This window comes from Vibrio ulleungensis (assembly GCF_016900875.1).
Classification (GTDB): Bacteria; Pseudomonadota; Gammaproteobacteria; order Enterobacterales; family Vibrionaceae; genus Vibrio; species Vibrio ulleungensis.
On record NZ_JAFEUM010000005.1, the window covers coordinates 1 to 53,906 of the forward strand.

Below are 53,906 nucleotides of genomic sequence, written 5' to 3' on the forward strand. Positions count from 1 at the left end.
ACATCGAGTACTACAACACAAAACGCATCAAGGTGAAACTAAAAGGCCTGACTCCGATGGAATATCGAAATCAGGCCTTACAAGCCGCTTAACAGAAATGTCCAACTTTAAGGGGTCACTTCAAATGGGTGGTTTTTTTAGATTTATTGCTGTGGATTAACGAGTGCCGTAAACCACAATTGTTTTACCGTGCGCAGAAATTAGGTTTTGTTCCTCAAGCATCTTAAGGATACGACCTACAGTTTCACGCGAACAGCCAACAATCTGACCAATCTCTTGACGAGTGATCTTAATTTGCATGCCGTCTGGGTGAGTCATTGCATCAGGTTGTTTCGCTAGGTTAAGTAGCGTTTGAGCAATTCGGCCTGTTACGTCTAGGAAAGCAAGGTCGCCCACTTTTTGGCTAGTTACTTGCAGACGTTTCGCCATTTGAGACGAAAGACGCATTAGAATGTCAGGGTTTACCTGGATGAGCTGACGGAACTTCTTGAAAGAAATTTCAGCGACTTCACAAGGTGATTTCGCACGAACCCAAGCAGTACGCTCTTGTTCTTCGTCAAACAAACCTAGTTCGCCAATGAAGTCACCTTGGTTAAGGTAAGACAAGATCATCTCTTTGCCTTCTTCATCTTTGATTAGTACGGCTACTGAACCTTTTACGATGTAGTAAAGGGTTTCTGCTTTTTCACCAGCGTGGATCAAAGTGCTCTTTGATGGGTACTTGTGAATGTGGCAGTGTGACAAAAACCATTCTAGTGTAGGGTCTGTTTGAGGTTTACCTAAAACCATATTCTTATCTTCCTCTGCAGAGTTCGCTTAGCAGCAATTCCATTTTCAGTCGTGAGACCGGCTCGATTGCATAGGCAACCGGGGAACTAGCATAAAGTGCAACTGTGCTTGCTGCAACTCGTCTTATCATTAGGCTAAAAATACTACCGTGTTTTGCATGGGAAATCTTGATTTTGATCGAGCCAAAGCCCTAAATCTCATACATAAAGTGTGACTACTCACACGCTTTTAAACTTTTGTATCAGATGTATCAGGATTACCCTATTTTTCCGGTTTCGATTAGTTGTTGCAAGATGGGTCTAACAATCAATTCCATCGCAAAGCTCATCTTACCACCGGGTACCACAATTGTGTTGTGCCTGGACATAAAAGAGCCATCTATCATAGAGAGTAAGTAAGGATAATCCACATTTTTTATCCCTCTCAAACGAATAACCACGAAGCTTTCATCGAGGCTAGGGATCCCTTTTGCATTCAGTGGATTGGATGTATCGACCGTTGGGACACGTTGAAAGTTTATGTGTGTACGAGAAAACTGCGGTGTAATGTAATTTAGATAGTCATCCATAGAGCGAACGATAGAATCCATTACCGCTTCTCTTGAGTGGCCTCTATCACGAGTATCTCGAACAAATTTTTGAATCCATTCCAAGTTTACAATCGGCACCATGCCTATTAGGAAGTCGACGTGCTTTGCGACATCCACGTCACCATCTTTAACCCCACCGTGCAGACCTTCGTAAAAAAGTACATCACTGTCGCTTGGCAATTCTTGCCATGGGGTAAAGGTGCCAGGCATTTGGTTAAAGGGGACGGCTTCATCAAAGGTGTGAAGATATTGGCGGATTTTCCCGCTGCCATCTTGGCCGTATTGGTCGAAAAAATTAGCCAGAGCGCCAAAGTCGTTGGCTTCTGGACCAAAGTAGCTAATGTGTTTGCCTTGCTCTTTTGCTTTGCGAATTGCGACATCCATTTCTGGGCGCGTGTAACGATGGAAGCAATCCCCTTCGACCCAGGCTGCTTTCACCTTCATCATGTTAAACATCTTTCTAAAGGCTTCTGAGGTGGTAGTAGTCCCTGCTCCAGAAGAACCCGTTACTGCAATAATTGGGTGTTTTGCTGACATAACATTCCTTGTTTATACACTTGTCGTTACGGTAGTCGACGGGCAATTACTCGTGGCCATCATGCGGCCCGTCATACTCGTTTTGGGTGTCGCTGCGTAACGACTGGCTCGTTTTGATATCGATACTTTCATGAAGCTCCGAATAGACAATATGCGCTTCACCACGGATCAGTTGTTGTTTAACTTGATCGATTTTGTCATCAAGCGTGCACTCGGCATCACCGTAATCGGTCCCTTCTCGCAGCACGAACTCAGAAAGTAAGTTTTGCAGGGTGTCGCTGGCGATCTCTTGCCAGGGAATAATCATAGTCGTGACCTAAGGTTTCCAATTAAGGGAGAAAAATCATAGACAGTCATAGCGCTGATAGCAAACCTATCTGATCAAATTGTTGAAGTGGGTAGGGAGAGCCTCTTCAAGCCAAAGCCTGGGAGAGAATGCTTCACCACCCACAAAGCCAACGTGCCCACCATGTTCATACAAGCGATAGTCTACCGCATTGGGCAGGCGGAAACTTGGGATCACGGCATCGGTCATAAAAGGATCATCTTTAGCGTGAATAACAAGTAAAGGAGTATCCACCTGGGCAAGCTTTGGCAATCCACTACAGGCCTCATAGTAATGGGCTGCATCTTTAAACCCGTGCAGCGGTGCAGTGATCTGCTCATCAAACTCATAGAGACGCTTCATAGAATGTATATCGTCTGCGGTAATGGGTAAGGCTTGTTCGAGTAGGTGCAATTTTTTGAGCGCGTTTTGCTTTAGCGAACCCAGTAAATGGTTTCTGTACAGCCTTGAAAAACCTTGCTCAATTCGAGCTGAGCAGCACGCTAAATCGAGCGGAGCCGAGATAACCGCGCAGGATGAAGTTATGGGATCGTCCGAGTATTTGGCCAAATAATTGACCATCATATTGCCGCCTAACGACACACCGACAACGGCGATGGGGTTATGCGGATAGCGCTGTCTTATTTGTTCAAGGAGCAACCGAGCATCGTCAGTTTCGCCAGAGTGATAGGCACGTGCGAGTCGGTTTATTTCACCACTGCAGCCTCTAAAATGCATCATCACAGATAACCAGCCTTGGCGGGCAAAAGCCTCCATCAATCCATTGGCGTACGGGCTTTCAAATGAGCCTTCAAGACCATGAAAAAGCACAAATATGGGTTTGTTGGAGTGCTGTCGTTGTGCGTCGCTTTCGCTCCATACGAGATCCAAAAAGTCATGATCAGGAGTCTCTAATCTCTCAGGGTAGCCAGTGAGTACGGCATTTTTGCGAATCAATCTCGGAGCCAAGGTTTGAATGTGTGGGTTGGATAATCCACGGGCTGGAATAAAGGGATTCATAGTACAAAGCTCTGGTCGGGTTGAGAGTCCAATAATGCCACAAGGGCTTTTAAGCCTTGCTCCAGTTCATTCTTGTCGGCAGGGGCACTCACGGATAGCCGCACCGCTGGCTCAATGGCCGTCGCCGGAGGCGCAAAAAGCTCGGCTGATTTAACGGTTAGCCCTTGCAGCTCCGCTTGCTGCACAAATTCAGACAGCTTCCAGTGTTCAGGCAGTGGCAACCAGGCGTGAAACCCCACGCCTCGACCAACAATGTGATATTTAGAAAGATATTGAGTCACTAGCTGGTATCGCTGTAGCATCTCTTGGCGAACTAAATCCAATACTTTGTCGGCGTTACCACTTTCAATCAGCTGGCAGCATAACGCTATTAATAACGGACTGACCATCCAGCTATGGTTTTGTAGCGTTTGGGCTAACGTAGAGTAGAGGGGAGTGGGAGCGTGCAAAAAGCCCACTCTCAAGCCTGGTGCTAGGGTTTTAGAAAAAGCATTCACATAGATAACCTGCTCAGGCGCGAGGTTAACCATAGCGGTAGGTGCATTTGGTTCGAGCAAGCCATTGATATCGTCTTCAATGATAATCACATCAAAGCGTTTACAAATATCGATGATGGCGTGCCTTCGTTCCAGTGGCATCGTTGCGGTAGTGGGGTTTTGCAGCGTTGGCGTCAAATACACAAAGCGAGGGCGAAAACGCTGGCAAGCGGTCTCCAAGCTTTGCGGCGTGATCCCTTGCTCGTCCATAACCACGGACTTTAAGCTGAGTTGTTTCTGTTTTGCAGCATTGAGTAACCCTGGGTAGGTTTTCTCCTCAACCAGCAATGTATCTCCGGCAGAGCAAAACCCGTCCATCACAAGCTGTAGTGCGTGTTGCGCACCGTGACAAAATAGCAGTTGCCTAGCCGAGAGGTGAATGTTGTGTGTGGCTAACCAATCACATACGACCGATTTATGACCCTCGTTACCTACTGCGCTTTGATAAAGCATCAATTGATTGAGCAGCTGTGGTGACTGGCTAAGCTGAGACATGGCTTGGCTCATCATCTGGTCACGCTCGATAAACGGAGGAATGTTATATCCAAGATGACATTTCACATGCTCTTGCTGCTCCTCAAATACCCATCCACCTTGGTTGGGGTTTCGGACATACGTACCGGCACCAACGCGCGCTTCAACCAACCCTTGTCGTTCTGCCTCAGCATACGCACGTGTCACTGTGCCAATGGTGACACCCAGTTGGTCAGCAAGAGCGCGGTGTGTGGGCAGTTTCTGGTGGTATTGAAGTTCTCCCGATTGAATCTGAGTGCCGATCCATTGGGCAATTTGTTTGTACATTGGGATCTTGGATTGTACGTCCATTGTCGGGATTGTCATGGTGACAATAAATCCTTTGCGTTCAATTTTGGCCAGTGTTAGGGTGATTTTGCCGCAATAATGCGTATAAATCAAACTCGGATTCAGATTGTACCGATACAATTAAAGGGGAGTAAGTCATGGATTGGGGTTATTTTGTGTCTATCGCCGTGTTTGCCTTAGTAATGACCGGGACACCCGGACCTAACAACGTCATGTTGACCGCATCGGGGGCCAATTTTGGGTATCGTCGTTCGATTCCGCATTTCTTAGGTATTGCTTTGGGGTTGAATACCTTGATTGTATTGTCTGCTGCAGGACTGGATGTGTTGTTTCGATTGTACCCCGCCGCTCATACGGGGTTGAAAGTGGCTGGGTGCAGCTATCTGCTGTACTTGAGCTGGAAAATTGCCACTACCAAGAATACCAATAACGCGTCTGTGGCCAACAATGAAGAAAGCGCGCCAATGACGTTGTTGCAAGCCGCTCTGTTCCAGTTTTTAAACCCTAAAGCTTGGATGATGTCGGTGGCCGCAGTGGGGACGTTCACCCTTTCAGGGGCCTATTATTGGTTGTCGATTTTGTCCATTTGTTGTGTGTTTGTGGTGGTGCAAGTACAGACGTCGTCGGTATGGATTGGCTTTGGGGCATTGATTCGACGTTGGCTTTCGACACCTAGAGCACAAAGCCAGTTCAATTATGTGATGGCGGCGCTTACTGCATCGTGCGTGGTGTTTATTTGGTAGCCATTTATTTAATTTAGTCGCTATATATTTAGTAGTTGGGCATTGCGATGGCATTATGCACTTGGATTGAAAATAGCGACTAAAGAGTCAGCGCTAAGTTGCTCGCAATAAATTTGCGTCAGTTTAGCGCTGCTGGTTTTACTAAGATTGAGCTGATTGATGCAGTCTACTAGGTCAGATTGCTGCTGCTTTTCTAACAAAAGCTCGAACTGCAGAGATTCTCGGTAAAGTGAGTCGGGCACTTCTTTTTTTAACTGGCGACGTAACTCTCGATATTGAATCAGCAGCGTCTCTGAACGTTGCAAAGCACGATTGAGCGCTACCAAGTCTTGTTGGTTAAGTGCCAGTTTCTGTTCGTCTAACCATTTGAGCAGCAACAGTAAGTTTACGTTTCCACCGTAAACGTTTTGCAGCTTCAAGCACGCATCTTTAATGCGTCGGTCGCCATAGTACTGCAGGCTAAATTGCCAAAGGCGCTCCAATGTTAATCGAGGAAGTGCGCTGTGAGTCATTCTCGTTCCTTGTGAATATCACCACTAGAATATCCCGTATAGGCTCTTGTGCGGTGTGCTGCGTTATTCTTGCATAGCTTCAAGTTGCTCTTGTGCGTCCATCCATTCCATTTCGACTTCTTCTAACTCCGCTTTTGCCGATGCTTGTTGATCAAGTACCTGAGTGAGAATGGCTTTATTGTCTTCTTCGTAAATAGAATTGTCTGCGAGCTTCAGTTCATTTTGCGCTAAAAGTTCGGAGAGCGAGTCCATTTTTGACTCACACTTCTCAATTCTCTTACGTAGTGGTGCACTGAGTTTTCGCAATTCGGCTTGTTTGCGCTTTTGTTCTTTACGAGCCGCCGCACTGTTGTCGGACGATTTTGGTTTGTCGACTTTAAGCTCTTGTCTTTCTACTTTTTGTTGTTCGGTCAGCCATTTATAGTAATCGTTAAGATCGCCGTTAAACGGCTCTACCTGCTTGTCATGCACCAAGTACAAGTCGTCACTGGTGGCACGAAGTAAGTAGCGATCGTGACTTACGATAACCATAGCCCCCTCAAAGGTTTGCAATGCTAAGGTCAACGCTTGGCGCATATCTAAGTCTAGGTGGTTAGTCGGTTCATCGAGCAGCAATAAGTTCGGCTTTTGCCATACCACTAGGGCGAGCACGAGGCGGGCTTTTTCTCCACCAGAAAACGGAGCAACGGCGTCTAGCGCCTTATCGCCTAAAAAGCCAAAGCTGCCTAAGTAATCTCTAAGCTGTTGTTCAGTATGATTGGGAGCAATTTGCATCATGTGTTGCAGAGGCGATTCTTCTGGGTGAAGGGTCTCTAATTGATGCTGCGCAAAATACCCAATTTTGACACCTTGAGAGTAGCTAAGTAGGCCTTGCTGTGCATTGAGCTCTTTGGCCAATAACTTTATGAGCGTCGACTTACCTGCTCCATTTCGTCCCAGCAGGCCAATACGGCTGCCAGGGACTAAGTTGAGTTTGATCTTATCTAAAATGATGGTGTCGTCGTAGCCAGCGACGACGTCTTCCATCATCAGAATCGGATTGGGTAGAGCCTCGGGCTCGCGAAATTCGAAACTGAATGGGTTATCAAATTGCGCAGGTAATACCTTTTCCATTTTTTCTAGCGCTTTAATCCGGCTTTGTGCCTGACGTGCTTTTGATGCCTTATAACGGAAGCGGTCAATATAGCTCTGCATATGCGCCATTTGCTTCTGCTGCTTTTGAAACTGTGCTTGTTGCAGCAGTAGTTTCTGAGCGCGTTGAGTTTCAAATGACGAATAGTTACCGGTGTACTCATTTAAGGTCTGGTTTTCGACGTGGATAATGCGTTTTACGATGGGATCGAGAAAATCTCTATCGTGTGAGATCAGCACGAGCGTTCCAGGGTAATTTTGTAGCCACTTTTCTAGCCACATCACTGCGTCCAAGTCCAAGTGGTTAGTCGGCTCATCGAGCAGCAACAGGTCCGAGCGACAAAGCAGGGCTTGTGCTAGGTTGAGTCTCATTCGCCACCCACCTGAAAACTGGGTAAGGTTCCAACTCATTTGTGCTTGAGAAAATCCTAAACCATTGAGCAGCTCTGCGGCGCGCGATCGAATGGTGTAGCCACCAATAGTGTCAATTTTTCCATGCAATTCAGCGGCGAGCGTGCCGTTATCTTGTTCTTCGGCGTGCTTAAGATCGGCTTCGAGTCGGCGAAACTCGCGATCGCCATCAATCACGTATTCTATTGCTTCTCGCTCTAGTGCTGGGGTTTCTTGCGCAACCCACGCTAACTCCCAATGTTTCGGGAGACTAAAGTCACCCCCATCAATCGTGAGCTCATCTTTCATTAAGCTAAACAGCGTTGACTTTCCGCATCCATTCTTGCCCACAAGGCCGACTTTGTCACCGGGATGGATAGTGGCTGTAGCGTTGTCTAGAAGGACTTTGCCGCCACGCAGCAGTTGAATATTGGAGAAAGTGATCATGTGAGCCGTTGTACAAAAAAATTGATTGGCGCCGAGTATACCAAGTATCGAGCGAAATAGGATATGATGCGAAGGCTATACTTTAGAATATCGTGCGTTATACAGGAAAAGCCATTGCAAGGATCGCAAAAAAGCTCGCAACTCAATTCGAAGCCCAAAGTACTATTGGTGGTCGCTCACCCAGACTTAGAACATTCGATTGTCAATCACCTGATGCTCAAAAAGGTTCAGGATCTTTCGCATGTCACCGTCCACGACTTGTACGCCCATTACCCCGATTTTTTTATTGATGTTGATGCTGAGCATCAGCTACTCATGAAGCACGACATTGTCGTGTTTCAATTTCCAATGTTTCTCTATTCTTGTCCTTCGCTACTTAAAGAGTGGATGGATCGGGTACTTGAAAAAGGCTTCGCTTATGGTGAAGGGGCACAGTTGAAAGGGAAAACGTGGAAAACAGTGATCTCTACAGGTGGCAATGACGATGCGTTTTCCAGCAATGGTTACAATCAGTACACCTTAAATGACTTTCTACGCCCATTTGAAATGACCGCCGCGTTGTGTCAAATGCACTGGCTTGAGCCGATGGTTTTGTATTGGTCGCATAATGTTAGTGATGCCGAGCGATATGCTCACGCTGAAGAATTTAGACTGTGGTTACAACACCCTCTGGGCAGTAAGGAGAGTGGCTAATGGCATTGGGCAACGAATTCTTGCAAAACAGCGTGACTTTTTTGGTCGCAGCAGTGGCTGCAGTGCCACTGGCTCAACGTTTGGGTCTTGGCTCTGTACTCGGCTATTTGCTCGCAGGAGTCGCCATTGGTCCGTGGGGACTAGGGCTCATAAAAGATGTCGAATCAATTCTACACTTTTCAGAGTTTGGCGTGGTACTGCTGCTCTTTCTGATTGGTTTAGAACTTAACCCTAAAAAACTGTGGCAAATGCGCCGTCCCATTATTGGGCTAGGTGGGGCTCAAGTACTTGTAACCAGCGCGCTTCTTACTGGGGCTGTATCGCTGCTCGGGTTTAGCTGGAACGTGAGTGTGGCCATTGCTATGGGGCTGGCCTTGTCGTCAACAGCGATAGCTCTGCGTGTCATTGAAGAACAAGGTTTGGCAGGAAGTGAAACCGGTCAGTCGGGTTTCGCGGTGTTGCTGTTTCAAGATATTGCGGTGATCCCGATGCTAGCTCTGTTGCCTGTGTTGGCCGGCAATGTTGCTGGTGATTGGTTGTCGGCGTTGTCCACTATCGCAGGTGTGTTGGCACTGCTTGTGGCAGGTCACTTCTTGCTACGTCCGCTTTTTCGATATGCGATTTCAACAGGCACAAGAGAGATGTTTACTGTCACGGCGCTGCTCGTGGTGGTTGGCATAGCCTACGTCATGAATTACATGGGATTGTCGATGGCACTTGGCACCTTTTTAGCGGGGGTGCTGTTAGCCGAAAGTGAATTTAGGCACGAGTTAGAAATCACCATAGAGCCGTTTAAAGGGCTATTGCTTGGGCTCTTTTTTATGTCCGTTGGCATGGCGGTGAATTTAGGGCTTTTAGCGCTGTACCCTCTGGAAATATTTACCGCTGTGATTGCATTGGTAGTCACTAAAGGGCTGGTGCTCTATGTGCTTGCAAGATTATTTGGTACTCGTGCAAAAGCGCGCTCAAAAATGGCAGCGATACTCAGCCAAGGTGGAGAGTTTGCCTTTGTGTTGTATACCGCCGCACAGTCTCAGGGGTTGTTAGACGCTGAGACCGTGAGTTTCTTACTGGTGATTGTCAGTCTCTCTATGGTGACAACGCCGCTGCTGTTGATTGCTCAAGATCGCTGGTTTGCTCGTACCATTAATGAACCCGAATTTAATGAGCCGCAAACGGTAATAGATAAAAAGCCCCGTGTGATCGTGGCAGGCTTTGGACGTTTCGGTCAAATTGTTGGCCGATTGATGTACGCCAATAAAGTTAAAATTACTATTTTGGAAAGTGACGCAAGTCAGATCCAGCTGCTTCGTAAGTACGGCTACAAAGTCTATTACGGGGATGCGACCAACTTGGAGCTTCTACGCAGTGCCGGCGTAGAAACGGCAGAAGCAATATTACTGTGTACAGACTCTCCCGACGAAATCTTAGCCATCGTTGAACTGTGTAAGCAGCATTTCCCCCACCTTAAGGTGATGGCTCGTGCGCGCAGTCGTGTAGAAGCGTACCAACTGATTAATCATGGGGTCGATAACTTTTCTCGAGAGACCTTTTTGGGTGCCTTAGACCTAGGAAGACAAGCGCTTATAGAGTTGGGCATGCACCCATATCAAGCGGCGCGAGCAGAGGCGCATTTTAAAAAGCTCGACAATCGTATGCTGGAAGAACTATTGCCTCAGCATACTGACGATAAAGATTTAGCGCTTCGCGCAAAAGAAGCTCGAAAAGAGCTAGAAGAAATATTTGGCCGCGAGATGGAAAAAGACAAACCACAGGGTCACGACTGGAGTTAGTGGAATGAAGAAGCGATTTATCGCTGGAGCGAAATGCCCAAAATGTTCGAGCGCCGACAGTTTACGTTGGTGGACCGAAAACAATATAGAAATGGTGGAGTGCGTGGACTGTGGGCACATAGATCAACGTAAGCCCAAGTCACTTGAAGAAAGTCCTCAGGCAGAACAAGAAATGATCGGGATATTTAAGCCAGAGTGATGGGTGAGTAGCGGTGCCACTCGCCGATGACGTCGAACTGAACCTAGTACAATTAGGTGTAAAAGTGATGATGTCTCGCCTTTTGTGACAGTTCGATTTCTTAAACAATCGCGCATTGAATTTTCTCTCGGCAATCACCATTAATAAGACAGTGGCAAAAACGTCAGATTTCTGTATTATTGCCGCTCTTTTTTTGAGCAGTGTGTTGTTTCATGCTGTTTTGCTGTAAGCCTTAGTCTTGATGAATCAGGTATATTGAATATGAAAATTGAAAACAATCGCGTTGCAAGTCTCGCCTACCAAGTCAAACTTGAAGATGGTGTTGTCGTTGATCAGTCTAGCGTTGAAGCGCCTTTAGACTACTTGCACGGCCACAATAACCTGATCACTGGCCTTGAGCGTGAGCTAGAAGGTAAGCAAGCAGGCGACAAGTTTAGTGCAACAGTAACAGCCGAAGATGCTTACGGTGAGCACAGCGACGATCTTGTACAACGTGTACCTGCAAACGTATTCCAAGGTGTTGATGAGATTGAAGTGGGTATGCGTTTTCTAGCGGATACTGACCAAGGTCCGATCCCAGTTGAAGTAACTGAAGTGGATGGTGACGAAGTCGTTGTTGATGGTAACCACATGCTGGCTGGTCATACGTTGACTTTTGATGTTGAAGTTGTTGCAGTACGTGAAGCAACTGCAGAAGAAGTTGAGCACGGTCATATCCATAAAGAAGGTGGCTGTGGTCACGACCATGGTGATGACCATGAGTGTTGCGGTGGCGAAGGCGACTGTGGAAAAGGTGAAGAGTGCTGCTCAAATCACTAATCCAATGATTTAGAAAAAGCCTTCCACTCGGAAGGCTTTTTTGTTTGAAGGACGGAATAAAGGAAACGGCATGACCAAACAATCACCTCCAATTGCTATTGCCATTCATGGTGGTGCCGGCACCATTGTGCGTGAGCAGATGTCCCTTGGGTTGCAAAGTGAAATTGAGCAGGCATTGAGCGACGCAGCACAAGCTGGCTATAAAGTTTTAGCCGATGGAGGAGACGCACTGGATGCCACGGTTGAGGCGGTCAAAGTGTTGGAGAATTGCCCTCATTTTAATGCCGGCCATGGTTCAGTACTGACACACGATGAAATGGTTGAGATGGATGCTTCTGTCATGCACGGTCGTAAGCGTGATGCAGGCGCGGTTGCTGGCGTGAAATATGTGGCCAATCCTATTATGTTGGCGAGAGATGTGATGCTTCACAGTCCCCATGTGATGTTACTGGGAGAGGGCGCACAAGCCTTTGCAAAATCCTTAGATTACCAGTTTGTTGAGCAAGACTATTTCTTTACTGAACGTCGCTACGAGCAGTTGCAGTCAATGAAAGAGAAAGGGCTGTTTGCGCTGTCCGAAAGCCGATACCCCGACGATAAGAAGTACGGCACAGTCGGAGCGGTCGCATTAGATATGGACGGGAACTTGGCTGCGGCAACCAGCACTGGAGGGGTCACCAACAAAAAGTTTGGCCGTGTTGGCGATACCGCCATTATTGGTGCAGGGACCTTTGCAGAGAATAGTACTGTGGCCGTTTCAACCACAGGGATGGGCGAGTATTTTATTCGTCAGACCGTCGCATCGGATGTCGCTGCTCGTATGCGTTATCTTGACGAGCCTATGAGTGTATCTTGTGACACCATTATTCATGGTGAATTAAAAGAGATGGGCGGCGAGGGTGGGCTCATCGCTATGGATTCACAGGGGCAACATCACTTTTCAATGAACAGCAGCGGCATGTACCGCGCGGTAATTACTCCGTCGGGCGATCTAGAGGTCAGTATCTACGCAACGTAGAGTGATCAGAATGGGTTGGTATTAGTAGTGAGGTGGCGGAGTTTCTTCTGTTTCATCCGCGAGATTACTTTCACCAAGGTTTTTTACTTTGCCAACTACATACTTCATTTGGGTTTGCATTTTGCTGATCACTAACTGTTGATCGCTGAGCGCTTGGTTGAGTTCATCAATGGTTTGTTCTTGGAACGCCAATTTGACCTCTAGGTCGATAATGGTTTGCTCTAGTTGCTGCAGTTTTGTGTCGTTCGAAGACTGGCTCATGTGTATTTCCAATAGTGCGTGAGTTAAGGCATTTCCCACTCTTGAACAATACCGGCAGATGAGCCTGCGACAATACTGTTATTCGGAGTGAAGGTCGCATCATACACCACCGCGATAGCAGGTCTAGACTCTTTATTGGGCTCGACGCTCCAACCCTGACGTTTTTTCCCACTTGCTACATCCCAAACAGCGACCTTTCCAGCAGGCGTACCTGTTATTAACTGTTGCCCATCATCGGAGAATCGAGCAGTAGAAAACACTTGCTGACGTAAAAATGTGCTTAACGTTGAAACTTTTTCACCGGTTTTGATGTCCCATATAAATGCATCATTGGCGTCAGAGGTAAATGCCCAGCGTCCATCTCGATCCAAGGCCACACGATTAACCCGTGCTTGATGCTCAAATTGAAATAGCGCTTGTCCAGTCTGTGTGTCCCACAGGTAGGCGAAATAGTCATTGCCCCCAGAGAGGGCGTAGCGACCATTGCTCGATAGAGCAACAGTGTTGACTTTTTCTCGGTGAGCTAGAAATTCAAGGCGGCGTCCAGTGGCCACATTGACATAGATAGCCTTACCGTTGGTAAGACCCAGTAAGACATGCTCACCGTTATTGGCGACATCGAGATCTCTAATGGTGCCATCGGAAATGGACCATAAGCCCAGTGACTGACTCCAAGCGAGCTCCCACACGGCGAAATTCATTTGGGTTGCGGTAATCGCATACTGACCGTTGTCTGAGAAGCGAATGCGAGTCACCTCACTAGATGACGGATCTTGAGCGCCTAAATGGGCTAATTGCTTGTTTTGTAAAAGATCCCATAGTATAAGATGATCTTGTTTAGAATAAGCTATGCTAAAACGACCATCGCGAGAAAGTGCTAAGCTAGATGTAGTGTCATCAGCAAGTTGCCATTGGTTAAGTTGCTGAGTTTTAAAAAAACACCCAGCTAACACAAAGATGACACACAACACAGAGGCGACATTTAGTATTGTTTTTTTCAATGCTCTACACCGTTGGTTAGACGCTTCGCTTAAAGAAGCACAATTGATTACAGTTATAGTATCGCGCACAGCCTACTTATTTTGTGCGAGGTGCAAGTTAAATATAATGGCTTGTCCATTTTGGAGATATGAATGAAATCACTATTTAAAGTTTCACTGCTCGCTGCAACTGTAGCATTTGCTGTTGGTTGTCAGAAAGAAGAAGCTTCTCAACCAGAAGTATCGGCTGCGCAGGAAGAAACTCAAGTAGTCGCAATGACTTTTAACACAGAAGATGAAAAAGCGTCATACGCAATCGGTGCTCAATTCGCGACATTCCTAAAGCAATCTATCGACAAGCCTAAAGAGCTAGGCATCAATCTAGATAGCGCATTGGTACTTAAAGGTATCGAAGATGGCTTCGGCGAAGGCGCAGAGCTGTCTGAAGAAGAGATCATGATGGCGCTACAAAGCCTAGACCAACGCGTACAAGAAAAAGCGCAAATGATGGCTGCAGAAGAAGCTGAGAAAGCGATCAAAGTCGGTGAAGATTTCCGCGCAGAGTTTGAAAAAGAAGATGGCGTGATGAAAACAGACTCTGGTCTACTTTACCAAGTGCTTAGCGCTGCAGAAGGTGAATCTCCAGCGGCTACTGATGTTGTAACCGTTCACTACACCGGCACATTGATTGACGGCACTCAGTTTGACAGCTCTGTAGAGCGTGGCGAACCAGCTTCATTCCCATTGGATCGCGTTATCCCTGGTTGGACTGAAGGTGTTCAACTTATGCAAGTTGGCTCTAAGTACAAGTTTGTTATCCCACCAGAGCTTGCTTACGGCGCTCAGGATGTACCAAACATCCCAATGAACTCTACTCTAGTATTTGAAGTTGAATTGCTAGAAATTGTTGAGCAAGCGGAAGAAGCGGCTCAATAAGCGCAAAAAATATTGCGGTAGATCACTATTAAGGCTCGGAATTTCCGAGCCTTTATTTTTTCTTCAAATTTTCTGATAAACTTTCATCTAGAATCATAATTAGTGTCTAGAGGCAAATGTGACTACAGAAACTGTCCATGCAGATGTACTCCTAGAGATGGAGTCTGTTGACGTAAAACCGTTTAGCAAACACGATAAAATCATTTTACGCTCATACGAAGCGGTAGTAGATGGTATCGCAAGTTTGATTGGTCCATTTTGTGAGATCGTTTTGCACTCACTCGAAGACTTGAATACGTCAGCGATAAAAATTGCCAATGGCGAGAATACTGGTAGGCAAGTTGGGTCTCCGATCACCGACTTAGCGCTTAAAATGCTGAAAGACATCGAGAAGTCTGAACGTAACTTCTCCCGCTCCTACTTCACTCGCGCCAAAGGCGGCGTGCTAATGAAGTCGATCACGATTGCCATTCGTAACGACGATAACCGCGTGATTGGATTGCTGTGTATCAACGTCAATTTAGATGCCCCTTTTTCACAAGTACTCCAATCCTTTATGCCTACCGACGAAGCAAATGATGCTGCATCGTCAGTTAACTTTGCCAGTGATGTGGAAGAGTTGGTGGATCAAACGGTTGAACGCACAATTGAAGAGATCAATGCGGACAAATCGGTCTCAAATAACACTAAGAATCGCCAAATCGTGATGGAGCTGTACGACAAAGGCATCTTCGACATCAAAGACGCTATAAACCGTGTCGCAGATCGTTTAAACATTTCTAAGCACACAGTGTATTTGTATATCCGCCAACGTAAGACTGAGGACGAAGAAATTTGAGTCTGAGCTACGCACTTGTTGTCACTGGTGATGTGTATGGCAATCAAGCCACACATATGGCGTTAGAGTTCGCAAAAGCTTTAGCGCAGTCTGAGCACAAGCTTAACAAGGTCTTCTTCTATCAGTCTGGCGTCAGTCAAGCAAGCGAGCTCGTGGTCCCGGCCAATGATGAGTTACATGTTGTGCAAAAGTGGCAAACACTTGCTCAACAGCATCAATTTGCGCTGGAAACCTGCGTTGCAGCGGCGTTAAGACGCGGCGTTGTCAGTGAAGACGAAGCCAAACAACATCAACTTGCTGCGCACAATGTAGCGCATTCTTTTGAGCAGGTTGGACTGGGAAGTCTTGCCGAGGCACTTTTAAGTTATGACAGGGTGGTGCAGTTTTGAGTGCAACTGGCTTTTTGTTTACTCAAGCCCCTCACACTACCGCAAGTGGTCGTGAAGGTTTAGACGCTGTGTTGGCAACCTCAGCCTACAGTGAAGAGTTATGCTGTCTATTTGTTGGTGAGGGCGTATTACAACTGTTATCGGCGCAAGAGCCTGAGGTGTTGAAGTTAAAAGATTATGTAAGCGCCTTTAAATTGCTCGACCTCTACGACATAGAAGAGGTATTTGTCAGTCATTCTGCATTAGGCAGTTATGGGCTGACTGCTGATGATTTGATCATCGACTGCGAGGTGCTAGACGATGGCGCCATGGCAGATACATTGGCAAAATGCGATAAAGTACTGAGGTTTTAAGCCATGTCGACATTACATATCATCAGCTCACTTGAGCAACTCAGTGTCGCATTGCCGTTTATCTCAAACGACGACCATCTTTTACTGATTCAACAGGCAGCGTATTTGGCGCTTGCCGAACATCCTAAGAAATCGTTATTGGAAAAAGTGAATTCGTATTCATTTCTCGACACTGACTTGTTGAGCCGTGGATTGATTCAACGTCATGATTCACAGGCTATTTCTATGGCAGGTTTCGTGGAACTCACTGCTCGCCACAGTAAGTCTATTCATTGGGGTTAAGGTAATCTTGCCTCACTGCCGCTCAAACGGTGTGAACGAAGTGGTTGCCTAGCCGCGTGCGGTTAAAAAAAGATCGTATATTCCTTGACACACCTCTCATCACTGCATAAAATTTCGCGTCCTTTAAAACCCTACTCTAACTAGAGTTTGTGGTGCAAAAGGACTAGATTTTTCACAAAAGCTTACTTTTAAGTAAATTTCAGGAGCTAGTTAATGGCAACTATTAACCAGTTGGTACGCAAGCCTCGTGCAAAGCAAGTTGTTAAAAGCAACGTGCCAGCACTAGAAGCGTGCCCACAAAAACGTGGTGTATGTACTCGTGTATACACTACAACCCCTAAAAAACCTAACTCGGCACTACGTAAAGTATGTCGTGTACGTCTAACTAACGGTTTTGAAGTAACTTCTTACATCGGCGGTGAAGGTCACAACCTTCAAGAGCACAGTGTTGTTCTTATCCGTGGCGGTCGTGTTAAAGACCTTCCTGGTGTACGTTACCACACTGTCCGTGGTGCACTTGACTGTGCAGGCGTTAATGACCGTAAGAAAGGTCGTTCTAAGTACGGTGTGAAGCGTCCTAAGTCTTAATCTCTTTCTGCAAAGAAAGGCGTTAAGTAAGGCCAAACACTTATTTTACATTTTATAGTTTTTATAAAACTGAAAAGTTTTGGAAAAAACCTGAAGAAGACAACGGAGAATTATCCATGCCACGTCGTCGCGTCATTGGTCAGCGTAAGATCCTTCCAGATCCTAAATTCAAATCAGAATTGCTGGCAAAATTCGTTAACATCCTTATGGTTGACGGTAAAAAATCTGTAGCAGAAAAAATTGTTTACACTGCACTAGACACTATGGCTGAGAAATCTGGTAAAGATCACTTAGCTGTATTTGAAGAAGCTCTTGAAAATGTTCGTCCAGCGGTAGAGGTTAAATCTCGCCGTGTGGGTGGTTCAACTTACCAAGTACCTGTAGAAGTTCGTCCGGTTCGCCGTAACGCTCTTGCTATGCGTTGGGTAGTTGAAGCTGCGCGTAAGCGTGGTGAAAAATCTATGGCTCAACGCCTAGCTGCTGAAATGCTAGATGCGTCTGAGAACAAAGGTACTGCGGTTAAGAAACGTGAAGACGTTCACCGCATGGCTGACGCTAACAAAGCGTTTGCTCATTACCGCTGGTAATGCCTTTAAGATGCTGCGGCTTGCCGCAGCATCTTACCTACTTCCCATAGGGCTTATTCATATTTCAAATGCCCCTTTATGCCATCGCTTCTTATAAGCGATAGTTTTGTATTTGAAACATCAATAATTCCTATTCATCGTTCTTAAAACTAAGGATGCAAAGTGGCTCGCAAAACCCCTATCGAGCGTTACCGTAACATCGGTATTGTGGCTCACGTAGATGCTGGTAAAACTACCACCAGTGAGCGAATTCTTTTTTATACTGGTCTTTCTCACAAAATTGGTGAAGTGCACGATGGTGCCGCCACCATGGACTGGATGGAACAAGAACAAGAACGCGGTATTACTATTACTTCCGCTGCGACCACCACTTTCTGGCGCGGTATGGAAGCACAATTCCCAGACCATCGTGTAAACATCATTGATACTCCAGGGCACGTTGACTTCACTATTGAAGTAGAGCGTTCTTTGCGCGTACTTGATGGTGCTGTAGTGGTATTTTGTGGTGCTTCTGGTGTTGAGCCTCAGTCTGAGACTGTTTGGCGTCAGGCCGACAAGTATCAAGTGCCTCGTATGGTTTTCGTCAACAAGATGGACCGTGCTGGTGCAGACTTCCTAGCCGTTGTTCAGCAAATCAAAGACCGTTTGGGTGCAACTCCAGTGCCTATTCAATTAAACATTGGCGCTGAAGAAAACTTCGAAGGTGTGGTTGATCTCATTAAGATGAAAGCCATCAACTGGAATGAAGCCGATCAAGGCATGACATTCAGTTATGAAGAGATCCCAGCCGATATGGTTGAGTTGGCAGAAGAGTACCGCACTGAGATGATCGAAGCGGCCGCTGAAGCCAACGAAGAGTTGATGGATAAGTACCTTGAAGAAGGCGAGTTGAGCGAAGAAGAGATCAAGCTCGGTCTTCGTACCCGTACTTTGAATAACGAAATCGTACTTGCGACTTGTGGCAGTGCCTTCAAAAACAAAGGCGTACAAGCGGTATTGGATGCTGTCATCGAATATCTTCCATCGCCAATCGACGTGCCAGCTATTAAAGGTGAAGATGACGATGAGAATGTCGTTGAGCGTCACGCTGACGACAACGAACCGTTTGCCGCACTTGCCTTTAAAATTGCTACCGACCCATTCGTGGGTACACTGACGTTTATGCGTGTTTACTCTGGAGTGATCAACTCGGGTGATGCGGTTTACAACTCAGTGAAAATGAAAAAAGAACGCCTCGGCCGTATTGTGCAGATGCATTCGAATAAACGCGAAGAGATCAAAGAAGTGCGCGCAGGCGATATCGCCGCTGCCATTGGTCTTAAAGACGTGACTACTGGTGATACTTTATGTAACCAAAATCATAAAGTGATTTTGGAGCGAATGGAGTTTCCTGAGCCTGTGATTCAGATTGCCGTAGAACCACGCTCTCAAGCGGATCAAGACAAAATGGGTATCGCGCTGGGTAAACTGGCTGCAGAAGATCCGTCTTTCCGCGTAGAAACAGACGACGAAACCGGTCAAACCTTGATTTCAGGTATGGGTGAACTACACCTAGATATCATCGTTGATCGAATGAAACGTGAGTTCAGCGTTGATTGTAACGTAGGTAAACCTCAAGTGGCTTACCGCGAAACAATCCGTGGAACAACAGAAATTGAAGGCAAATTTGTACGCCAATCTGGTGGTCGTGGTCAATATGGTCACGTATGGCTTAAGCTAGAACCAGCAGAGCAAGGTGAAGGGTTTGTCTTCGTGGACGAAATCGTGGGTGGTGTGATTCCAAAAGAGTACATCCCATCGGTAGCGAAAGGTATCGAAGAGCAGATGAACAATGGTGTCCTAGCTGGTTATCCAGTGCTGGATGTTAAAGCGACTCTGTTTGATGGCTCATTCCACGATGTCGATTCAAACGAGATGGCGTTTAAGATCGCTGGCTCGATGGCATTTAGAAGCGGTGCGCTTGAAGCGCAACCTGTCCTTCTTGAGCCAATGATGAAGGTTGAAGTAACCACTCCAGAAGATTGGATGGGTGATGTTGTAGGTGACTTAAACCGTCGCCGCGGCATGATCGAAGGTATGGACGAAGGCCACGCTGGTCTTAAAATCGTTCGTGCTCAAGTCCCATTGGCGGAGATGTTCGGTTACGCAACTGACTTACGTTCGGCAACTCAAGGCCGTGCTTCATACTCTATGGAATTCAACGAATACGCTGAAATTCCTAAGAATGTTGCACAAGGCATTATTGCAGAGCGTACTTAAGCAACTCGATAAATCGACATTTGTTGGATTGTTTAATAATGATTCTATTGCGCATTCGTTAGATGGCGCATAAAATAGCAAATTCTGGCGCGCCTTGACCTTGTTGTAGTCTTGGCGAATCAATAACTAGGAAGGAACACAATCGTGTCTAAAGAAAAATTTGAACGTACTAAACCGCACGTTAACGTTGGTACTATCGGCCACGTTGACCACGGTAAAACAACTCTAACTGCTGCTATCTGTACTACTTTGTCAAAAGTATACGGCGGTGAAGCGAAAGACTTCGCATCTATCGATAACGCTCCAGAAGAGCGTGAGCGCGGTATCACAATCGCAACTTCTCACGTAGAGTACGATACTCCATCTCGCCACTACGCACACGTAGACTGCCCAGGACACGCCGATTACGTTAAAAACATGATCACTGGTGCTGCGCAAATGGACGGTGGTATCCTAGTTGTTGCTGCGACTGATGGCCCAATGCCTCAAACTCGTGAGCACATCCTACTAGGCCGTCAGGTTGGTATCCCTTACATCATCGTATTCATGAACAAATGTGACATGGTTGATGATGAAGAGCTTCTTGAGCTAGTAGAAATGGAAGTTCGTGAACTTCTATCTGAATACGACTTCCCAGGCGACGACCTACCTGTAATCCAGGGTTCTGCTCTTGGCGCACTAAACGGCGAGAAAGAGTGGGAAGACAAAATCGTTGAGCTTGCAGAAGCACTAGATTCTTACATCCCAGAGCCAGAGCGTGCTGTTGATTTGCCATTCCTAATGCCAATCGAAGACGTATTCTCTATCCAAGGCCGTGGTACTGTAGTAACTGGTCGTATCGAGCGCGGTATCCTAAACGTAGGTGACGAAGTAGAAATCGTAGGTATTAAAGAAACTACAACTACTACTTGTACTGGTGTTGAAATGTTCCGTAAGCTGCTTGACGAAGGTCGTGCTGGTGAGAACGTTGGTGCACTTCTACGTGGTACTAAGCGTGAAGACGTTGAACGTGGTCAAGTTCTTGCAGCTCCTGGCTCAATCAACCCACACACTAAGTTCGAGTCTGAAGTATACGTACTTTCTAAAGACGAAGGCGGCCGTCATACTCCGTTCTTCAAAGGCTACCGTCCACAGTTCTACTTCCGTACAACTGACGTAACTGGTGATATCTCTCTACCAGAAGGCGTAGAAATGGTAATGCCTGGTGACAACATCCAAATGCAAGTTGAGCTAATCGCTCCAATCGCAATGGACGAAGGTCTACGTTTCGCTATCCGTGAAGGTGGCCGTACTGTAGGTGCTGGTGTTGTTGCTAAGATCTTTGACTAATATTTAGTTAAAATCTGCAAAACATTTTAAGGGAAGCTTCGGCTTCCCTTTTTTTATGTTTGACTACTATTTACGTTCTCTAAAATGGTATTAATGCTGATGTTTTGCCTTGTTCTCTGTGCGAGCATCGACCAATTAAGTCATGTTTTGAAATTAAGACTTTACCGGTATGTCTCAAAAATAACCGGCATCAGTCAGGAGCTGTGCTTAAAATTCTCTACTTCAGGTCACTTTGAAGGCATCGAGTATGGATTTTCGGCAGGATATTAATGGATTGAGAGCATTGGCGGTCGTCATAGTTGTGATATTTCACTTCTTTGGCAGTGCGCTACCTGGCGGATTTGTCGGTGTCGATGTTTTCTTTGTGATCTCCGGCTACTTAATGACAGGCATCATTGTTAGTCGCTTAGAAGAGCAGCGATTTCATTTATTGGGTTTTTATGGCGCCCGCGCAAAGCGAATTATCCCTGCTTTGCTCGCACTTTGCTTAGTGCTTTTTATTTTTGGAAATGCCTTTTTTAATCCACTCGATCTACAAACCCTCAACAAGCACATTTCAAGCAGCCTTCTCTTTTTCTCAAATTTTGTATACCTAACTGAGTCTGGCTACTTTAACGGAGCATCACACAGCAAGTGGTTGCTTCATACTTGGTCCCTGTCAGTAGAATGGCAATTTTACATACTTTATCCAATCGTATTGGCGATTTTGAGTCGCTATGTATCGATTAGAGCCATAAAGTTTATCGTACTTATCTTCACGCCAATCGCGTTCGCTATTAGCATGGCGATCACACATTTTTTACCTCTAGAGTCCTACTTTTTGTTTCCATCGAGAGCTTGGCAAATGATGCTCGGTGGTGTCGCATTTCTATTCCCACTGCCTACTCGCATATCAATGTTTACACGCTCTGTCATGGAAAAAGCCGGTGTGGCCGCAATAGTGTTTGCTTGCTTTATATTGTCGAAGAATGAAATTTGGCCAAACTCATTTGCACTCGTACCCGTCGGTGGTGCTTACTTGGTTATTTTGGCCAATAATTCCCAGAGTTTTGTACTTAATAATAAGGTTTCCCAAGCATTGGGTCTCTGGTCGTATTCCATTTATTTGTGGCATTGGCCGATTGTTGTTTTGGGCTACTTTTTAGAAAGCAAATTACTCGCTTACCTTGGAATACCTTTGTCGCTAGTGCTTGGATTTCTAAGCTACTCCATGATTGAAAAGCGCAACTTTTCAATGGGGACGCTTAAGTACTGGCCGGTTTCAATAGTGTTTTTAGTCGGTGTAAGTAGTAGCAGTGCTCAGTTTTTTTATACGGAAAGAGACATTTACACCAACTACCATAAATACGAGAGCTTATTGCTAGGTCACTATTTTTTGGGGACAGATGGCACGCTTACATATAATCAGAGCTTCGAGAAAAAGGTCATCAATCAAGGAAAGCCCTACCAATTTCTAATGCTTGGAGACAGTAACTCAGCCCACTTTGCTTACGGTATTTCTCTCAGTGAGCAAGTGAGTATTACACATAAATGGATTGGGTCTTGTCCTGGATTCATCGATTTGAACCCTAAGCCTCATTCTGCTTGGATGGATAAACACTGGGTAACAGAATGCAGAGAGTTGCACAAACTTATTCAAACTGAAAAGAATACACCGGTAATCTTGGCCCAATTTTGGGGACGTCGAGATTTTGAATGCGCGCGCAACTGTGAGGGATTCGATAGTCATCAGACGTACTATTCACTTTTGCGACAAGAACTCGGTAAGCTGGTTGAGTATATTGGTGACCGACCAGTGTTCATTGTTGGCCAAGTGCCAGCGCCGAAACGCTCGATGATTAAATGTCTTAAGAAATTAGATACATCGGACTGTGAGCGAAGTACGTCTGACTTTGATGGTGAGCGTATCCGCGACAATACTGTTCTTGAAAAGTTTGCTTCACAACATCTAAATGTCACCTTTATTAACCCATTTTCAGCGGTGTGTGATGCGCTAGGTGAGTGCAAAACTATCATTGAAGACGACAATATGTTCTTTGATGGCGGGCACCTATCCGCCTATGGGAGCCATCATTTTTGGCAATATATTGAGGCAGAAATCTTAACGTCGTTGAGTTCATCAACGGGAGCATTAACTCTGTCTAAAGCGCAACCTTGATATTCTGGGACAGCCGATTAGAAAAAGAACGCTTTTCAAACATAGACCTTAATGTCTCATGTTTGATTATGTCCCAGCAATGCAACGCTATCAAATTGACACTTTTTTGCCGCCATACATATAGTTGTTATCACACGGTTTACTTAGCGTAGATATGAGTAAGCTATTTTGTTCATTAAATTGGAATAAATGATGGCGATTAAGAGGGTAATGACCGTTTTTGGTACACGTCCAGAAGCGATAAAGATGGCACCTCTAGTGCATGCTTTGGCAACGGACGATCGTTTCGAAGTAACAGTTTGCGTGACGGCGCAGCATCGAGAGATGCTTGATCAGGTGCTTGAGTTATTTGAAATTGTACCGGACATTGACCTTAATTTAATGAAGGCCGGTCAAACCTTAAATCAAATCACCGCAAACATTTTACTCGAACTTAAACCCGCACTTCAGGAGATAAAGCCTGATGTCGTTTTGGTCCATGGGGATACGGCTACCACGTTTGCTGCGAGTCTAGCGTCCTACTATGAGCAAATACCCGTTGGCCATGTCGAGGCAGGGCTAAGAACGGGAAATCTATATTCTCCTTGGCCAGAAGAGGCAAACCGCAAACTAACAGGTAGCTTGACTCGCTATCACTTTGCGCCGACAGATACATCGAAAGATAACCTTACGAGAGAAAACTACTCTCCAGAAAACATTAGCGTCACAGGCAATACCGTCATCGACGCATTAATGTTGATCAAAAGTAAGATCGCGCAAGATACCGCGTTAGAAAACGATCTGAAAAGCGCCTTTCCATACTTAGACGAATCGAAAAAACTCATATTAGTCACTGGGCATCGAAGAGAAAACTTTGGTGATGGTTTTGAGCGAATTTGCCGGGCGATTGCGCAGGTTGCAACCTCCCACCCAGATGTTCAGGTTGTCTACCCAGTACACCTCAATCCAAATGTTAGAAAGCCAGTAAGTAGAATCCTAGAAGGCATCGATAATGTCCTCCTTATTGAGCCTCAAGAGTATCTACCTTTTATCTATCTAATGATGCGATCTCACCTAATTTTGACCGACTCTGGTGGTATTCAAGAAGAAGCACCTTCGCTCGGCAAACCAGTATTGGTTATGCGTGACACCACAGAGCGGCCAGAAGCTGTTGAAGCTGGGACCGTTAAACTGGTTGGTACAGAGGAGCATGTCATTGTGCAAAACATCGAAAAGTTACTGACGGATCCAAGTGCGTACGAAGCAATGAGCCGTGCCCATAATCCCTACGGTGACGGCAAAGCGTGTCAACGAATCTTAGAAGTCTTAGCTAAGTAGCGGCGAATGCGCTCTGGCTTAATTCATTTTTACAGGAAGTAGCAGTATGTCTTTTGAAACCATCTCCGTGATTGGATTGGGGTATATAGGTCTGCCAACCGCAGCTATGTTTGCATCTCGCAAGAAACAAGTCATTGGTGTTGACGTTAATCAAGATGCGGTCGATACGATTAACCGTGGTGAAATCCATATCGTCGAACCCGACCTCGATATGTTAGTGAGTGCAACGGTACAAAGAGGGTTTCTCAAAGCCGTAACTACTCCGGAGCCATCCGATGCTTTTTTAATCGCTGTTCCAACACCTTTCAAGCCTATTGATGATGCAAAGATCCCCGAGCCAGATATCAGCTACATCCATAATGCAGTAGAAGCCATTGCTCCAGTACTTAAAAAAGGGGACCTGGTCATTCTAGAGTCAACATCACCGGTAGGGACCACAGAGAAAATTGCTCAATGGTTAGCAAAATATCGTCAAGATCTGACCTTTCCCCAACAGGTCGGTGAAGGAGCAGATATAAATATTGCGCACTGTCCAGAACGTGTACTGCCAGGAAAGGTTGTTACCGAATTAGTGCATAACGACAGAGTTATTGGTGGTATGACACGTCGCTGCTCTGAACGGTCGGTTGAGCTATACAAAACCTTCGTCATGGGGGACTGTGTGATCACTAATGCTCGAACCGCTGAGATGGCCAAACTAACCGAAAACTCTTCGCGAGATGTACAAATTGCCTTTGCCAATGAGCTATCGATGATTTGTGATGAGTTAGACATTGATGTGTGGGAACTCATCTCGCTAGCGAATCGCCACCCAAGGGTCAATATACTGCAACCAGGACCAGGTGTAGGCGGGCATTGCATCGCTGTGGATCCGTGGTTTATCGTATCTAAAACGCCGGACATTGCTAAGATTATCCATACAGCACGAAAAGTGAATGATCATAAGCCTGAGTGGGTTATCGAGAAAGTAAATGCTGCAATCGGCAGTTATTTGCAGAAACATCCAGAAAAAACCGCAGCAGAAGTGACGATTGCTTGTTATGGCTTGACGTTTAAACCCGACATTGATGATCTCCGAGAGAGTCCAGCGCTGGATATTGCCAACACTATTGCCCGTGAGCATTGCGGTGAGGTATTAGCGATAGAGCCCAATATCAAAGTGTTGCCAGATACCACGCTTAGGCTGGTGACGATCGATGAATCACTGTCCAAGACAGACATTCATGTCATGTTAGTTGATCATAGCCAGTTTAAAAAAATAAAGCTCAACGACGAGTTTGTAATAGATACCAAAGGGATCTGGTGATGAGATATCAACCGCGAACCACCCAGGTTACCACTATGTACCATGAGGTCCGATTATGAAGATATTACATATTTTCGACCATACCATTCCACTACAGAGTGGCTATACCTTTCGCAGCTTGTCGATACTCAAGCATCAACGAGACCTTGGTATAGAGACCTGCCATGTGAGCGGCGATAAGCAGGGGGCAACCACTCAATCTAAAGAGCACGTCGACGGATACGATTTTTATCGTACCCCTGTAGGGATGCTTAATAAGATCCCAGTAGTCAATCAATGGCAGACTATCAATAGTTTAGCGAAAAGAATTGTGGAAGTAGCGAAGCTAGAAAAGCCCGATATTCTCCATGCTCACTCCCCAGCGCTAAATGGGCTGGCGGCACTAAAGGCTTCCAAGCAATTGGGTATTCCCGTGGTCTACGAAATACGTGCCTTTTGGGAAGATGCTGCTGTCGATCATGGTACCTGTAAGGAAGGGGATGTTCGCTATAAGATCACTCGTCACCTTGAGAACCGCGTGGTTTCACAAGCCGATGGTGTGACGACAATTTGTGAGGGGCTAAAGAACGATTTGATTTCTCGAGCGCTCACCCCTAATCAACCTATCGTTATTCCAAATGCCGTTAATGCGGAGCGTTTTACCATGGTAGATGGCAGAGACGCAGAGCTTGAGGCCGAACTAAACCTCCAAGGTAAAAAAGTCATTGGCTTCATTGGATCTATGTATGCGTACGAAGGAATAGACACCTTGGTATCAGCATTAAGTGAGCTTGTGAAAAGCATACCTGATGTCCAACTGCTACTGGTGGGTGGAGGACCGCAATATGACAATATAGTGCAGCAGGTGAAAAAGTTGGGTTTGACGAATAATGTGATTTTCACAGGGCGAGTTGCGCATGAGGACGTCAATCGTTACTACAGCTTGTTTGATTTACTCGTATATCCAAGACAGTCGATGCGTTTAACCGATTTAGTGACACCGCTTAAACCGTTGGAAGCGATGGCTCAAGGAGTACCACTATTAGCCTCCGATGTAGGAGGGCATCAAGAGTTGATTGAGGATGGGGTGACCGGCTATTTGTTTGAAGCGGATAACCAAGCCCAATTAGTCAAAAAACTACAATATTTGCTGTCTAAGACGGATCTAGGAGATTCCACTAGAGATAACGGTCGTAACTTTGTCGAGCAAGTACGTAATTGGAAAGTGAGCGTCGGTAATTATCCTCCTTTGTATGAACAGGTTTTAACCAACTCTTAGACACTAGAAAGCAAAATTTGTATCGAGAAAGTAAAAGCGACTTAGCCTAAAAATAGTGCCGTTGGCCTCTTAACTTAAGAGTCCAGCGGCTTTTCAGCATCTACCGCCACAGCAAATTGAATAAAATCTCATCACCTCTTGCATCCCAAATTGTGATCTGTATAATACCGCGCACTGGCCTAGCCAGTTGTGAACCAATGGGCACTGAGGAGCTTGGTTTTCAAAGGGGTTAACCCAACTTGAAAATCTATAGGTAATGTATACTCAGCTTATGTTCGCAGTTAATAAAATTTAGTACTTGTCGGGGACACCGTCGTAAGACAGAGTCAACCAGCAAGCTAGCTAATCACTTTTAGCTGACAAGTCTCCTAATTTTGGAGACAACGGTTTCACATGAATCAATCGCACATTCTCTCGTATTTACGAGTCGGAGTGGCGATATTGTTTGTGTAATTTAATTAATTTGGAGCTCTGTCTCATGCAGAACCAACGTATTCGTATCCGCCTTAAAGCTTTCGATTATAAACTAATCGACGCTTCAACTGCGGAAATCGTTGAAACAGCTAAGCGTACCGGCGCGCAGGTTCGTGGTCCTATTCCACTTCCTACTCGTAAAGAACGTTTCACTGTTCTTATCTCTCCTCACGTAAACAAAGACGCGCGTGACCAGTACGAGATTCGTACTCACAAGCGTTTGATCGACATCGTAGAACCAACTGACAAGACTGTTGATGCTCTTATGCGTCTAGACCTTGCAGCTGGTGTTGATGTTCAAATCAGCCTAGGTTAAGGGAGATTAGAATAATGATTGGTCTAGTCGGACGTAAAGTGGGTATGACCCGCGTATTTACCGAAGAAGGCGTTTCTATCCCAGTAACTGTTGTAGAAGTAGAACAAAACCGTGTTACTCAAGTACGTACACTTGAGCAAGATGGCTACGCTGCAATCCAAGTTACTTCGGGAGCTAAGAAAGCTAGCCGTGTTTCTAAGCCAGAAGCTGGCCACTTTGCGAAAGCAGGTGTTGAAGCAGGTCGCGGTCTTTGGGAATTCCGTTTGGAAAACGGCGAAGAGTTTGAAGTTGGCGCTGAGCTAAACGTAGAACTTTTCAACGAAATTAAAAAAGTAGACGTTACTGGTACATCTAAAGGTAAAGGCTTCCAAGGCGCTGTTAAGCGTTGGAACTTCTCTACTCAAGATATGACTCACGGTAACTCCTTGTCTCACCGTGCACCGGGTTCAATTGGCCAATGTCAAACTCCAGGTCGCGTATTTAAAGGCAAGAAAATGGCTGGTCACATGGGTGCTGAGCGTGTTACGACTCAAAACCTTGAGATCGTACGTGTTGACGCTGAGCGTAATCTGCTTCTTATTAAAGGTGCAGTACCAGGCGCAGTTGGCGGCAACGTAGTTGTTAAACCAGCTGTTAAAGCATAACGTCTAGGAGTAAGTAATGGAACTAATGGTTAAAGGTGCTGATGCACTAACTGTTTCCGAGACTACTTTCGGACGTGAGTTTAACGAATCACTTGTACACCAAGTAGTTGTTGCGTATGCAGCAGGTGCTCGTCAAGGTACTCGTGCTCAAAAAACTCGTTCTGAAGTATCTGGTGGCGGCGCTAAACCTTGGCGTCAAAAAGGCACTGGCCGCGCTCGTGCTGGTACAATCCGTAGCCCTATTTGGCGCTCGGGTGGTGTTACTTTTGCTGCGAAACCTCAAGATCACAGCCAAAAAGTAAACAAAAAAATGTACCGCGGTGCAATGCGCAGCATTCTTTCTGAGCTCGTTCGTCAAGAGCGTCTAGTTGTTGTAGACAACTTCTCAGTTGAAGCGCCGAAAACTAAAGAGCTTGTAGCTAAGCTGAAAGAGCTTGAGCTAACTGATGCTCTTATCGTGACTAGTGAAGTAGATGAGAATCTATTCCTAGCTGCTCGCAACCTATACAAAGTTGACGCACGTGACGTTGCTGGTATTGACCCAGTTTCGCTAATCGCGTTTGACAAAGTAGTAATGACTGCTGATGCAGTTAAGCAAGTTGAGGAGATGCTGGCATGATCACTGAAGAGCGTCTACTAAAAGTACTACGTGCTCCTCTTATCTCTGAAAAAGCAACTATGACTGCTGAGAAAGCGAACACTATCGTTTTCAAAGTAGCTATCGATGCAACTAAGAAAGAGATCAAAGCAGCAGTAGAAAAGCTATTTGAAGTTGAAGTTAAGTCTGTAAATACTCTTATCACTAAGGGTAAGACCAAACGTCAAGGTCTACGCCAAGGTCGCCGCAGCGACGTTAAAAAAGCGTACGTTATCTTGAAAGAAGGTCAAGATCTTGACTTCGTTGGCGGTGCGGAATAACAGGAGTAGTTAAAAAATGGCTATTGTTAAATGTAAGCCGACTTCCCCTGGTCGTCGTCACGTAGTTAAAGTTGTTAACGCTGACCTTCACAAAGGTAAGCCTTACGCTCCACTTCTAGAGAAAAACTCTAAGAACGGTGGTCGTAACAACAACGGTCGTATTACAGTTCGTCACATCGGCGGTGGTCACAAGCACCACTACCGTGTAGTTGACTTTAAACGTAACAAAGACGGTATCCCAGCGAAAGTTGAGCGTCTTGAATACGATCCAAACCGTAGCGCAAACATCGCTCTAGTTCTGTACGCAGACGGCGAGCGTCGCTACATCATCGCACCTAAAGGCATTGCTGCTGGTGACCAAATTCAATCTGGTGTTGATGCACCGATTAAAGCTGGTAACACACTTCCAATGCGTAACATCCCTGTAGGTTCTACAGTTCACTGTGTTGAACTTAAGCCTGGGAAAGGTGCACAAATTGCTCGTTCTGCAGGTGCATACGCACAAATCGTCGCTCGCGACGGTGCATATGTTACTGTACGCCTACGTTCAGGCGAAATGCGCAAAGTACTATCTGAAGGCCGTGCAACAATCGGTGAAGTAGGTAATGCTGAGCACATGCTACGTGAACTAGGTAAAGCTGGTGCTTCACGCTGGCGCGGCGTACGTCCAACCGTACGTGGTGTAGTAATGAACCCAGTTGACCACCCACACGGTGGTGGTGAAGGTCGTACTTCTGGTGGCCGTCACCCAGTATCTCCTTGGGGTCAGCCTACTAAAGGCTTTAAGACTCGTAAGAACAAGCGCACTGACAAGTACATCGTACGTCGTCGTAACAAGTAATCTATAAAGAGGAATCGCCATGCCACGTTCTCTCAAGAAAGGTCCTTTTATTGACCTGCACTTGCTGAAGAAGGTAGAGAAAGCGGTAGAGAACGGTGAGAAAAAACCAATTAAGACTTGGTCTCGTCGTTCAATGATCATCCCAACAATGATTGGTTTGACTATCGCTGTCCATAACGGCCGTCAACACGTTCCAGTATTTGTAACCGAAGAAATGATCGGTCACAAACTGGGCGAATTCGCACCAACTCGTACTTATCGCGGCCATGCTGCAGATAAGAAAGCTAAGAAGAAATAAGGAGTAGATGATGGAAGCTATCGCTAAACATAACTTTGCTCGTATTTCTCCACAGAAAGCTCGCTTAGTTGCAGATCAGATCCGCGGCAAAAACGTAGATCAAGCTCTAGAACTTCTAACTTTCAGCAACAAAAAAGCTGCTGAATTGGTTAAGAAAGTTCTTGAATCAGCAATCGCTAACGCGGAACACAACGAAGGTGCGGATATTGACGACTTAAATGTCGCCAAGATCTTCGTAGATGAGGGCCCTATCATGAAGCGTATTATGCCTCGTGCTAAAGGCCGTGCGGACCGTATCTTGAAGCGTTCTTGCCACATCACTGTTGTTGTTGCAGACCGCTAAAAGACTAGGAGATTAAGCAATGGGTCAGAAAGTACATCCAAATGGCATCCGTCTTGGCATTGTCAAGCCGTGGAATGCTACATGGTTTGCTAATACCAAAGAATTCGCTGACAACCTAGACGGCGACTTCAAGGTACGTCAGTTCCTTACTAAGGAACTAGCTAAAGCCTCTCTTTCACGTATCGTTATCGAGCGTCCTGCTAAGAGCATCCGTGTGACTATTCACACTGCTCGTCCAGGCGTTGTAATCGGTAAGAAAGGCGAAGACGTAGAAAAGCTACGCACAGCTGTAGCAAAAATCGCAGGTGTACCAGCGCAAATTAACATCGCTGAAGTACGTAAGCCTGAGCTGGACGCACAACTTGTGGGTGACAGCATCGCGTCTCAACTAGAGCGTCGCGTTATGTTCCGTCGTGCTATGAAGCGCGCGGTACAGAATGCTATGCGTCTAGGCGCTAAAGGTATCAAAGTGGAAGTAAGCGGTCGTCTAGGCGGCGCTGAAATCGCACGTTCTGAGTGGTACCGTGAAGGCCGTGTGCCTCTACACACTCTACGTGCTGACATTGATTACGCAACTTCTTCGGCTCACACCCAATACGGTGTGATCGGCATTAAGACTTGGATCTTCAAAGGTGAGATTCTTGGCGGTATGCCTGCTGCTAACGCAGTGGAGCCGAAAGGCGATAAGCCTAAGAAGCAGCGTAAAGGCCGTAAGTAAGGAGTCGACAGATGCTACAACCTAAACGCACTAAGTTCCGTAAGGTTCAAACAGGTCGTAACCGTGGTCTTGCTAAAGGTACCGATGTAAGCTTTGGTACTTTCGGTCTGAAAGCAGTCGGCCGTGGCCGAATCACTGCTCGTCAAATCGAAGCAGCACGTCGTGCTATGACGCGTCACGTAAAACGTCAAGGTCAAATCTGGATTCGTATTTTTCCAGACAAACCGATCACTGAAAAACCACTAGAAGTTCGTCAGGGTAAGGGTAAAGGTAACGTTGAGTACTGGGTAGCCCAAATCCAACCTGGAAAGGTTATGTACGAAATGGACGGTGTACCTGAAGAGTTGGCACGTGAAGCGTTCCGCCTAGCGGCGCGTAAACTGCCTATCAAAACAACATTTGTAACGAAGCAGGTGATGTGATGAAAGCACAAGATCTACGTGAAAAAAGCGTTGAAGAGCTAAACAAAGAACTAATTGAATTGCTACGTGAACAGTTTAACTTGCGCATGCAAGCTGCGACTGGTCAACTACAGCAAACTCATACTTTGAAAGCTGTACGTCGTGATATCGCACGTGTTAAAACCGTTTTGACTGAGAAGGCAGGCGCATAATGAGCGACAAAATCCGTACTTCACTTGGTCGTGTTGTTAGTGACAAAGGCGATAAGTCTATTGTTGTTGCTATCGAGCGCATGGTTAAACACCCAATTTACGGCAAGTTCGTAAAGCGCACGACTAAAATACACGCACATGACGAAAACAACGAGTGTGGCCTAGGCGATACTGTTGAGATTCGTGAATGTCGTCCACTGTCTAAGACTAAATCTTGGACTTTGGTTAAAGTTGTAGAAAAAGCGAAAATCTAATTTTCGTTATTTTTTAACAACTTAAAGCGGCCTCTAGAGAAATTTAGGGGCCGTTTATTTTTTGTCTACCCAATCACAAAAAAGGGTGGTACAATTCGCGTCCCTTTTAAAGAGGCAGCCCGACCCGAGAGGGTCTAGTTTTTAATATTTAGCGGAGCACTAACAATGATCCAAATGCAAAGTACACTTGACGCTGCAGATAACTCTGGCGCGCGCAAGGTAATGTGTATTAAGGTTCTGGGTGGCTCACACCGTCGTTATGCACACATCGGTGACATCATCAAAGTTACTGTGAAGGAAGCAATTCCTCGCGGTAAAGTAAAAAAAGGTGATGTTCTGAAGGCGGTTGTAGTTCGCACCCGTAAAGGCGTACGTCGTCCAGACGGTTCTGTCATTCGCTTCGACCGTAATGCTTGTGTATTGTTGAATGACACTACTGAGCAACCAGTCGGCACTCGTATCTTTGGTCCAGTGACTCGTGAACTTCGTAATGCGAAATTCATGAAGATCGTTTCTCTGGCACCAGAAGTACTGTAAGGAGCGAAAAAAATGGCAGCTAAAATCCGTCGTAATGACGAAGTAATCGTTCTTGCTGGGAAAGACAAAGGCAAGAAAGGTAAAGTAACTAAGGTTCTAACTACTGGTAAAGTTATCGTTGAAGGTATCAACCTAGTTAAGAAACACCAGAAACCTGTTCCAGCTCTTAATGTCCAAGGTGGCATTGTTGAGCAAGAAGCAGCGATCGACGTTTCTAACGTGGCAATCTTTAACGCGGCTACTGGTAAAGCAGACCGTATCGGTTTCCGTTTCGAAGATGGCAAGAAAGTTCGTTTCTTCAAGTCTAACAACGAAACCATTTCTAACTAACAATAGAAGTAATTTGGAGTTCAACTATGGCGAAACTGCATGATTACTACAAGTCGTCTGTAGTTGCTGAACTGACCAAAGAGTTCAGCTACTCAAGCGTCATGCAAGTCCCTAGAATCGAAAAGATCACCCTTAACATGGGTGTAGGTGAAGCAATCAACGATAAGAAACTTCTAGAGAACGCAGCGGGTGATATGGCGACCATTTCTGGTCAAAAGCCACTTATCACTAAAGCGCGTAAATCTGTTGCAGGTTTCAAAATCCGCGAAGGCTACCCAATCGGTTGTAAAGTAACCTTGCGTGGCGAACGTATGTGGGATTTTCTAGAGCGTCTTATTAACATCGCTCTTCCACGTGTACGTGATTTCCGTGGTGTTAGCGCTAAGTCTTTTGACGGACGCGGTAACTACAGCATGGGCGTTCGCGAGCAAATCATCTTCCCGGAGATCGACTTTGATAAAGTTGATCGTGTACGCGGTCTTGATATCACTATCACGACATCAGCGAACACCGATGAGGAAGGCCGTGCTCTGCTGGCTGCCTTTAACTTCCCATTCCGCAAGTAAGGTGAAGGGTTACTGTTATGGCTAAACAATCTATGAAGGCACGTGAAGATAAGCGTGCAAAATTAGTAGCTAAGTACGCTGAAAAGCGTCGTGAGCTAAAAAACATCATTAGTGATGTGAACGTATCTGAAGAAGATCGTTGGAATGCAGTTCTTAAACTTCAAGAACTTCCACGTGATTCAAGTGCATCGCGTCAGCGTAACCGCTGCAACCAAACTGGTCGCCCACACGGTTACCTACGTAAGTTCGGCCTAAGTCGTATTAAAGTTCGTGAAGCTTGCATGAAAGGCGAGATTCCTGGACTTCGTAAGGCTAGCTGGTAATTGCCACTTAATCATTTGGAGTAAAGTTTATGAGCATGCAAGATCCGATTTCGGATATGCTGACCCGCATTCGTAACGGTCAGGCAGCAAACAAAGTTGCTGTTAAAATGCCTTCTTCAAAGCTTAAAGTTGCAATCGCTGCTTTGCTGAAAAACGAAGGTTACATCACAGACTTCGCTGTTGCCGGCGAAGCAAAACCAGAGCTAGAAGTTACCCTTAAGTACTTCCAAGCGAAACCAGTAATCGAGCAAATCCAACGTGTTTCACGTCCAGGTCTTCGTGTTTACAAAAACAAAGACCACCTTCCATCAGTGATGGGCGGTTTGGGTATTGCTGTGGTATCTACTTCCAAGGGTCTGATGTCAGACCGTGCAGCGCGTAAAGCGGGCCTTGGCGGTGAAATCATCTGTTACGTAGCTTAATAGGAGTAGACTATGTCTCGTGTTGCTAAAGCACCTGTCGCTATTCCTGCTGGCGTAGAGGTGAAACTAAACGGCCAAGAAATTACAATCAAAGGCGCAAAGGGCGAGCTTACTCGTTCTCTTAACGCTGCTGTTGTAATTGCTCAGGAAGATAACAACCTAACGTTCGGCCCTAAAGAAGGCGCTGATAAAGCATGGGCTCAAGCAGGTACTGCTCGCGCTCTTGTTAACAACATGGTTGTTGGTGTTACTGAAGGCTTCACTAAGAAGCTTGTACTTAAAGGTGTAGGTTACCGTGCTGCCATTAAAGGCAAATCAGTAGCTCTTACTTTGGGTTTCTCTCACCCTGTTGAGCATGAACTACCTGAAGGCATCAAAGCTGAATGTCCTAGCCAAACTGAAATTATTCTAACTGGTTGTGATAAACAACTTGTTGGACAAGTTGCGGCAGATATTCGCTCTTACCGTGAGCCTGAGCCTTACAAAGGTAAAGGTGTTCGTTACGCAGATGAACATGTGCGTACTAAAGAAGCTAAGAAGAAGTAAGGTAACACTATGGATAAGAAAGCATCTCGCATCCGTCGTGCTACGCGTGCACGTCGTAAGATTGCTGAACTTCGCGTTAATCGCTTAGTTATACACCGTACTCCAAGTCACGTGTATGCCCAAGTGATTGCACCAAACGGCTCTGAGGTTATCGCTGCAGCTTCTACTGTAGAAAAAGCGATCCGTGAGCAAGTTAAGAACACTGGTAACATCGACGCAGCTAAAGCGGTAGGTAAAGCTATTGCTGAACGTGCTCTTGAAAAGGGCATCACATCAGTTGCATTTGATCGTTCTGGTTTCCAATACCACGGTCGAGTAGCGGCGCTAGCAGATTCTGCTCGCGAAGCTGGTCTGAAATTCTAAGGTAGGGTTGATCGATGGCTAAAGAACAACAACAAGCTTCAGATTTGCAAGAGAAACTAATCGCAGTTAACCGTGTTGCTAAAACGGTTAAAGGTGGTCGAATCTTTAGCTTTACTGCACTAACAGTAGTTGGTGACGGTAATGGTCGTGTAGGTTTCGGTTACGGCAAAGCCCGTGAAGTACCTGCTGCGATTCAAAAAGCAATGGAAAAAGCACGTCGTAACATGGTTACGATCGCGCTTAACGAAGGCACTCTTCACCACGCGGTGAAAGGTCGTCACACTGGCTCTAAAGTCTACATGCAACCAGCTGCCGAAGGTACTGGTATCATCGCTGGCGGTGCAATGCGTGCAGTACTTGAAGTTGTAGGTGTTCACAACGTATTAGCGAAAGCGTACGGTTCAACGAACCCTATCAACGTAGTTCGTGCGACTATTGATGGTTTGAGCGGTATGAACTCTCCGGAGATGATTGCTGCTAAACGTGGTCTAACTGTTGAATCTATTTCGGAGTAATTGACTATGGCAACTATCAAAGTTACGCAAACTAAAAGCGCAATTGGGCGCCTACCTAAGCACAAATTGTGCTTGAAAGGTCTAGGCCTTCGTAAAATCAACCATACAGTAGAACTTGAAGATACTCCGTCAGTACGCGGAATGATCAACAAGGTTTACTATATGGTAAAAGTTGAGGAGTAATCAGAATGCGTTTGAATACTCTATCACCGGCTGCTGGCTCTAAACCTTCTAAGAAGCGTGTAGGTCGTGGTATCGGTTCTGGCCTAGGTAAAACTGGTGGCCGTGGCCATAAAGGTCAAAAGTCTCGTTCAGGCGGCAGCGTACGTCCTGGTTTTGAAGGCGGTCAAATGCCTTTGAAACAACGTCTACCTAAGTTCGGCTTCACTTCTCGCAAGAGCCTAGTGTCAGCTGAAGTTCGCCTAAGCGAACTAGCTAAGGTAACTGGTGACGTTGTAGATCTAAACAGCCTAAAAGCTGCTAACGTAATCACTAAGAACGTTTTGTTCGCGAAAGTTGTACTTTCTGGTGACATTACTAAAGCAGTGACTGTTAAAGGTCTTCGCGTAACTAAAGGCGCTAAAGCTGCAATCGAAGCCGCAGGCGGCAAAATCGAAGCTTAATCTTCGAAGGAAAGGTACAGATGGCAAAGAAACCAGGAAATGATTTTAATAGTGCAAAGAGCGGCCTAGCCGAGCTCCGCGCGCGTCTCTTCTTCGTATTTGGCGCGTTATTGGTGTTCCGTATGGGTTCGTTTATACCGCTACCTGGTGTTGACGCTAATGTACTTGCCAACTTGTTCGAACAGCAACAAGGCACCATCATTGAGATGTTTAACATGTTCTCTGGTGGTGCACTTGAGCGTGCATCTATATTCGCTTTGGGCATCATGCCGTATATTTCGGCATCGATTGTAGTCCAACTGTTGACTGTTGTTCACCCCGCTCTAGCTGAGCTCAAAAAAGAGGGTGAATCTGGTCGTAAGAAGATCAGTCAGTACACTAGATATGGAACGCTCGTACTTGCAACATTCCAAGCAATAGGTATCGCAACAGGGCTACCAAGCATGGTCGATAATCTGGTTGTTATCAACCAAACCATGTTTACCCTACTTGCTACCGTGAGTTTAGTAACCGGCACCATGTTCTTGATGTGGTTAGGTGAACAAATTACTGAGCGTGGAATTGGTAATGGTATTTCAATCATTATCTTTGCAGGTATTGTTGCTGGTTTGCCTTCGGCAATCGGTCAAACAATTGAGCAAGCGCGTCAAGGCGAACTAAACGCACTTCTTTTAGTGTTGATTGGGGTACTCGCATTTGCGGTTATCTACTTTGTTGTATTCATGGAACGTGGTCAACGTCGTATCGTCGTTAACTACGCCAAGCGTCAACAAGGGCGTAAAGTGTTTGCTGCACAAAGCTCTCACTTACCGCTTAAGATCAACATGGCTGGTGTAATTCCAGCAATCTTTGCATCGAGCATCATACTGTTCCCAGGTACCCTGGCACAGTGGTTTGGTGGCAACGGTGAAGGTACTTTCGGATGGTTAACAGACCTTTCGTTAGCACTGAGCCCGGGCCAACCTCTCTATGTGATGCTATACGCTGCAGCGATTATATTTTTCTGCTTCTTCTACACGGCGTTGGTTTTCAACCCGCGTGAAACAGCAGATAACTTGAAGAAGTCTGGTGCGTTCGTACCCGGTATCCGCCCAGGTGAACAGACAGCAAGATACATTGATAAAGTGATGACACGTTTAACCCTAGCGGGCGCGTTGTATATTACTTTTATCTGTCTGATTCCAGAGTTTATGATGATCGCGTGGAACGTTAGGTTCTACTTCGGTGGTACATCACTGCTTATCGTAGTGGTTGTAATCATGGACTTTATGGCACAGGTACAGACTCATTTGATGTCACAACAGTATGAGTCTGTGTTGAAAAAGGCAAATCTTAAGGGTTACGGCCGTTAATCGGCGGTAGTCTTTGGATTTCAATTACGGAGTTTAGCAATGAAAGTTCGTGCTTCCGTTAAAAAAATCTGCCGTAACTGTAAAATCATTAAGCGCAACGGTGTTGTGCGTGTGATTTGCAGTGAGCCAAAGCATAAGCAACGCCAAGGCTAATTAGCAGAAATTTTTACTTGAAATATAAGGTATGGTCGAGTATATTCCTCGGCCTACCTTTTGCGTGCAAAAGAAGTAGTACGCCGCAACGTATCCTCTACGGGCTTTGTTGCGGTAAATTCTTTTTAGAAAACTAGGAGTGAATAGTGGCCCGTATAGCAGGCATTAACATTCCTGATCATAAGCATGCCGTAATCGCACTAACTGCGATCTTCGGTATCGGTAAAACTCGCTCTCAAGCTATTTTAGCTGAGGTGGGTATTGCTGAAAGCACTAAGATCAGTGAACTCAATGAAGAACAGATCGATCAACTGCGTGATGGTGTAGCTAAATACACTGTGGAAGGTGATCTACGTCGTGAAGTATCAATGAACATCAAGCGTCTTATGGACCTTGGCTGTTACCGTGGTCTTCGTCATCGTCGCAGTCTACCTCTACGTGGACAGCGTACTAAAACCAACGCTCGCACCCGTAAGGGTCCGCGTAAGCCGATCAAGAAATAGTCGGAAGGGTAAAGTACAATGGCAAAACAACCAACACGCGCTCGTAAGCGCGTACGCAAGCAAGTTGCTGATGGCGTAGCGCACATTCATGCATCTTTCAATAACACAATCGTTACCATCACTGACCGTCAAGGCAACGCTTTAGCGTGGGCCACTGCCGGTGGTTCAGGTTTCCGTGGTTCTCGTAAGTCTACTCCGTTCGCAGCACAGGTTGCCGCAGAACGCGCAGGTGAAATGGCTAAAGAATACGGTCTTAAAAACTTGGAAGTTATGGTTAAGGGCCCAGGTCCAGGTCGTGAGTCAACTATCCGTGCACTAAACGCTGCTGGATACCGCATCACTAACATCGTTGATGCAACTCCGATCCCACATAACGGTTGTCGTCCACCTAAGAAACGTCGCGTTTAAGTTTCGTTTCTAGGAATATTGGAGAAAGAACATGGCTAGATATTTGGGTCCTAAGCTGAAGCTTAGCCGTCGCGAAGGTACTGACTTATTCCTTAAGTCTGGTGTCCGCGCGATCGATACCAAGTGTAAAATTGATAATGCCCCAGGTGTACACGGCGCTCGTCGCGGTCGTCTATCTGAATACGGCATTCAGCTTCGTGAGAAGCAAAAAGTTCGTCGTACTTACGGCGTACTAGAAAAACAATTCCGTAACTACTACAAAGAAGCTGCGCGTCTTAAAGGCAACACAGGTGAAAACCTACTTCAGCTTCTTGAAGGTCGTCTTGATAACGTAGTTTACCGTATGGGCTTTGGTGCAACTCGCGCTGAATCTCGTCAACTAGTTAGCCACAAAGCTATCCTAGTTAACGGTAAAGTTGTAAACGTTCCTTCTTTCAAAGTAGCGGCTAACGACGTTGTGACTATCCGCGAGAAAGCTCAAAAGCAAGCTCGTATTAAGGCAGCTCTAGAAGTTGCTGATCAACGCGAAAAACCAACTTGGATTGAAGTAGATGCTAGCAAGATGGAAGGTACTTTCAAGCGTATGCCTGAACGTTCTGATCTGTCAGCTGACATCAACGAACACCTGATCGTCGAACTTTACTCTAAGTAAGGTTTAAACTAAAGAGAGGACACAATGCAGGGTTCTGTAACAGAATTTCTTAAGCCACGTCTTGTTGACATCGAACAGATCAACACGACACACGCAAAAGTAACTCTTGAGCCATTAGAGCGTGGTTTTGGCCACACTCTTGGTAATGCACTTCGCCGTATTCTACTATCTTCAATGCCAGGTTGCGCAGTAACAGAAGTAGAAATCGAAGGCGTATTGCACGAGTACAGCACTAAAGAAGGCGTTCAAGAAGATATTCTTGAAATCCTACTTAACCTTAAAGGGTTGGCTGTACGAGTAGCCGAAGGCAAAGATGAAGTGTTTATTACACTTAACAAGTCAGGCTCAGGCCCTGTTGTTGCAGGTGACATCACCCATGATGGTGATGTAGAGATCGCTAACCCAGAGCACGTTATTTGTCACCTAACGGATGACAACGCTGAGATCGCTATGCGCATCAAAGTTGAACGTGGTCGTGGTTATGTTCCGGCTTCCGCTCGCATCCATACTGAAGAAGATGAGCGTCCTATTGGTCGTTTGCTTGTAGACGCGACTTTCAGCCCAGTAGACAAAATTGCCTACTCTGTTGAAGCAGCTCGTGTTGAACAACGCACTGACTTGGACAAGCTCGTTATCGATATGGAAACGAACGGTACTCTTGAACCAGAGGAAGCTATCCGTCGCGCAGCTACAATCCTAGCTGAGCAATTGGATGCATTCGTAGATCTTCGTGATGTACGAGTTCCTGAGGAGAAAGAAGAGAAGCCAGAGTTCGATCCGATCCTACTACGTCCTGTAGACGATCTTGAACTAACAGTACGCTCTGCTAACTGTTTGAAAGCAGAAGCGATTCACTACATCGGTGATCTTGTGCAGCGCACTGAGGTTGAGTTACTTAAAACTCCAAACCTTGGTAAGAAATCTCTTACAGAGATTAAAGACGTTCTTGCGTCTCGTGGACTGTCTCTAGGTATGCGCCTAGAAAACTGGCCACCAGCGTCAATTGCAGAAGATTAATCGAGCTTAGTTAGAAGGATTAGGTCATGCGCCATCGTAAGAGTGGTCGTCAACTCAACCGCAACAGCAGTCATCGTAAAGCGATGTTCAGCAATATGGCTAGCTCTCTTGTACGTCATGAAGTAATTAAGACTACATTGCCAAAAGCTAAAGAGCTACGTCGCGTCGTTGAGCCTTTGATTACACTAGCAAAGACAGACAGTGTTGCTAACCGTCGTCTTGCATTTGCACGTACTCGTGACAACGAAGTAGTTGCAAAACTGTTTAACGAATTAGGTCCACGTTTCGCTACCCGCCAAGGCGGTTACACTCGTATCCTAAAAGCTGGCTTCCGTGCTGGCGATAAAGCTCCAATGGCTTACATTGAGCTTGTCGATCGCCCAGAAGCATCTGAAGAAGCAGCTGCTGAGTAATATCAGTATTCGCTAGACTAAAAAACCGAACCTTAGGGTTCGGTTTTTTTTTGCTTAAAATATGGGGTCAGAGTCGATTTACTCTGACCCCATTTGGTTCATTTGGTTATTTCCACAGTCCAGTGAGAGAATCCATTAGTCCAGAACTAGCGCCTTGGTCAGATAGATAGCCCATGATGACAGGGGCAAATTGCGCCACCATAGATGGGTCTAGGCCGAGTTTTTCGAATACATCATAGACAGCGTTAAGCGAGTCGATATTGCCTAACAGGCTGGACGCTGCTCCCATATTCTCTAAGCCAGGTATCATAGAAGCGAGCTCACTAGTGTTGTCGGACGATAAGCTATTTTGGGCAAGGGCCAACATAGCAGCACCGCCAGAGCTTGCTTGCTCATTCGATACATCTAGCTGGCTAGTTAGTAGCTCTGTAATGGGTGAGTCCGACATTTGATCGACGCTGGAGCTTACTTGATTCATTAAGTCTTTAGTGTCGTCGCTTTTTAACAAATCGCCGAATGCGAAAGTCTGTGTACTTACTACAAGAGCCGCAAGAGTAATAGTTTTGACGAGTTTCATTGAGAGTCCTTTCATAGTGGTCGGTACTACACTCAGTGTAAAACAAAGTAAACAAAGACACTGTCAAAAATTCGAGAGTATTTGGTTGGTATTATATTCAGGCGAAAAAAAACGGTGCATTAAGCACCGTTTATTGCAGTACACTATATCGATTAAAGGATAGCTAGAAGCTCTACTTCAAATACAAGTGCTGCGTATGGAGGGATTGCTGCACCAGCGCCACGCTCGCCGTAGGCAAGATCTTGTGGGATGTACAGTTTCCACTTAGAACCAACAGGCATAAGTTGAAGTGCTTCAACCCAACCTTGAATTACACCTGTTACTGGGAATTCAGCAGGTTGGCCACGAGAAACAGAGCTGTCGAAAACAGTGCCATCTGTTAGTTCACCGTGGTAATGAACGCGAACTTGCTTGTCTGCAGACGGAACTTCACCAGTTCCTTCCGTGATCACTTCGTACTGTAGGCCAGACTCAAGAACAGTGACTTCTGAACGAAGTGCATTGTCTTTAAGGAAAGCTTCACCGTCAGCTGCCGCTACTTTAGCTTGCTCTGCACGTGCAGATTCAGCGCGAGTGTGAAGATCTTGAAGTGCTGCATTGATGTCATCAACTGAGATTTCAGGTTGACCACCAGTAAGTGCTGTAGCGATACCTGCAGCGATTGCGTCAACGTTAAGACCTTCTAGACCAGAACCTGCAAGTTGTTGGCCCATTTGAAGACCAATACCGTAGCTCGCTTTTTGCTCTACAGTATCAAATTTTACATCAGACATGTTTATTCTCATATGTGTAAGGAAGCGAGAAGAATACCAGTTTCTAAGCGCATTGAAAACGCCCGCACTTAAAAGCGTAATCAAGATTCTACCACTACGCTTCCAAGGCGTGGAATTGTGACTTTTAGGCAGGAATATCGCACTTATAGACTAGAATTTGCAGTTAAATGTTTATAACCTAGAGAGGTCAAAATGTGGAGTCATGAATGAATCGAAGAAAACGTCAACGGGTCAAGGAAAGTACTGGTAAACAGCTGCTAGAACAGCTGAAAGGTATTGATTGGCGCGCACAAAAGGCGAAGGTTCAATCGACATTGGGCTCACTAAGACTCCGTTATTTGGAGCTTCCTTCACTGCATCAGAAGTTAATCCCTGCCATCGCAGTGCTGCTGATTGTACTGTTGGTAATTCCCACCCCGGATCCAGAGGCAACTCCTGCACAACCAGCACCAACGCAAAGAGTTGAACTAGACATCGATACACGTGGTTTAAGCGAGCAAGGCTCTACGGTAGTCAGTGCGAGTTCGCCTAATGAACAGGTTTGGACCGAGTATGTCATTCAAGATGGAGATACCTTAGCCAAGGTATTTCGTAGCAATGATCTATCCGTGTCAGACCTCAACGCCTTAGTGAAAATTGAGGGAATTGATAAACCTCTTAGCCGTATTCGAAAAGGGCAGCTGATACGATTTAAACTCGATGCTAACGACCAGTTGGATATTTTACAGCTAGAGCGGGGCAGTGAAGCGGTAATGTTCTTTAGATTGTCTGACGGTGGTTTTGGGCGCAGTAAGTAGTTTGCACAAGGTTTAATTGATTTAAACGAAGACCGTAATCTCCAGCGCAGACTTACGGTGTCTTCAACATATCGATGTGCTCTATGCCATCCTCATCATATTCCTCTGAACACTGTACAAACCCATGCTTTTGATAAAACTTACGCAGGTGATACTGAGCACCAATTTGTATGGGACCGGATCCTAAGTGTTGGCCGATTTCGTGAATCGATTTTTGCATTAATACATCCCCTAGACGAGCTTGTCGCCACGTGGGCGCTACGATGACTCTCCCAATGCTATAACAGTCGTCATAGCTAACGTTTCTATCAAGAAGCCGTGTATACAAAGCGAGCTCTCCCTCTATGTACCCGGCAAGATGAACCGTAGTCGTAAGTTTGTCTTTAGCGTCCAACTCTGGATAGGGACAGTTTTGCTCAACCACAAACACATCGACACGCAACTTCATAATATCAAACAACTCATTGGTACTAAGTTGTGAAAATGTCAGCGCTCGCCATTCAATGTCGTGTTGTTTGCTCATCGAGTCTTCTCCATTAAAAAAAGCGCGGCTAAAGCCGCGCTTTCATTCTATCTTATAATCGACTATTGAAGATTGATTTTATACACGGCAAAGCCTACATCGTCCATGCCCACTTTTGTCATTGGGTATTGGCCTTTCTCTTTGATGAAAGCAGATGCTTTATCGCTTGGAGAGGTTTCAAAACGAATGTCTAGTGGAGTGTCCGATTCAATTTTAGCAAATGACCAGTTGTTATCAGCGCTAGGCTTAACAAGCCCTTTTTCTGCCGATACGCTAGAAATATAGTTTGCTAGAACTTGGCGGTTTTCATCCGGAGAGTCAAACGCTACATATTCTGAACCTGTTCCAGCAAACTTACCACCATAGGCACGGTAGTTGTTTGAAGCAACAATAAACGGAGCGCTCATGTCGACAGGTTTACCCATGTAAGTTAGACCAGTAATACGCTCTGAGTCAGCGTTAACAACTTTACAGTTACCATCGTATTTAGCAGGCTGAGTGATGTCGATTTGGTACTCAACACCGTCAATCACGTCGAAGTTATAAGTACGGAACTCATCCCACTCGATGAGGGTTTGAGGCTCTGAGCTATTGACATCGATTTGTTTAAATTGACCTGCAGAACACTCAAGCCACTCTTTCACTTCTTTACCTGTCATCTTCAGTGCAACAAGCGTGTTAGGGTAGAGGTAAAGGTCAGCAGCATTACGGAAGGTAAGTTGTCCAGATTCCACTTCTACGAAGTTGTTTGGATCGTTTTTACGACCGCCTGCTTTAAACGGTGCCGCCGCAGAAAGCACTGGAATACCGTCTAAATCAGGATCGCCCTGGATCATTGTTTCAACGTAAGCTTTCTGAGCAAGGTTAACGATTTGAACCGTTGGATCATCTTGAACCAATGCAAGGAAGCTGTACATTACGTCGTCAGCTTTACCAATTGGCTGGTTTACAAAGTCTTGAGTCGCTTTGTGATCTTCTGCCACTGCTTTGGTCATTGCTACGTGCGCTTCGACCGCTGGCTTTTTGTTTGCCGCGTCGTAGATTGGACGAGCTTCAGACATGACAGGCGTCACTTTCCAGCTGTCACCGTCTTTGTCTAGTTGCAGGTCCATAATACCTAGGTGGCTACCCCAGCGTCCTGGCATAACTGCAGCTACGCCATTGATGGTGCCTTTTTGGTTATCGATGCCTTTAATGTCATCAAAACCTTTACCAGGGAACACTGAGTGTGAGTGACCAAACGCAATTGCATCGATGCCTTCAACTTCAGATAGGTAGTAAGATGAGTTTTCCATGCCCATTTTGTATGGGTCTGTAGATACACCAGAGTGAGGGATTGCAACAATGACGTCCGCTCCTTCTGCTTTCATTTGAGGGACAAGTTTTTCAGCGCTCTCTTTGATATCGAGTGCGGTAACGTTGCCTTCTAGGTTCTTTTTATCCCAAATCATGATCTGCGGTGGAACAAACCCGATGTAGCCGACATTAACCTTGTGGCTGTTGCCATCCGTATCGAGGAACGTGTGCTCTTTGATGATGTAAGGTTTGAAGTAGTAATCACCTGTTTTCGCGTCTAACACGTTGGCGCTTACATAAGGGAAGTTTGCATCGTTAAGCGACTCGGCCAAGAACTCAAGGCCGTAGTTAAATTCGTGGTTACCAATGTTACCCGCGTCATAGTTGAGTAGGTTCATTGCTTTGTAAACTGGGTGTACTTCATCGGCTACAATGCCTTTTGAAGCCATGTAGTCACCCATAGGGCTACCTTGGATAAGGTCTCCGTTGTCAACCAGCACGCTGTTTTTAACTTCATCACGTGCTAGCTCTACAAGTGAGGCGGTACGGACTAGGCCAATCTTTTCTGATGGCTTGCCCTTATAATAGTCAAAATCCATCACGTTGGCGTGAATGTCTGTGGTCTCGATGACACGTAAGTGAATCGTGTCGGCAATAGAGGGGGCGGTCACTCCCATTAGACCTAGTAGAACTGATGTGCGGATCAGTTTCAGATTGGTATTCATACTTGCTCCATAAGTAAACTGCCTAATTGACGGGTGAAATGTAGCAGTTAATTGTTAAACTTTTTAGCGAAAACTCTAGGTTTTGCGAGGGTAATCGATTGCTTTGGTGGGTTTTTATGCGTTTATTTTAGAAACTACCAGAATATCTCCGAATGAAAAAAGTTACTGGTATTCAATGGGGCTAATATTGAACTACGCTGAAGTCGAAATGCTGCTTTTGACTTCACTAGTGATAGTGAACTTCTGGTTCAATAACGCAACCAATTTATCGTGATACTTCATATTGGGTTTGTTGCCCAACAGTCGACATAATTCGTTGCCAATTGGGCTAAATCGATAGTAGACCAACCTCAGGCCTTTAGAATGCGGCTCCAACGCAAGGTGTTTACCTTGGTAGGTAACCACCACTGCCGGGTTGGTTTCTATTTCGCCCGACTCCAATTCGGTGCCAATCAACACTCCTAACTCTATAAGCAGCAGTAAGCTTGAATAGGGAAGTTGAAAGCTGCCTAAATTAAGAGTGGTATTGTCGTTTGTCCGTCCCAAAGAAAATAAACTCGATTTTGCTTTATAACCTATGATGAGTTTATTCGCGCCATCTCCCCCAAAGTTGCTGGCGAGTGATGCCCCTCTTTGAATGATTTGAGCCTCTTTGGCTGATAGATCTTTCAATAGCTTGAGCGACTTGATGGACGTAGAACCAGGATTAATCACTTCGCGCTTAAGGACTTGAGCCCATAAACGTTGCATTGCTGAGTTCCCAATGTCTTGGGCCATATCAAAAAACCGATATAGCCAATCATCATCTGGTGTACTCGCTGCTTCATCTCTACATGATGCGTGAGCAAATGCGATTATTTTCTCAAGGTTCTGCTGACGTCGCTCTTGTATTTGTACGCTACGAGCTTGAATTCGTTTATCAATACCAAGCCCAGAGGATGGTGACGTGATTTCTGCGGCGAGATGATAGCGCGTAGCAATACTGGCGATATTAGCGCCGCTATCTTTGATGGCCGACTTGGATTGGGACTTACCCTGTTTAGTAGACGATTGCCCTTCGCTAGATTTCTCCGACACTGTTACCGACGGATTTTCATGGTCTATGGTGACGGGTTTTTCTGTAGGGTTCATAGTCTATTGCTTAGGGTACGTGATTCTGTTAATTGTAGATCGGCCACCACCAAAAAACTATTAGAGAAATAACAAATAGAGAACTGCGTCCGCACTTGCATTGTGTAATGGTTTTGTTAAATTGTATAACAAATGCATTGCAAGGAGGCAACATGCGTCATCAAGATGATCGTCTCAAAAAGCAGCTCTCTATTGCTGTTTTACTCCTGCTTTATGTAGGAGTCATGTTTTTTCTATCTCGTTTCATTGGTTAACGGTGCCGTAGCCGCTGTAAAACCGTGTCCTGCAAATTCTACTCGTCGTCGTATTCCTCAAGTCGTACGCCATCAATGGTATACCCGGTTAATGCAAGATCGGTAGATTGCGATTCGGCCGTTAATTCTCCCACTACGTACACCACATCCCACAACTGTTGCACCGGTGCACCGGATGGGAATCGGACGTACACTATTTGATTAGGCGGTGGCGGCGGTACATGGATACATGCTCCAAAATAAGGGACCAGTAGAAACTCAGTGATATGAGTGTCTGTACCTTCTAATGGGATCACGAACCCTGGGATTTTCACTTCACTCCCTGATAACTCTTCACGAAAAGATCCAGTAAGTGGTTGTAACATTTGTCCACCGTCATGGTTTACCTGCGGCATACCTTGGGCATCGAATTGTCCTCGTTCGCTTTCTGGAATAAGGTCAATCCAATCGAGTTTGAGCGGTTCGTTTGCGGCAGCCATGAAACTGACACACAGCAGTAATGTGCATAAAGACCAAAGTTTTTTCATAATTATACCCGTATTGTCATGCCGTCAGATAAGGACTGACGATAGGCTCGAATGGCAGGTAATATCCCTATCATAATGCCTGCAAGTTGTACCAACCCAAGGAGCGTCCATTCGTGGGGTGTAAGCCAAGAAAGCTCAATGGCAATGCCATAGTTGCTTTGAATTATAGGTTGTCCGATTGCTAACAATCCATATAGTCCCGCTACGCCAACCACAATCCCCATAAAAGTGATGGTACTGGCTTCAGTCACCAGTAAGGCAAATATATGGCTAGGTCTGGCACCCATCGCTCTTAAAATCGCCATTTCTCTACGGCGTTCTTGTAGGCTGGTTAATAGACTACTCAACATACCCAGCAGTCCGGCTATCACTACGAAGACTGAAACCGCGAGCAGTGCTTGCTCTGCAACAGACATCATTTGCCAAAGCTCTTGTAAGGCTAACGCGGGCATAATCGCACTTAGAGGTTCTTGTGGGTAAGTGTTGATCGCTCGTTGCACGCCGAAGGTCTGGATTTTAGAGTTTAACCCAAGCATAAAGGCGGTGATTTCTTTAGGGTTGAAATCCATACGCTCCAGCGTTGCCTTATCGGGGGCACCGCCAAGGTGCGCGCCACTTTCCCAGCCGACGTGAATGGCTTCAATCGCCTCTAAAGAAACATGCACTGTTTTATCTATTGGGGTACCTGTTGGAGCAAGAATACCCACGACTTTAAACGGAGCGTTGTCATGTTTGGTGAAGCTCACATCGCCCATACCATGAGCAATGACGATGTCATCATTGAGCTTATACCCAAGCTCTCGAGCTACGTCCGCACCTAGAACAGTTTCAAATAGCTCATCAAAGGGTTGGCCTTGCTCTAGGTTGAGTGACTGCTTTTTCCCGTATTGATAGTGAGTGAAGTAATCTTGATTAGTACCCATCACTCTAAAGCCACGGTGAGAGTCACCCAATGAGATGGGGATTGCCCACTTAACGGCGGGGTTATTTGACCACTCTTGGTAGCTTTCCCATGAGATGTTGTTGGTGGCGTTACCAATGCGAAATACAGAGTACAGCAATAAGTTTACTTGGCCAGATCGTGCACCGACGATCAGGTCGGTACCGGAAATGGTATTGGCAAAACTGCTTTTTGCTTCGGTTCTAATGCGCTCGACGCCCAACAACAAGATGACTGAAATAGTAACGGTCAAAACGGTTAGAAGAGCTGTCGCTTTACGGTTGCGAAGGCTTTTCCATGATAATAACGTGATTGTCTTCATAGGGGTCTCATGCCGTAGCGCTTGCGCGATTTAACGTTTCTAAATTGATGGTGCGTTTAAAAAGTGACTCCAAAGTGGGGTCATGCGAAACAAACACCAATGTAGATTTAGATTGCTCAGCCTCTTCCATCAGCAGTTCAATAAACGCGGTACGGTTGTTAAAGTCCAAAGCGGAGGTGGGTTCGTCGGCAATAATGAGCTCAGGCTGTCCAATCAATGCCCTCGCCGCAGCAACTCGCTGCTGTTGGCCGATACTCAACTCAATAACTGGTTTATTTAACAATCCTTTAGGTAAGTGCAGACGTTCCAGCAAATGTTCAGCTTGTTTCTCTGGCGCGCCTTCTACCGCTTGTCTTCGCTTGCTTGAAAAACGACAAGGCAGCACGACGTTTTCAATGACTGAAAGGTAAGGAAGTAAGTTAAATTGTTGAAAAATATAACCTAAATGGTCCGCCCTGAACTTATCTCTTTTACTCTGAGACAGCTCTGCCAACGCACAATCCAATACCTGAACCTGACCTTGTTGCGCGATATTGATACCTGTTAGTAGGCCCAGTAGGGTCGACTTTCCGCAACCACTCGGACCTTTAATGAATAAATGTTCACCGGCTACAACGTTAAGTGATTCTATCTGTAAAGTAGGAGCTTGCTCCGCCTGCCAACGAAATTCTACGTCGGTCAGGGAAATAATGGTATGACTCATAATCGTCCTATAGGTAAAGCTGGGACGAGCCCAGCTTTATTCTCGAAATTAGAAACTAAAACGAGGGTTATCTACTGTCAACTTGGTCGACGTTTGCACCTGATCGGTAAGCAGATTTAACGTGATGGCTTCACTTGCGCCAAACTGAGCAAACCAGGTTGTTTCAATTTGATTGAGATTCTCTGGCTTATCACAGGTAAATTGGTATTGAACATTAAACTCGCCATGGCCATTTTCGTGGTCATGGTCATGGTCATGGTCATGGTCATGGTCATGATCTGAGTGATCATCATGTTCATCGTGGTCATGGTGATCGTGATCTGAATGGTCATCATGTTCGTCGTGATCATGGTGATCGTGATCTGCATGGTCGTCATGATGTTCGTCATCGTGATTATGTTCATCATGATGCTCATCGTGAGCGTCTTCACCGCCTAAGGTGTGCGTTACGTCAGCACTGACCAGTTCACACTTCGCATTGTTATCCAGGACAAGTAACGTAGCCCCTTTTTTGAGTGCGTCGACTGCATCGTGAATCGCATGCTGTTGGTCGTGATTTGTTGGTGAATGTTCAAATCCAACGACGTCTGAACCCGGCGCTAAGATTTCGACCAAAACGTCGCTTCCATCTTGAGCGATATTAAACTCTACTTGGCCATGTACATGCGCTGCATGTTGGCGGAAAGAGTCGGCTTGCGCAAACCCAGAAAATGTCAGTGCGCTGAGAATGAGTGCGCTAAGCTTTGTATGTTGCATTGAGTGTTCTCCAAAAGTGTAAGTTCATGATGTAAATAAGTGAACAATGGCTCTTGGTGGATCTCTAGCACAAAACTTTTCGTGGCTAAGTATGACGGATTGAACCGGCAGTGCGGGAATGATTTCATCGGTAAATTCTAGTGTAGGCAGTTTATACACTGTATTACCGAGTGCGTGCTGCAAGCTAGCATATAGCTCGCACTGATGCTCTTCGTGGTGATGAGGGTCGATATCCATTGAGTGGCTGACATTGGCATAGCCAGCCCACAAAAGAATAATGAGACAAAGCTTGACAGTATGCGACCACAAATTGGGTAATTGTTGGTGTGATTGATACATTGTTTCAGCTGAAAAGAGCATTAATTAGGGCAATGTATCAAGTTTAACAGTAAGTTGGGTAATAAGTGTCTTTTTCAGAAACTTTTACCCAACTTTTACCTAATCCCATTTTTTTTATAGGGCGTTTTTAATATGCTACTTAAGTGTTGCAGTTATAAGTTTTCGGAGACAAGCGCCATAACTTGAGCAATTTCAGACTCGTCAAGTGCACCTTCTTTCATCCACAATATAGTGCCAGTTGCATCTTGCACCGCAATGAATGAGTTTTCTTTTTGAAGTTCCCATGCTTTCGCAACGTTGCCGTCTGCATCGAGTACCATGGAAGACCAAAAGCTTTCACGCTTACTGTCTTCAAGACTGCTCTTAACGAAGCTGCCTGTGCCCCACATAGCATCATCTTGATTCACAATGGTTGTGGTTTGATACTTGTCTTCTGGAAATCTGGCTTCTGTGATGGCATCCATGAGAGGGGCATTCAGTGCTTTTGCGCTTTTACGGCCAGCAATGATGTGAAGGACTCTTGTTTTGCCCAGCATTTGTTCGCTGTCCCAAGACTTATAGGTGATTTTGTCACCATCAACAAACAGCTCCCCTTTATCTGCGACCGCTACGGTTGGGGCTTTTTCACCGACAGAAAAAACGACCGCTTGGCTAGCAAATGAACAAAGGGAAAGGCTGATTGCAGCCAAAAGTGAATACTTCATAAAGGGGTCCTTGTTTTAATGGCATCGTCAAAAATAGTAGCTTATACAAAAACTGGTCGGATGTTAAGTTTTTGTTAAAATTGGCTTAAATAAAACACACACCAGTGCCACCTAAACCGCAGTATCCGTTAGGGTTTTTAGCAAGATATTGTTGGTGATAGTCGTCGGCAAAATAGTACTCTGCCGCGCATTGGATCTCGGTAGTGATAGGTCCTGCTTTGTTAGCTTGTTGAAGCGCCAGTTGATAGGCCCGCTTGGATTGGTTAGCAATCTCTAAATCTTGTTGATCGTGGGTATACACCACTGATCGGTATTGGGTTCCGATATCTCCACCTTGTCGCATGCCCTGTGTTGGGTCGTGGTTCTCCCAAAACACTGTCAGCACATCTTCCAGCGTGGTTACTGTTGAGTCGTATACTACGCGGACAACTTCGACATGCCCGGTGCGCCCAGTACAGACCTCGTCATAAGTCGGGTTTGGCGTAAAGCCTCCACAGTAACCCACTGAGGTTGTGACAACCCCAGGTTGTTGCCACATAAGGCGTTCAGCACCCCAAAAGCAGCCCATCCCAATGATGATTTCTTTTAGAACACCGTCAGCTGCTAAGGTCATATCACTCTGATTCACAAAATGAATTGGGTCAACTTTTTGAGCTTGGGTCCGTCCTACTAAAGCGTCTTCTTGAGACACCAGTTGTTGCTTGTCTTTCATATTAACATCCAGTTAACTGTGGTATATTTTTCACAATCATTATCGATCCGATGAGCTTATGGTTGTCGCAAGTGCAATCAGAGTCAAGCTATCAATTTCATTTAGGGATAAGTGTTCTTCAGACATGGATAAAGTGTCATACATTACAAGGTTGCTGTTTTCCAGCACTCTAAAGAGGGTAATGACCTTGGTTGTAGTGCTTGGGCTAATTTCGGCACCGGCGGCAGCGAAAACCAAACTCAACATTGAAGGGCTAGCAGGCGACTTAGAAAAGAATGTTGAGGTTTACCTCTCCGCGATAGAAGAAAAAGACTATTCAACCTCGCTTAGATTTCAATCTAGGGTAGAGAGCACTGTGACTGAAGCACTCAAAGCGATGGGCTACTACGCGCCAACAATTGTTATCCAAGTTGACGAAGAGAAGGACGTTTTGACGTTTACGGTGGATATGGGTGAGCCAGTAACAATAGAAGAAGTCGACGTCGTTTTAGATGGAGAAGCGGATCAAGATGATGCCTTCCATAATTTACTCCAACAAAGTGCAGTTCAAAAAGGCGCTATTCTTAATCATGGCGACTATGATGCCCTTAAGAGCGGTATTCGCAATATGGCACTGCGCAGAGGGTATTTTGATGGCGCTTTTACACTCTCCCGGTTAGAAGTTTCACCAGAAAGAAAGCAAGCGTTTGTAAGACTGCATTACACCAGTGGCATACGCTATAACTTTGGCACGACCTTGGTACAAGGCAGTCATATCGAAGAATCGAAAGTGCAATCGTTGATCCCGTATGAAGAGGGTCAACCTTACCTTGCGTCCGATATTGGCAGTTTTAACCAAAACCTATCCAGCACTGGTTGGTTTGGTTCCATATATATTGAGCCAGACTTATCACAAGTGGAGAAAGGAAGGGATCTTCCGGTTAATGTCCAGCTATCTCCTCAATCACAGAATCAGATTGAGACTGGTTTGGGCTACTCTACCGATGTTGGTATTCGAGGCACTCTTAAGTGGAAGAAACCATGGATTAACCGATTTGGTCACAGCTTTGACTCGAGTTTTCAGTTGTCACAACCAGAGCAAATCATCACTGTGGGGTATGAGATCCCGCTTGAAGATGTACTCAATGAGTACTATCGATTCGCTTATGGTATGAAGCATTTGGACAACCGAGATACCGAAAGTCTAGAGGCGACAGCAGCTGTTGAGCGTCACTGGCAGCTCGATTCAGGGTGGCATCGCACGCTCTATCTCAAGGCTGTTCAAGAAGACTTTCAACAAGGGTCTCAAGACGACTCGTTCTTTATGTTATTGCCAGGTATTGCCTACTCTAAAACTCGCTCCCGTGGAGGCGCAATGCCCACATGGGGCGACAAGCAGCGTATCAGCGTGGAATACGGCGATGAAAACTTTTTATCTGAAACTCAAGTATTGCGCCTATCGGGGAATACTACGTGGATTAGAAGCATTGGCTCTAACCATA

General features: G+C 45.7%; 71 protein-coding genes (1 of these 71 running past the window's edge). 50 read left to right on the forward strand and 21 right to left on the reverse strand.

What is annotated here, in order from left to right; all coding sequences use genetic code 11:
• The coding region (locus tag JQC93_RS12685; RefSeq protein WP_205158803.1) for an IS3 family transposase at positions 1–92 on the forward strand (92 nt) is incomplete at its 5' end.
• Positions 93–156: 64 nt separating this feature from the next.
• Here JQC93_RS12685 and crp read toward each other — a convergent pair.
• From crp to JQC93_RS12710, 5 genes are all read right to left on the reverse strand, one after another.
• A complete protein-coding gene (gene crp, locus JQC93_RS12690) occupies positions 157–789 on the reverse strand; it encodes a cAMP-activated global transcriptional regulator CRP (RefSeq protein ID WP_084885271.1) in 633 nt (210 codons plus the stop codon).
• Between the two features lie 256 nt (positions 790–1,045).
• On the reverse strand, positions 1,046–1,915 hold the full coding sequence (locus JQC93_RS12695) for a phosphoribulokinase (protein ID WP_205158832.1): 870 nt from the start codon (positions 1,913–1,915) through the stop codon (positions 1,046–1,048).
• Between the two features lie 46 nt (positions 1,916–1,961).
• Positions 1,962–2,222, reverse strand: a complete 261-nt coding sequence (locus JQC93_RS12700) for a YheU family protein (RefSeq protein ID WP_205158833.1) — start codon at positions 2,220–2,222, stop codon at positions 1,962–1,964.
• Between the two features lie 66 nt (positions 2,223–2,288).
• On the reverse strand, positions 2,289–3,260 hold the full coding sequence (locus tag JQC93_RS12705; protein WP_205158834.1) for a hydrolase: 972 nt from the start codon (positions 3,258–3,260) through the stop codon (positions 2,289–2,291).
• Positions 3,257–4,636, reverse strand: a complete 1,380-nt coding sequence (locus JQC93_RS12710) for an aminotransferase-like domain-containing protein (RefSeq protein WP_205158835.1) — start codon at positions 4,634–4,636, stop codon at positions 3,257–3,259. The genes JQC93_RS12705 and JQC93_RS12710 overlap by 4 nt, the downstream gene beginning before the upstream one ends.
• A gap of 119 nt (positions 4,637–4,755) precedes the next feature.
• Between JQC93_RS12710 and JQC93_RS12715 the strand changes: the two genes are divergently transcribed.
• A complete protein-coding gene (locus JQC93_RS12715) occupies positions 4,756–5,361 on the forward strand; it encodes a LysE family translocator (RefSeq protein WP_205158836.1) in 606 nt (201 codons plus the stop codon).
• 53 nt (positions 5,362–5,414) lie between these two features.
• Here JQC93_RS12715 and JQC93_RS12720 read toward each other — a convergent pair whose 3' ends face one another.
• Positions 5,415–5,873, reverse strand: coding sequence for a TIGR02444 family protein (locus tag JQC93_RS12720; RefSeq protein ID WP_205158837.1), 459 nt, complete (start codon positions 5,871–5,873; stop codon positions 5,415–5,417).
• A 63-nt stretch (positions 5,874–5,936) separates the two neighbouring features.
• Positions 5,937–7,841, reverse strand: coding sequence for an ABC transporter ATP-binding protein (locus JQC93_RS12725; protein ID WP_205158838.1), 1,905 nt, complete (start codon positions 7,839–7,841; stop codon positions 5,937–5,939).
• A 114-nt stretch (positions 7,842–7,955) separates the two neighbouring features.
• On the opposite strand from JQC93_RS12725, the gene kefG reads away from it, so the two are divergent.
• The 5 genes from kefG to JQC93_RS12750 all read left to right on the forward strand — a co-directional run bounded on the left by kefG (position 7,956) and on the right by JQC93_RS12750 (position 12,363).
• Positions 7,956–8,534: a glutathione-regulated potassium-efflux system ancillary protein KefG gene (gene kefG, locus JQC93_RS12730; RefSeq protein WP_236009553.1), complete on the forward strand. Its 579-nt coding sequence runs from the start codon at positions 7,956–7,958 to the stop codon at positions 8,532–8,534.
• Positions 8,534–10,327 (forward strand): glutathione-regulated potassium-efflux system protein KefB, encoded by a 1,794-nt coding sequence (gene kefB, locus JQC93_RS12735; protein ID WP_205158839.1) that lies wholly within the window; start codon positions 8,534–8,536, stop codon positions 10,325–10,327. Before kefG ends, kefB begins: the two co-directional genes overlap by 1 nt.
• Before the next feature lie 4 nt (positions 10,328–10,331).
• Positions 10,332–10,526 (forward strand): YheV family putative zinc ribbon protein, encoded by a 195-nt coding sequence (locus JQC93_RS12740; RefSeq protein WP_205158840.1) that lies wholly within the window; start codon positions 10,332–10,334, stop codon positions 10,524–10,526.
• Positions 10,527–10,787: 261 nt separating this feature from the next.
• On the forward strand, positions 10,788–11,345 hold the full coding sequence (slyD, locus tag JQC93_RS12745) for a peptidylprolyl isomerase (RefSeq protein ID WP_205158841.1): 558 nt from the start codon (positions 10,788–10,790) through the stop codon (positions 11,343–11,345).
• Between the two features lie 70 nt (positions 11,346–11,415).
• Positions 11,416–12,363, forward strand: a complete 948-nt coding sequence (locus tag JQC93_RS12750; RefSeq protein WP_205158842.1) for an isoaspartyl peptidase/L-asparaginase family protein — start codon at positions 11,416–11,418, stop codon at positions 12,361–12,363.
• A 21-nt stretch (positions 12,364–12,384) separates the two neighbouring features.
• Here JQC93_RS12750 and JQC93_RS12755 read toward each other — a convergent pair whose 3' ends face one another.
• Positions 12,385–12,624: a SlyX family protein gene (locus tag JQC93_RS12755; RefSeq protein WP_084885295.1), complete on the reverse strand. Its 240-nt coding sequence runs from the start codon at positions 12,622–12,624 to the stop codon at positions 12,385–12,387.
• A 23-nt stretch (positions 12,625–12,647) separates the two neighbouring features.
• Complete coding sequence (locus JQC93_RS12760) at positions 12,648–13,625, reverse strand: WD40 repeat domain-containing protein (RefSeq protein WP_205158843.1); 978 nt, start codon at positions 13,623–13,625, stop codon at positions 12,648–12,650.
• A gap of 132 nt (positions 13,626–13,757) precedes the next feature.
• Between JQC93_RS12760 and fkpA the strand changes: the two genes are divergently transcribed.
• From fkpA to rplQ, 41 genes are all read left to right on the forward strand, one after another.
• Positions 13,758–14,540: an FKBP-type peptidyl-prolyl cis-trans isomerase gene (gene fkpA / locus JQC93_RS12765; protein ID WP_205158844.1), complete on the forward strand. Its 783-nt coding sequence runs from the start codon at positions 13,758–13,760 to the stop codon at positions 14,538–14,540.
• 157 nt (positions 14,541–14,697) lie between these two features.
• Positions 14,698–15,378 (forward strand): helix-turn-helix transcriptional regulator, encoded by a 681-nt coding sequence (locus JQC93_RS12770; protein WP_084885301.1) that lies wholly within the window; start codon positions 14,698–14,700, stop codon positions 15,376–15,378.
• Between the two features lie 56 nt (positions 15,379–15,434).
• Positions 15,435–15,767 (forward strand): sulfurtransferase complex subunit TusD, encoded by a 333-nt coding sequence (gene tusD / locus JQC93_RS12775; protein WP_236009567.1) that lies wholly within the window; start codon positions 15,435–15,437, stop codon positions 15,765–15,767.
• Positions 15,764–16,120 (forward strand): sulfurtransferase complex subunit TusC, encoded by a 357-nt coding sequence (tusC, locus tag JQC93_RS12780; RefSeq protein WP_205158846.1) that lies wholly within the window; start codon positions 15,764–15,766, stop codon positions 16,118–16,120. The genes tusD and tusC overlap by 4 nt, the downstream gene beginning before the upstream one ends.
• Before the next feature lie 3 nt (positions 16,121–16,123).
• A complete protein-coding gene (locus tag JQC93_RS12785; RefSeq protein ID WP_205158847.1) occupies positions 16,124–16,402 on the forward strand; it encodes a DsrH/TusB family sulfur relay protein in 279 nt (92 codons plus the stop codon).
• Between the two features lie 213 nt (positions 16,403–16,615).
• A complete protein-coding gene (rpsL, locus tag JQC93_RS12790) occupies positions 16,616–16,990 on the forward strand; it encodes a 30S ribosomal protein S12 (RefSeq protein ID WP_005417208.1) in 375 nt (124 codons plus the stop codon).
• Between the two features lie 116 nt (positions 16,991–17,106).
• A complete protein-coding gene (gene rpsG, locus JQC93_RS12795) occupies positions 17,107–17,577 on the forward strand; it encodes a 30S ribosomal protein S7 (RefSeq protein ID WP_084885310.1) in 471 nt (156 codons plus the stop codon).
• A 162-nt stretch (positions 17,578–17,739) separates the two neighbouring features.
• Positions 17,740–19,836: an elongation factor G gene (gene fusA, locus JQC93_RS12800; RefSeq protein WP_205158848.1), complete on the forward strand. Its 2,097-nt coding sequence runs from the start codon at positions 17,740–17,742 to the stop codon at positions 19,834–19,836.
• Between the two features lie 144 nt (positions 19,837–19,980).
• A complete protein-coding gene (gene tuf, locus JQC93_RS12805) occupies positions 19,981–21,165 on the forward strand; it encodes an elongation factor Tu (RefSeq protein WP_205158849.1) in 1,185 nt (394 codons plus the stop codon).
• A 247-nt stretch (positions 21,166–21,412) separates the two neighbouring features.
• A complete protein-coding gene (locus JQC93_RS12810; RefSeq protein WP_205158850.1) occupies positions 21,413–23,323 on the forward strand; it encodes an acyltransferase family protein in 1,911 nt (636 codons plus the stop codon).
• Positions 23,324–23,515: 192 nt separating this feature from the next.
• The gene (gene wecB, locus JQC93_RS12815; protein WP_236009554.1) at positions 23,516–24,640 is read left to right on the forward strand and encodes a non-hydrolyzing UDP-N-acetylglucosamine 2-epimerase; all 1,125 of its coding nucleotides are present in this window, start codon (positions 23,516–23,518) and stop codon (positions 24,638–24,640) included.
• Positions 24,641–24,686: 46 nt separating this feature from the next.
• The gene (gene wecC, locus JQC93_RS12820; protein WP_205158851.1) at positions 24,687–25,946 is read left to right on the forward strand and encodes a UDP-N-acetyl-D-mannosamine dehydrogenase; all 1,260 of its coding nucleotides are present in this window, start codon (positions 24,687–24,689) and stop codon (positions 25,944–25,946) included.
• A 55-nt stretch (positions 25,947–26,001) separates the two neighbouring features.
• The gene (locus tag JQC93_RS12825; RefSeq protein WP_205158852.1) at positions 26,002–27,204 is read left to right on the forward strand and encodes a TIGR04063 family PEP-CTERM/XrtA system glycosyltransferase; all 1,203 of its coding nucleotides are present in this window, start codon (positions 26,002–26,004) and stop codon (positions 27,202–27,204) included.
• Between the two features lie 478 nt (positions 27,205–27,682).
• Positions 27,683–27,994 (forward strand): 30S ribosomal protein S10, encoded by a 312-nt coding sequence (gene rpsJ, locus JQC93_RS12830; RefSeq protein WP_001181007.1) that lies wholly within the window; start codon positions 27,683–27,685, stop codon positions 27,992–27,994.
• A gap of 14 nt (positions 27,995–28,008) precedes the next feature.
• A complete protein-coding gene (gene rplC, locus JQC93_RS12835) occupies positions 28,009–28,638 on the forward strand; it encodes a 50S ribosomal protein L3 (protein WP_084888983.1) in 630 nt (209 codons plus the stop codon).
• Positions 28,639–28,654: 16 nt separating this feature from the next.
• Positions 28,655–29,257: a 50S ribosomal protein L4 gene (gene rplD / locus JQC93_RS12840; protein WP_084888984.1), complete on the forward strand. Its 603-nt coding sequence runs from the start codon at positions 28,655–28,657 to the stop codon at positions 29,255–29,257.
• The gene (gene rplW, locus JQC93_RS12845; protein WP_084888985.1) at positions 29,254–29,556 is read left to right on the forward strand and encodes a 50S ribosomal protein L23; all 303 of its coding nucleotides are present in this window, start codon (positions 29,254–29,256) and stop codon (positions 29,554–29,556) included. The genes rplD and rplW overlap by 4 nt, the downstream gene beginning before the upstream one ends.
• Before the next feature lie 16 nt (positions 29,557–29,572).
• On the forward strand, positions 29,573–30,397 hold the full coding sequence (gene rplB, locus JQC93_RS12850; RefSeq protein WP_205158853.1) for a 50S ribosomal protein L2: 825 nt from the start codon (positions 29,573–29,575) through the stop codon (positions 30,395–30,397).
• Positions 30,398–30,416: 19 nt separating this feature from the next.
• Positions 30,417–30,695, forward strand: coding sequence for a 30S ribosomal protein S19 (gene rpsS / locus JQC93_RS12855; protein ID WP_205158854.1), 279 nt, complete (start codon positions 30,417–30,419; stop codon positions 30,693–30,695).
• Positions 30,696–30,705: 10 nt separating this feature from the next.
• Positions 30,706–31,038 carry a 50S ribosomal protein L22 gene (gene rplV, locus JQC93_RS12860; protein ID WP_084888988.1) on the forward strand — a complete coding sequence of 111 codons (333 nt, stop codon included), beginning with the start codon at positions 30,706–30,708 and terminating at the stop codon, positions 31,036–31,038.
• A 19-nt stretch (positions 31,039–31,057) separates the two neighbouring features.
• On the forward strand, positions 31,058–31,756 hold the full coding sequence (gene rpsC, locus JQC93_RS12865) for a 30S ribosomal protein S3 (RefSeq protein WP_084888989.1): 699 nt from the start codon (positions 31,058–31,060) through the stop codon (positions 31,754–31,756).
• An 11-nt stretch (positions 31,757–31,767) separates the two neighbouring features.
• Positions 31,768–32,178, forward strand: a complete 411-nt coding sequence (gene rplP / locus JQC93_RS12870) for a 50S ribosomal protein L16 (RefSeq protein ID WP_084888990.1) — start codon at positions 31,768–31,770, stop codon at positions 32,176–32,178.
• Positions 32,178–32,369, forward strand: a complete 192-nt coding sequence (rpmC, locus tag JQC93_RS12875) for a 50S ribosomal protein L29 (protein WP_084888991.1) — start codon at positions 32,178–32,180, stop codon at positions 32,367–32,369. The genes rplP and rpmC overlap by 1 nt, the downstream gene beginning before the upstream one ends.
• On the forward strand, positions 32,369–32,623 hold the full coding sequence (gene rpsQ, locus JQC93_RS12880) for a 30S ribosomal protein S17 (protein WP_084888992.1): 255 nt from the start codon (positions 32,369–32,371) through the stop codon (positions 32,621–32,623). The genes rpmC and rpsQ overlap by 1 nt, the downstream gene beginning before the upstream one ends.
• A 165-nt stretch (positions 32,624–32,788) precedes the next feature.
• Positions 32,789–33,160 carry a 50S ribosomal protein L14 gene (gene rplN / locus JQC93_RS12885; RefSeq protein WP_006075569.1) on the forward strand — a complete coding sequence of 124 codons (372 nt, stop codon included), beginning with the start codon at positions 32,789–32,791 and terminating at the stop codon, positions 33,158–33,160.
• 12 nt (positions 33,161–33,172) lie between these two features.
• Positions 33,173–33,490 (forward strand): 50S ribosomal protein L24, encoded by a 318-nt coding sequence (rplX, locus tag JQC93_RS12890; protein WP_084888993.1) that lies wholly within the window; start codon positions 33,173–33,175, stop codon positions 33,488–33,490.
• A gap of 26 nt (positions 33,491–33,516) precedes the next feature.
• Positions 33,517–34,056, forward strand: coding sequence for a 50S ribosomal protein L5 (gene rplE, locus JQC93_RS12895; RefSeq protein ID WP_205158855.1), 540 nt, complete (start codon positions 33,517–33,519; stop codon positions 34,054–34,056).
• Between the two features lie 17 nt (positions 34,057–34,073).
• On the forward strand, positions 34,074–34,379 hold the full coding sequence (gene rpsN, locus JQC93_RS12900) for a 30S ribosomal protein S14 (protein ID WP_084888995.1): 306 nt from the start codon (positions 34,074–34,076) through the stop codon (positions 34,377–34,379).
• Between the two features lie 29 nt (positions 34,380–34,408).
• Positions 34,409–34,801, forward strand: coding sequence for a 30S ribosomal protein S8 (gene rpsH / locus JQC93_RS12905; RefSeq protein ID WP_205158856.1), 393 nt, complete (start codon positions 34,409–34,411; stop codon positions 34,799–34,801).
• Positions 34,802–34,813: 12 nt separating this feature from the next.
• Positions 34,814–35,347, forward strand: a complete 534-nt coding sequence (gene rplF, locus JQC93_RS12910; protein WP_205158857.1) for a 50S ribosomal protein L6 — start codon at positions 34,814–34,816, stop codon at positions 35,345–35,347.
• A 9-nt stretch (positions 35,348–35,356) separates the two neighbouring features.
• Entirely contained in the window at positions 35,357–35,710 is a 354-nt protein-coding gene (gene rplR, locus JQC93_RS12915; protein WP_084888998.1) for a 50S ribosomal protein L18, read from the forward strand.
• Between the two features lie 14 nt (positions 35,711–35,724).
• On the forward strand, positions 35,725–36,225 hold the full coding sequence (gene rpsE / locus JQC93_RS12920; protein WP_084888999.1) for a 30S ribosomal protein S5: 501 nt from the start codon (positions 35,725–35,727) through the stop codon (positions 36,223–36,225).
• 6 nt (positions 36,226–36,231) lie between these two features.
• Positions 36,232–36,408: a 50S ribosomal protein L30 gene (gene rpmD / locus JQC93_RS12925; protein WP_084889000.1), complete on the forward strand. Its 177-nt coding sequence runs from the start codon at positions 36,232–36,234 to the stop codon at positions 36,406–36,408.
• Between the two features lie 5 nt (positions 36,409–36,413).
• Positions 36,414–36,848, forward strand: a complete 435-nt coding sequence (gene rplO / locus JQC93_RS12930; RefSeq protein WP_205158858.1) for a 50S ribosomal protein L15 — start codon at positions 36,414–36,416, stop codon at positions 36,846–36,848.
• A gap of 20 nt (positions 36,849–36,868) precedes the next feature.
• A complete protein-coding gene (gene secY / locus JQC93_RS12935; protein WP_205158859.1) occupies positions 36,869–38,200 on the forward strand; it encodes a preprotein translocase subunit SecY in 1,332 nt (443 codons plus the stop codon).
• Between the two features lie 39 nt (positions 38,201–38,239).
• Positions 38,240–38,353 (forward strand): 50S ribosomal protein L36, encoded by a 114-nt coding sequence (gene rpmJ, locus JQC93_RS12940; protein WP_039969906.1) that lies wholly within the window; start codon positions 38,240–38,242, stop codon positions 38,351–38,353.
• Between the two features lie 146 nt (positions 38,354–38,499).
• Positions 38,500–38,856: a 30S ribosomal protein S13 gene (gene rpsM, locus JQC93_RS12945; RefSeq protein WP_084889003.1), complete on the forward strand. Its 357-nt coding sequence runs from the start codon at positions 38,500–38,502 to the stop codon at positions 38,854–38,856.
• A gap of 18 nt (positions 38,857–38,874) precedes the next feature.
• A complete protein-coding gene (gene rpsK / locus JQC93_RS12950; protein ID WP_004398450.1) occupies positions 38,875–39,264 on the forward strand; it encodes a 30S ribosomal protein S11 in 390 nt (129 codons plus the stop codon).
• Positions 39,265–39,295: 31 nt separating this feature from the next.
• Positions 39,296–39,916: a 30S ribosomal protein S4 gene (gene rpsD, locus JQC93_RS12955; RefSeq protein ID WP_084889004.1), complete on the forward strand. Its 621-nt coding sequence runs from the start codon at positions 39,296–39,298 to the stop codon at positions 39,914–39,916.
• Between the two features lie 24 nt (positions 39,917–39,940).
• Positions 39,941–40,933 (forward strand): DNA-directed RNA polymerase subunit alpha, encoded by a 993-nt coding sequence (locus tag JQC93_RS12960; RefSeq protein ID WP_084889005.1) that lies wholly within the window; start codon positions 39,941–39,943, stop codon positions 40,931–40,933.
• A 26-nt stretch (positions 40,934–40,959) separates the two neighbouring features.
• Positions 40,960–41,346, forward strand: coding sequence for a 50S ribosomal protein L17 (gene rplQ, locus JQC93_RS12965; protein ID WP_084889006.1), 387 nt, complete (start codon positions 40,960–40,962; stop codon positions 41,344–41,346).
• A 106-nt stretch (positions 41,347–41,452) separates the two neighbouring features.
• Here rplQ and JQC93_RS12970 read toward each other — a convergent pair whose 3' ends face one another.
• Both JQC93_RS12970 and JQC93_RS12975 read right to left on the reverse strand, forming a co-directional pair.
• Positions 41,453–41,923 carry a DUF2780 domain-containing protein gene (locus tag JQC93_RS12970; RefSeq protein ID WP_205158860.1) on the reverse strand — a complete coding sequence of 157 codons (471 nt, stop codon included), beginning with the start codon at positions 41,921–41,923 and terminating at the stop codon, positions 41,453–41,455.
• 152 nt (positions 41,924–42,075) lie between these two features.
• Positions 42,076–42,696: an FKBP-type peptidyl-prolyl cis-trans isomerase gene (locus JQC93_RS12975; protein WP_084889008.1), complete on the reverse strand. Its 621-nt coding sequence runs from the start codon at positions 42,694–42,696 to the stop codon at positions 42,076–42,078.
• Between the two features lie 206 nt (positions 42,697–42,902).
• Between JQC93_RS12975 and JQC93_RS12980 the strand changes: the two genes are divergently transcribed.
• Complete coding sequence (locus tag JQC93_RS12980; RefSeq protein ID WP_205158861.1) at positions 42,903–43,493, forward strand: LysM-like peptidoglycan-binding domain-containing protein; 591 nt, start codon at positions 42,903–42,905, stop codon at positions 43,491–43,493.
• A gap of 52 nt (positions 43,494–43,545) precedes the next feature.
• On the opposite strand, the gene JQC93_RS12985 is transcribed toward JQC93_RS12980, so the two are convergent.
• From JQC93_RS12985 to msrA, 10 genes are all read right to left on the reverse strand, one after another.
• Complete coding sequence (locus JQC93_RS12985; RefSeq protein WP_205158862.1) at positions 43,546–44,016, reverse strand: GNAT family N-acetyltransferase; 471 nt, start codon at positions 44,014–44,016, stop codon at positions 43,546–43,548.
• A gap of 62 nt (positions 44,017–44,078) precedes the next feature.
• Positions 44,079–45,989 (reverse strand): bifunctional 2',3'-cyclic-nucleotide 2'-phosphodiesterase/3'-nucleotidase, encoded by a 1,911-nt coding sequence (locus tag JQC93_RS12990; protein ID WP_408068610.1) that lies wholly within the window; start codon positions 45,987–45,989, stop codon positions 44,079–44,081.
• A gap of 240 nt (positions 45,990–46,229) precedes the next feature.
• A complete protein-coding gene (locus JQC93_RS12995; RefSeq protein ID WP_205158864.1) occupies positions 46,230–47,168 on the reverse strand; it encodes a TIGR03899 family protein in 939 nt (312 codons plus the stop codon).
• Between the two features lie 292 nt (positions 47,169–47,460).
• Positions 47,461–47,949, reverse strand: coding sequence for a DUF3299 domain-containing protein (locus JQC93_RS13000; protein WP_205158865.1), 489 nt, complete (start codon positions 47,947–47,949; stop codon positions 47,461–47,463).
• A 2-nt stretch (positions 47,950–47,951) separates the two neighbouring features.
• Positions 47,952–49,211, reverse strand: coding sequence for an ABC transporter permease (locus JQC93_RS13005; protein ID WP_205158866.1), 1,260 nt, complete (start codon positions 49,209–49,211; stop codon positions 47,952–47,954).
• A gap of 7 nt (positions 49,212–49,218) precedes the next feature.
• Complete coding sequence (locus JQC93_RS13010; RefSeq protein ID WP_205158867.1) at positions 49,219–49,914, reverse strand: ABC transporter ATP-binding protein; 696 nt, start codon at positions 49,912–49,914, stop codon at positions 49,219–49,221.
• Positions 49,915–49,962: 48 nt separating this feature from the next.
• Entirely contained in the window at positions 49,963–50,670 is a 708-nt protein-coding gene (gene zrgA, locus JQC93_RS13015) for a zinc uptake protein ZrgA (RefSeq protein WP_205158868.1), read from the reverse strand.
• A 24-nt stretch (positions 50,671–50,694) separates the two neighbouring features.
• On the reverse strand, positions 50,695–51,009 hold the full coding sequence (locus JQC93_RS13020; protein ID WP_205158869.1) for a DUF2607 family protein: 315 nt from the start codon (positions 51,007–51,009) through the stop codon (positions 50,695–50,697).
• A 152-nt stretch (positions 51,010–51,161) separates the two neighbouring features.
• Positions 51,162–51,713, reverse strand: a complete 552-nt coding sequence (locus JQC93_RS13025; protein ID WP_205158870.1) for a YtfJ family protein — start codon at positions 51,711–51,713, stop codon at positions 51,162–51,164.
• An 85-nt stretch (positions 51,714–51,798) separates the two neighbouring features.
• A complete protein-coding gene (gene msrA, locus JQC93_RS13030; RefSeq protein ID WP_205158871.1) occupies positions 51,799–52,425 on the reverse strand; it encodes a peptide-methionine (S)-S-oxide reductase MsrA in 627 nt (208 codons plus the stop codon).
• A gap of 181 nt (positions 52,426–52,606) precedes the next feature.
• On the opposite strand from msrA, the gene tamA reads away from it, so the two are divergent.
• A protein-coding gene (tamA, locus tag JQC93_RS13035) for an autotransporter assembly complex protein TamA (RefSeq protein WP_236009556.1) crosses the window boundary here: on the forward strand, positions 52,607–53,906 show its 5' portion. Its footprint extends 398 nt past the window's final position; 1,300 of the gene's 1,698 nt are visible here — the first part of the coding sequence; its start codon is at positions 52,607–52,609; the stop codon falls past the right edge of the window.

Bases quoted from the DNA above. Each gene is read 5' to 3' on its own strand.
- rpsS (WP_205158854.1), top strand. From the start codon at position 30,417: ATGCCACGTTCTCTCAAGAAAGGTCCTTTTATTGACCTGCACTTGCTG.
- rpsD (WP_084889004.1), top strand. From the start codon at position 39,296: ATGGCTAGATATTTGGGTCCTAAGCTGAAGCTTAGCCGTCGCGAAGGT.
- wecC (WP_205158851.1), top strand. From the start codon at position 24,687: ATGTCTTTTGAAACCATCTCCGTGATTGGATTGGGGTATATAGGTCTG.
- JQC93_RS12770 (WP_084885301.1), top strand. From the start codon at position 14,698: ATGGAGTCTGTTGACGTAAAACCGTTTAGCAAACACGATAAAATCATT.
- rplE (WP_205158855.1), top strand. From the start codon at position 33,517: ATGGCGAAACTGCATGATTACTACAAGTCGTCTGTAGTTGCTGAACTG.
- JQC93_RS13005 (WP_205158866.1), bottom strand. From the start codon at position 49,211: ATGAAGACAATCACGTTATTATCATGGAAAAGCCTTCGCAACCGTAAA.
- JQC93_RS12705 (WP_205158834.1), bottom strand. From the start codon at position 3,260: ATGAATCCCTTTATTCCAGCCCGTGGATTATCCAACCCACACATTCAA.
- JQC93_RS12980 (WP_205158861.1), top strand. From the start codon at position 42,903: ATGAATCGAAGAAAACGTCAACGGGTCAAGGAAAGTACTGGTAAACAG.
- rpsE (WP_084888999.1), top strand. From the start codon at position 35,725: ATGGCTAAAGAACAACAACAAGCTTCAGATTTGCAAGAGAAACTAATC.
- rpsQ (WP_084888992.1), top strand. From the start codon at position 32,369: ATGAGCGACAAAATCCGTACTTCACTTGGTCGTGTTGTTAGTGACAAA.
- crp (WP_084885271.1), bottom strand. From the start codon at position 789: ATGGTTTTAGGTAAACCTCAAACAGACCCTACACTAGAATGGTTTTTG.
- JQC93_RS12750 (WP_205158842.1), top strand. From the start codon at position 11,416: ATGACCAAACAATCACCTCCAATTGCTATTGCCATTCATGGTGGTGCC.
- rplN (WP_006075569.1), top strand. From the start codon at position 32,789: ATGATCCAAATGCAAAGTACACTTGACGCTGCAGATAACTCTGGCGCG.
- JQC93_RS13025 (WP_205158870.1), bottom strand. From the start codon at position 51,713: ATGAAGTATTCACTTTTGGCTGCAATCAGCCTTTCCCTTTGTTCATTT.
- rpsN (WP_084888995.1), top strand. From the start codon at position 34,074: ATGGCTAAACAATCTATGAAGGCACGTGAAGATAAGCGTGCAAAATTA.
- JQC93_RS12700 (WP_205158833.1), bottom strand. From the start codon at position 2,222: ATGATTATTCCCTGGCAAGAGATCGCCAGCGACACCCTGCAAAACTTA.
- zrgA (WP_205158868.1), bottom strand. From the start codon at position 50,670: ATGCAACATACAAAGCTTAGCGCACTCATTCTCAGCGCACTGACATTT.
- rplQ (WP_084889006.1), top strand. From the start codon at position 40,960: ATGCGCCATCGTAAGAGTGGTCGTCAACTCAACCGCAACAGCAGTCAT.
- JQC93_RS12755 (WP_084885295.1), bottom strand. From the start codon at position 12,624: ATGAGCCAGTCTTCGAACGACACAAAACTGCAGCAACTAGAGCAAACC.
- rplP (WP_084888990.1), top strand. From the start codon at position 31,768: ATGCTACAACCTAAACGCACTAAGTTCCGTAAGGTTCAAACAGGTCGT.
- JQC93_RS12975 (WP_084889008.1), bottom strand. From the start codon at position 42,696: ATGTCTGATGTAAAATTTGATACTGTAGAGCAAAAAGCGAGCTACGGT.
- JQC93_RS12970 (WP_205158860.1), bottom strand. From the start codon at position 41,923: ATGAAACTCGTCAAAACTATTACTCTTGCGGCTCTTGTAGTAAGTACA.
- JQC93_RS12740 (WP_205158840.1), top strand. From the start codon at position 10,332: ATGAAGAAGCGATTTATCGCTGGAGCGAAATGCCCAAAATGTTCGAGC.
- JQC93_RS12725 (WP_205158838.1), bottom strand. From the start codon at position 7,841: ATGATCACTTTCTCCAATATTCAACTGCTGCGTGGCGGCAAAGTCCTT.
- secY (WP_205158859.1), top strand. From the start codon at position 36,869: ATGGCAAAGAAACCAGGAAATGATTTTAATAGTGCAAAGAGCGGCCTA.
- JQC93_RS12785 (WP_205158847.1), top strand. From the start codon at position 16,124: ATGTCGACATTACATATCATCAGCTCACTTGAGCAACTCAGTGTCGCA.
- rpsH (WP_205158856.1), top strand. From the start codon at position 34,409: ATGAGCATGCAAGATCCGATTTCGGATATGCTGACCCGCATTCGTAAC.
- rplW (WP_084888985.1), top strand. From the start codon at position 29,254: ATGATCACTGAAGAGCGTCTACTAAAAGTACTACGTGCTCCTCTTATC.
- rplD (WP_084888984.1), top strand. From the start codon at position 28,655: ATGGAACTAATGGTTAAAGGTGCTGATGCACTAACTGTTTCCGAGACT.
- JQC93_RS12810 (WP_205158850.1), top strand. From the start codon at position 21,413: ATGGATTTTCGGCAGGATATTAATGGATTGAGAGCATTGGCGGTCGTC.
- rplB (WP_205158853.1), top strand. From the start codon at position 29,573: ATGGCTATTGTTAAATGTAAGCCGACTTCCCCTGGTCGTCGTCACGTA.
- JQC93_RS12715 (WP_205158836.1), top strand. From the start codon at position 4,756: ATGGATTGGGGTTATTTTGTGTCTATCGCCGTGTTTGCCTTAGTAATG.
- JQC93_RS13000 (WP_205158865.1), bottom strand. From the start codon at position 47,949: ATGAAAAAACTTTGGTCTTTATGCACATTACTGCTGTGTGTCAGTTTC.
- JQC93_RS12695 (WP_205158832.1), bottom strand. From the start codon at position 1,915: ATGTCAGCAAAACACCCAATTATTGCAGTAACGGGTTCTTCTGGAGCA.
- JQC93_RS12960 (WP_084889005.1), top strand. From the start codon at position 39,941: ATGCAGGGTTCTGTAACAGAATTTCTTAAGCCACGTCTTGTTGACATC.
- rpmC (WP_084888991.1), top strand. From the start codon at position 32,178: ATGAAAGCACAAGATCTACGTGAAAAAAGCGTTGAAGAGCTAAACAAA.
- JQC93_RS12990 (WP_408068610.1), bottom strand. From the start codon at position 45,989: ATGGGAGTGACCGCCCCCTCTATTGCCGACACGATTCACTTACGTGTC.
- JQC93_RS12995 (WP_205158864.1), bottom strand. From the start codon at position 47,168: ATGAACCCTACAGAAAAACCCGTCACCATAGACCATGAAAATCCGTCG.
- JQC93_RS12825 (WP_205158852.1), top strand. From the start codon at position 26,002: ATGAAGATATTACATATTTTCGACCATACCATTCCACTACAGAGTGGC.
- rplC (WP_084888983.1), top strand. From the start codon at position 28,009: ATGATTGGTCTAGTCGGACGTAAAGTGGGTATGACCCGCGTATTTACC.
- rpsG (WP_084885310.1), top strand. From the start codon at position 17,107: ATGCCACGTCGTCGCGTCATTGGTCAGCGTAAGATCCTTCCAGATCCT.
- kefB (WP_205158839.1), top strand. From the start codon at position 8,534: ATGGCATTGGGCAACGAATTCTTGCAAAACAGCGTGACTTTTTTGGTC.
- rpsJ (WP_001181007.1), top strand. From the start codon at position 27,683: ATGCAGAACCAACGTATTCGTATCCGCCTTAAAGCTTTCGATTATAAA.
- slyD (WP_205158841.1), top strand. From the start codon at position 10,788: ATGAAAATTGAAAACAATCGCGTTGCAAGTCTCGCCTACCAAGTCAAA.
- rplV (WP_084888988.1), top strand. From the start codon at position 30,706: ATGGAAGCTATCGCTAAACATAACTTTGCTCGTATTTCTCCACAGAAA.
- JQC93_RS13010 (WP_205158867.1), bottom strand. From the start codon at position 49,914: ATGAGTCATACCATTATTTCCCTGACCGACGTAGAATTTCGTTGGCAG.
- rpsC (WP_084888989.1), top strand. From the start codon at position 31,058: ATGGGTCAGAAAGTACATCCAAATGGCATCCGTCTTGGCATTGTCAAG.
- rplF (WP_205158857.1), top strand. From the start codon at position 34,814: ATGTCTCGTGTTGCTAAAGCACCTGTCGCTATTCCTGCTGGCGTAGAG.
- rpsK (WP_004398450.1), top strand. From the start codon at position 38,875: ATGGCAAAACAACCAACACGCGCTCGTAAGCGCGTACGCAAGCAAGTT.
- rplX (WP_084888993.1), top strand. From the start codon at position 33,173: ATGGCAGCTAAAATCCGTCGTAATGACGAAGTAATCGTTCTTGCTGGG.
- JQC93_RS12720 (WP_205158837.1), bottom strand. From the start codon at position 5,873: ATGACTCACAGCGCACTTCCTCGATTAACATTGGAGCGCCTTTGGCAA.
- rplR (WP_084888998.1), top strand. From the start codon at position 35,357: ATGGATAAGAAAGCATCTCGCATCCGTCGTGCTACGCGTGCACGTCGT.
- fkpA (WP_205158844.1), top strand. From the start codon at position 13,758: ATGAAATCACTATTTAAAGTTTCACTGCTCGCTGCAACTGTAGCATTT.
- rpsL (WP_005417208.1), top strand. From the start codon at position 16,616: ATGGCAACTATTAACCAGTTGGTACGCAAGCCTCGTGCAAAGCAAGTT.
- rpmD (WP_084889000.1), top strand. From the start codon at position 36,232: ATGGCAACTATCAAAGTTACGCAAACTAAAAGCGCAATTGGGCGCCTA.
- msrA (WP_205158871.1), bottom strand. From the start codon at position 52,425: ATGAAAGACAAGCAACAACTGGTGTCTCAAGAAGACGCTTTAGTAGGA.
- JQC93_RS12985 (WP_205158862.1), bottom strand. From the start codon at position 44,016: ATGAGCAAACAACACGACATTGAATGGCGAGCGCTGACATTTTCACAA.
- wecB (WP_236009554.1), top strand. From the start codon at position 23,516: ATGGCGATTAAGAGGGTAATGACCGTTTTTGGTACACGTCCAGAAGCG.
- tusD (WP_236009567.1), top strand. From the start codon at position 15,435: ATGGCGTTAGAGTTCGCAAAAGCTTTAGCGCAGTCTGAGCACAAGCTT.
- rpmJ (WP_039969906.1), top strand. From the start codon at position 38,240: ATGAAAGTTCGTGCTTCCGTTAAAAAAATCTGCCGTAACTGTAAAATC.
- rplO (WP_205158858.1), top strand. From the start codon at position 36,414: ATGCGTTTGAATACTCTATCACCGGCTGCTGGCTCTAAACCTTCTAAG.
- JQC93_RS13020 (WP_205158869.1), bottom strand. From the start codon at position 51,009: ATGTATCAATCACACCAACAATTACCCAATTTGTGGTCGCATACTGTC.
- JQC93_RS12710 (WP_205158835.1), bottom strand. From the start codon at position 4,636: ATGACAATCCCGACAATGGACGTACAATCCAAGATCCCAATGTACAAA.